Origin of the sequence: Micromonospora sp. NPDC050276, assembly GCF_044459545.1 — a bacterium.
Classification (GTDB): Bacteria; Actinomycetota; Actinomycetes; order Mycobacteriales; family Micromonosporaceae; genus Micromonospora.
This window is the reverse complement of sequence record NZ_JBITJA010000005.1, coordinates 285,743-341,302: the sequence shown is the minus strand read 5'-3', so window position 1 is coordinate 341,302 and position 55,560 is coordinate 285,743. Positions and strand designations below refer to the sequence as shown.

The following is a 55,560-nucleotide window of genomic DNA, read 5'->3' as shown; positions in this document are numbered from 1 at the left end:
CCGGGAACTCAAGCTGCTGGTCGACCGTCGAAACAAGATCGCTCACGGTCTTAACGAGGGTATGACTCAGACGAAGGCTCTATCGCTTAAGCGGGACGTCGAGGCAATCGCGGATTGGGTGCTGGCTAACCTGAAGCCGAACTGACTGAGCCAATTCTGATCCCATTGCTTGTGGCTCACCATGTCGGTCCTGGAGTGGCCTAGATTGTGGCTGTTGACCCCAGCCCAGCCAAGGTGCGACGTTGCCTCCGGCCGGCTCGTGAGACGCCACGCAGCATCCGGCTAGGCTTCCAGGTGCCCGCGTGTCGAGGTATGGCGAATGCGGCAAATTCAGGGTTGGTTGCAGGGGGTGCCGAAGGGGCGCGCCCTACTGTCCCGGGCGGTGCAGCCAATAGCTTCTGACGACCGATTCGACGACTCCATCGCGGCGGTTGACGCGCTGATGTCCGATCAGGGTTGCGCCGGCTTCAACCCCGAAGAGTGCTGCGAGTTCTGGGTCAGCGGCGATCTCGTGCTCCTGGGCCTCTGTGTCGGGGCTCTGTTCTGAGCTGCTCCATGGGGGTTGCGGCCTAGCGGAGGTGCCACGGCCGTGCTCGGTGGTGACCAAGCCGTCCTCTCGTAGGACGGCTATGGCCTGACGAATAGTGCCCCGACTCGCCCGGAATTCGGTGGTGAGGGCGCTCTCGGTCGGCAGAAGCGCACCCGGCGGGATGGTGCCGCTCTCGATGCGGTCTCTGAGTTGATCCGCGATGACGCGGTAACGGGGCTGTCCGTAGTGCGGGGTGGGCACCCGGTCACCGTACCTGGCACTTGTCTTATCAAGTGTCAACCTGGGAGCACGTTTCCATGTCTAGACAACTCATCCACTTGTAGGTACGTTTCCGGTGTGCGGTCAGGATGACGGCTCGTATCAGGGGTGGTGTCGCGCTGCTCCTGGTCGCACGTGACGCGCGGCGTCCTGTCGGACCGGTTGCGGTAGCTGCGCGTACGAGTTGGCTCGGCGATACCCGACCCGTCTGCGTCGGACGGTGCGCCGTGCCCTCATCCGGACCGGTGGCCGGCTGCGTTCTCGCGTGGCTGATCAACCGGTCGCGGCCTACCCGTGGAGGTGCGATGTCTGGCTCTGATCGTCGGCGGCGTTGGTTCTCGATCTGGAGGTCACGCAGGCGACTGCCGTCCAGTCCTGGTGGAAACTCCGTCTCGGCGGACCGCTGTACGCGGCCCTGCACGACGCCCGCGCGTTCGTGGGCCGGCGGACCGACCCGGAAACTGCCGGTGCTGAGGGCTGCGCCGCTGATGACACCGGCCCGGATCTATCGGGGCAACGGGCGGTGGATGCGGTGAGCAGCGCGGGCAAGCTGACCAGCAGCAGCCACCCGGCATGGTGTGCACCCGACCGGTGCGGCCATCTGGTGCCGCCGCTGATGGCCCACATGCCGCGCCGTCATCGTGGCCCGATGCATCGCCTGGGCGACAGTCGGCAGAGCGGCCAGGTCGTCACGTACCTCGTCGGCTCTGACGCTCGCGTGCCTCTCGTCGCGGTGCACGTGACGAGCCGGGGCGGGATCGCCTGGGTGGAGCTGCCCCTCTCGCAGGCTGCCCAACTGGTCGAGCGGCTTCGCTCCCTGTTGGTGCAGGCGAGCACTCGCACGGAGGCTACCGATGACTGAGCATGAGGCCACGACCGATCGCGGGTCGACTCCGTCCATGAATCCTGCCGACTGCCCGAGCTGGTGCCGGGGCTGCGGCCCGAACGATCCGATGCATCGGGGACTGTTGCGGACCATCGGCCGCGAGCGGACCGGCTGGATCAGCGTGCAACTGGTGGCAGGCCGGTTCCTTCGCCGCGACCTGGCCGTGAAGCTCGACGCCAGCCGCAGCGGTGCCACCGAATCAGTCCTGCTCTCCCGAATTCAGCTCGACCGGCTCATCTACGAGCTGACCTATGCCCGGCTGGTGATGATGACCAAGGGGCAACCTCTGGAGGGGTGCCATGAACACCGCTGACCGGCGGTTCACCGATCGGATGCCCTCGACGAGTGCGCGGCCCACGAAGCGACCAGCGGCGGTCGTACCTCCGGTGCCTGAGCGGCCCGCAGGCGGGACCGCCTGGCAGACGTTGGAACGTCTAGGGGGTACGGTGACCGGTGTGCAAGGCCGGGACTGGCGCCCTCGTTACCTGCAACTCGCAGAAGAGTTGCGGGCCAAGATCGTGGGCGGTGAGCTGGCCCCCGGGACGCTGATGCCGAGTGAGACAGAGCTGGCCGACTCATCCGGTCTGTCCCGCACCAGCGTCCGCAACGCCATCCGGCAGCTCCGCGAATGGGGCCTGGTCCGCGCGGAACAAGGACGCGGCACCTACGTCCGGGCACCACGTCAGCGGGTAAGGCGGCGCAACGCCGAGCGCTACCAGTGGGAGAAGGACCGGGCGCTGCTCGACGAGTCGGAGCGGCTGAAGACCGGGGCCACCGAGCACGACACCGGCCTGACCGTCGATGACCTGAAGTTCCACGCCGAGTACGCCCGCGTGGAAGCGGATTCGGACATGGCGGCGGCCTTGCAGGTCGAGCCGGGTACGCCGTTGCTGCGGCGGGTCTACTGGACCACCTCGCGGCACGAGAACGCGCCGCTGACCATGTCGTACTCCTATCTGCCGTATGACCTGGTAGCCACGAACCCGGACCTGCTCGACGCGGGCAAGGAGCCCTGGCCGGGCGGCACGCAGCACCAGCTTTACACCCTCGGCGTCGAGGTGGACCGGATCGACGACGAGATCCGCGCCCGCCCGCCGTCGCCCGACGAGGCCGAGCTCCTGGACATCGACCCGGGCGTCTCGGTGCTCACCGTCCGCAAGACGTCGATCGATACCAAGGGTCGCGTCGTCGAGGTGGCCGACGTGGTGATGCCGGGGGACCGGACAGAGTTGGTTTACTCCCACAAACTGCAACGGTGGAAAACTTGACGCAGCTCGTCTCGGTCATCACGCCAGTTCACACGCCCAGCATCGAACATCTGACTGGCGCATATGACTCGCTGGTCAAGCAGGAGATGCCGGATGGGTGGGACTGGCAGTGGCTCGTCCAAGAGGACGGGCAGACCGGCGCGCTGAACGGTGTCCTGCCGGACGACCCTCGCATCAGCATCGGCGGTGGTCGTCCCGGCGGGCCGGGTGTTGCCCGTACCTCCGCTCTTTCCCGTGTCGCCGGGCAACACATCAAGGTCCTGGACGCGGACGACCAGCTGACTCCCGGTGCCCTCGCCCGGGACATCGCCGCTTTCGAGGCGCATCCGCACATCGGCTGGACAACTTCCCGCGTCCTGGACCTGATGCCCGACGGATCTACTCTCGGCTGGGACAAGGACCCGGAAGGCGGAACCATCGCCCGCGGTGCTGTCCTGAGCTTCTGGCAGGCCAACGGTTACCGATCCCAGGTGCACCCCGCCACCCTGTGCATCCGCCGGGATCTGCTTCTGGCTCTCGGTGGCTGGATGGCGCTCCCCGCCTCCGAGGACACCGGCCTGCTCCTGGCCGCGAGCGCGATCAGCGACGGCTACTTCACCCGCGAACACGGCCTGCTCTACCGCAAGTGGCCCGGTCAGGTCACCAGCCAGGCAGCGCACCGCGAACCGGTCGAGTACGAGGGCCGCATGAAGATCATCGAGGCTAGGGCCGTTGCGCTCGCCGCCATGCTGCCGGACGGACTGCCGCTCACTCCTGCGGCGTAGCCTCGTGCCCCGGCATCCCATGGGTGCGCCGCCGCTGCTTCATCTCCGCCTCGTAGATGTGCCGCCGCCCGCCGGCTAACCTCTCCCGGGCCTCCCGTTCGATCTCCTGGAACGCGGCGTAGTAACCGTCGTCGAACTCCTCCACGATCTGGAACGTCCATCGCCCCGGCAGCACGTTGCGGCCCAACAGCTCGTGCTCGACTCGGTCGGCCACCTCGTCGTGTCCAGCCTCGCGGAGCAGCTCCACCACCCGATCAAGCGTGAGATCCGCACCGCCGACGAGTTGGTGAGCGGAGTACAAGTGGCCGCGCACGCGGTGGATCGTCTCTAGAGCCTTGCTCAGCTCGCCGAGAGCTTCGACTGTCGCATCGTCCGTACCTGCTGGCCGAGCATGCTCTCGATCTACCGGTCTCTGCTGCTCGGTACCCATTTCGTCAATTTACCCGGGGTTGAGTTCGCAACCCGGATTGGAGGGCGGTGCCCACACCACCAGATGGCGTGGGCACCGCTGGCCGAGCTACTTGCCGCCGCTCTTGTTCTTCGTGGCATCAACCAGTTCGACAGGACCGCCGTTCGGGGTCGGAGGTACCCGGTGCCCCTTTGGGACGGTCACCTCGGGGCCGCCGTTGATCGGCTTGTACTGCCCGCTGTATGGCGCGGGAGTGCCTGGATTGACGATGACGGACTTGCTAGGGCGGGTGGCTTTTCGTGCCACTTCCCCTCCTTCGGTGCAGCACTAGGACTCTCACCGGATACGCAGACGTGAGGCGTCGCCCCTGACGAAATAGGTGCTAACCTCCGGTCCTACTTCCCGGTAGCGCGTAGCCCGGTAGAGCGTCCGAACCCGACACTCTGCCGGGCTTTCGTGTTGAGGAAGTTAAGCACAGACTGTAACGGTCCACAATGGGCAACTGCAGTTGACGATTCGGTAACTGTAGTTGACGCAGGGATTTCGGGCACTAGATGTTGTGCCTGACGTGAATGCAGGTCAAGCCCTAACCTCTGCTTGCTCACTCTGAGTGCATATCGTCCATGGCCGTTCGCCGACCCACACTGGACCCCTTCGCGAAGGTGCGGGAGTTACTTGTTGACTTGTCTGCCAGGTGCCGTCTACCTTCAATCGCAACTTGGCAGACAAGTTAACAAGTTGGAGGTTGAGCGATGGCTCTGCGAGGCGGAACGCGGTTCGCTGTGCGGTTCGAGGACGTGTTCCCGGCTGGGTGCGCGCTGGTGCCCGAGTCCCTGGGTGAGGTCGAGGACTACGACGAGAAGACGGGCCGACGGTCGCCGGCGAAGGACAAGGTGACCGGCCAGCGGGTGTGGCAGGTCCGAGTCATGGATCTCGACCCTGAGCTTGGCAAGCGGTCCCGGGAGACGACGGTGAAAATCTCGGCCGATTACCAGCCGGTGCCGCCGACGGGCGGGCTGTTCGAGGCGGTCGAGTTCGACGGGATGACCGTCACGCCCTACGTGGCGAATAACGGTCGGATGGCGTACTCGCTGCGGGCTACCGGGCTGCGTGCCCCGGCGGGCGTCAACCAGAAGGCGTCGGCGTAGCCGGTTCTGGTCAGGGCGGGGCTGTCAGGTCTTGGCGGACGGCAGCCCCGCCCCGGTGTCTCTTCCCCCTGCTCTGTCGAGAGAGGTGCAGACGTGTCCAAGGGTAGGCGTCGGGCTGGCCGCGGCTGGCCCCGGTGCGGTGTGTGTCAGGCCCGGTTCAACCCGGCTGGTGGTGCCAAGTGAACGGGCGGCCTCGGGGTGAGGTGTTGTCGACCTCGGCCGGGGATCTGCTGGTGATCCGGCCGAAGAAGCTCAAACTGCCGTTCTGGATGGTGCTGCTCGGCCTGCTGCTGAGGTGGTCCGGGCGGGTCCTCTGGTGGTGCCTGCGGCACCCGGTGGCCACGGCCTCGGCGGTGCTGGCGCTCTGGCTCTACCGGGAGTTTGGCTGGTCCGGCCTGGTGGTGCCGCTCGTGCTGGCGGCTTCAGCTTCGGCGGTCTGGCGTTGGCGCGACGAGTCGTCCTGGTGGACCTGGCTGGCGGGTCCGCTGCTCGGCTCATGGCGGCGAGTGTTCGTCTACCGGCGGGCGTGGCGGGAAGCCATGACCCTCTGTGGGCTCACCGAGATGTATGACCACCAGCCGATCCTGCCCGAGCTGCTGCGGGTGCGTTCGGATCAGGCGCTCGACGTGCTGACCGTCCGCATGGTCCGGGGGCAGACGCCGGAGCAGTTCCAGGCGGTCAGCGCCAACCTGGCGTACGCGTTCGGCCGGCGACACGCGCGGATCTACTCCGAGCGTCCGGGCGACCCTCCGACCCGGACCGGCCGGACTGCCTGGCTGCTGCGGCTCGTGGACCGGGTCCGGTATCGGGATCGTCCGACGCTGGTATACCTGGCGCTCGTCCGTACCGATGCGCTGCGGACTGTGGTCCCGCCGTTCGCTGTGCCGGCGGTGCCGGACTTCACCGCCCTACCGCTGGCGCGGCGGGAAGACCTGCGTACCTGGTCGCTGCACCTGCTCTCCACGCATGTCCTGGTGGGCGGCGCGACCCGGTCCGGCAAGGGTTCGGTGCTGTGGTCACTGGTCCGGGTGCTCGGTGGTGGCATCGCCTCCGGTCTCGTCCGGCTGTGGGTGATCGACCCCAAGGGCGGGATGGAGTTCGCGCTCGGCCGACCGATGTTCGCCCGGTTCGCCGGCAGGTCGTTCGAGGCCATGGCCGATTTGCTCGACGAAGCGGTGGAGGTGCTGCGGGAGCGGCAGACTCGGCTTGCCGGCCGGGTTCGCGTCCACACCTCGACCGAGGCTGACCCCCTGGTCGTGGTCGTCATCGACGAGATGGCCGCGCTGACCGCGTACCTGCAAGACGTCGAGCTGCGCAAGCGCATCGCGTCATCGTTGGGGCTGCTGCTGTCCCAGGGTGCCGGCGTTGGCGTCCTGGTGGTGGCCGCGTTGCAGGACCCGCGTAAGGACGTACTGCCGTTCCGGGATCTCTTCCCGACCCGGATCGCGCTGGGCCTGACCGAGGCGTCACAGGTCGACATGGTTCTTGGCGACGGTGCCCGCAAGCGGGGCGCGCTCGCGGACCAGATGCCCCGGTGGGCGAAGGGCGTCGGGTACGTGATCCTCGACGGCACCCCCGACCCGATGCGGGTCCGGTTCTCGTACGTCAGCGACGACGACATCCGCGACATGGCCCGGCAGTATCCGGCTCCGGCCGACGCGTCGGACATCCTCGCCCAGGTCGGCCGGGAGACCGCCGCCGAACCGGTCCGGTTGCCGCTGCCTCGTAAGCCGTCCGGGCCGTTGCTCCCCGAATCCCTGCGCAACCTGCTCGACCGGGACGCCGGGGGTGATGCCCGATGACCGGTCGCCGCTTCTACCGGCTGCGTACCCCCGAACCGGTCACCGCCGTCTCCGTCCGCGTCGACCCGGAGCGGCCCGACCCGTACCCCGTCTATTTGGCGGTCGGTGCCGGCCAGCGACGGATGGCCCTGACCCCCGACGAGGCGTGGGCGCTGTGGCGCTGCCTCTCCGAAGCGGTCGCCGCGCTCGGCACCCCACCTGACTACATCCGCACCGACATTCGACCGGCCCGGAGGTAACCGCCGTGAACCCCTTCACCCGCCTCATCGACCGGCTCCGGCGACCGCTGCGCATCCGGCTTGTCGGCCCCTCCGACCAGACCGCCGCCGCTCTGCACGGCGTGGCGCACATGGTCAACCGCCGCCCCGACATGAACGGCCGGCGCATCCGCATCGACCTGACCATCCGCGAGAAGCCGCTGGAGGAATGGCGATGAGCAACGGCACCGAATCGGCGGTACGCCTGCTGATCCTGCTCGCCATCGGCACCATGGCCGGTGCCGCCGCCTTCACCCACGTTCATGACCTGTCTGTCGCCCACGGCCAGCCCGATTGGATCGGCTGGGCCAACGCGGTGGCGGTCGAGCTGATGGCGATCTACCTCGGGTTGGAGATCCGTGCCCGGCGGCGTACCGGTCGCCCCGTCGGCCTGGTCGGGTCGCTCCTGGTGGCGTTCGCGCTGCTGTCCCTCGCGGCCCAGGTCGCAGAGGCCCAAGCGTCGGTGTGGGGCTGGATCGTGGCGGCGGTGCCGTCGCTGGCGTTCCTCGCGTTGGTGAAGGTCGTCCTGTCCAACGCCCCGGTTGCCCAGCCGGCCGACGAGCCGGACCAGCCGACCGCGTACCAGTACGAGGAACCCGCCACCGTCGAGCCGGTCCGCCCAGTGGAGCCGATCCCGTCCATTGCCCCGGCCGTGGTGCCTCCGCGCACTGTCGTTCCGTCCAACCGGCCGCACGTCGTCGGGATCATTCAGTGACCGCTCCGACCCTGCCCGGCCTCGAACCCGCCCCGACCCCGGTTGCACCTCGGCCGGGGTCGCGGGCGGCCCGCATGGCGCTGCCTCGCTCGGTCGACGTGCTCAAGGAGATCGCGGCCGAGTACGGCGTCTGCGTCCGTCCACTCGCCATGCGCCGCACGGACCTGAACACCGGGCTGACCGAAGTCATCGACCTGCCCTGTGGGGCGACCCGCGAGGACAAGTGCGCCCCGTGCGCCAAGAAGAACCGTCGGCTGCGGCAGGCGCAGATCCGGGAAGGCTGGCACCGCGACGACGAGCCGCTACCGCCGCCGGACCCGGCGACCGAGGAACAGAAGGCGCTTGTCCTGCTGCGCGGGCACCTGGAGTTCTCCCGCGACGAGGCGTCCCGAGCGAGCGAGTGGGACCAGGTCACCGACCTCGACGAGGCAATCCGGGAAGTCGAAGAGGCGATCACGGCCGAAGGGCTCCGGGGCCGGATCGCACCGCCGCACTCGACCGGCGACGAGGACCAGGACGACGAGGACAACGGCCGGCGCCGCAAGCGCTCCACCAGGCGGCGGCAGGATGCGCCGGACCTGCCTCGGCGCAAGGTCGAGCGCCGCACGGTCGGCAAGACCTACACCGCGCCGGACGGCTCGACCTACCGGCCGTCGATGTGGCTGACCCTCACCCTCGATTCGTACGGCCCGGTCCGCCCCGACGGCACCCCGGTCAACCCGGCCAGGTACGACTACCGCCGCGCGGCCTGGGATGCCGTGCACTTCCCCCGGCTGCTGGACCGGTTCTGGCAGAACCTGCGCCGCTGCGAGGGCTGGAACGTTCAGTACGCGGGCTGTGTCGAGCCGCAACGCCGTCTCGCCCCACACGCTCACTTCGCGATCCGGGGCACCATCCCGCGTGACGTGCTGCGGACGGTGGCGGCGGCGACCTATCACCAGGTGTGGTGGCCCTCGGTCGACGTGCAGCGGTACACCCTTGACCGGCTGCCGGTCTGGGACGAGCAGGCAGCGGCGTGGGTCGACCCGGAAACCTGTGCGCCGCTGACCACTTGGTCGGAAGCACTCGACGCGATCGACGACGACCCGGACGCCGAACCGGTGCACGTGGTGCGCTTCGGCTCCCAGGTCGACGCACGCGGCGTCATGCCCGGCACCGAGGACGCCGAGCGGACTATCCGGTACGTCACGAAGTACATCACCAAGCACACCGGCGACGTTCACCAGATCACGAGCGGTCGGCAGCGGGCGCACCTGGATCGGCTGTGGCAGGAACTCCAGGTCACCCCGTGCACCGAACGTTGCGCGAACTGGCTGCTCTACGGCATCCAGCCGCGCAAGGCACACGCGAAGCTCAAGCCGGGCCGCTGCAAGGGCAAGGTCCACCAGCGCGACACCCTCGGCATCGGCGGCCGGCGCATCCTCATCTCCCGCGACTGGTCCGGCAAGACGCTCAGCGACCACAAGCACGACGTACGGGCCTGGGTGCGGACGCTGCTCGGCGTGAGCGTCGGCCTGGACGCCGTCGACGACCAGGGCATGACCGCCGAACCGGTCCGGCACGCCTGGGAACTCGCCCGACCCGACGACCCCGACGTGGGTCCGCTCGCCCACCGACTGCTGCGCTCGATCAGCGAACGCGCCCGGTGGCGCTCCGAACTCCTGGCCGCGAAGGACCGCGCCGCGCAGCTCCCCGACGCCGAACCGAGAACGGGAACGGACGGCACAACGGGGGAGAGGCTTTGATGACGGCGAACGATGGACTCTGGACGGTCCGGGACGTGGCGGCGTACCTGCGGGTACCAACCGAGACGCTGTACCGCTGGCGAAAGGTCAAGTACGGACCGCCGGCAGCCCGGGTCGGCCGACACCTGCGGTACGAACCGGAGACGGTCCGGTCATGGGTACGTGAGCAGGCGGCGGCCTGATGGGGCACGTAGAGGACCGCTGGTACAGGGTGATCCGGCACGAGGGCGGCCGGAAGGAGCGGATCAAGTCGGATCTGTTCGGCAAGGGGATGCGCTACCGGGTTCGGTACATCGGTCCGGACGGCCGCGAACGTAGCCAGTCCTTTCCCGACCGGGCCAAGCGCGAGGCTGACGCGTTCCTCGTCTCCACCGAAACGGACAAACTCCGAGGCTCCTACGTCGACCCTTCCGCCGGCCGGATGACCTTCGCCGAGTACGCCGAGAACTGGTTGCGTACCCGCTCCTTTGACGAGTCGACCCGGGAGAGCACCGAGTTCCGAGTACGAAAGCACCTGCTCCCGTTCTTCGGATCTCGGCAACTGGCCTCGATCAAGCCGGGTCATATCCGGGAGTGGGACGCCGGGATGGTCGGCAAGCTGGCCCCGGCAACCCGGGCCGTCGTCTTCGCCCACCTGCGGACCATCCTGGGCGCGGCGGTCGACGACGAGCGGATCGCCAAGAACCCGTGCTCGGCGGCCTCGGTCAAGCCGCCCCGGCCGGCGCAACGTCGCGTCGTTCCCTGGCGGGCCGACGAGGTTTCGGCAATCCGCGGTGGCCTCGCCGAGCGCTACCGCCCGATGGTTGACATGGGGGCCGGTTGCGGGATGCGGCAGGGCGAGATCTTCGGTCTGGGCGTCGATGACGTCGACCTCGACTCGGGCTGGGTGCACATCGTCCGGCAGGTCAAGGTGGTCCGTTCCCGGCTGGTCTTCGGCTTGCCCAAGAACGACCGGGACCGACGCGTACCGCTGCCTGACTCGGTGGCTCAGTCACTCAAGGAACACGCCGAGAAGTACACCCCGCTCTCGATCACCTTGCCATGGGAAGACCCGTTCAGCGACGAGCGGGTGACGGTGCCGCTGATCTTTACCACCACTCGGCGGGGTGCGATCAAGCGGGCGACTTTCGACGGCAAGAGCTGGCGTCCGGCGGTCGAAGCGGCTGGCATCGTCCCGACCAGGGCGACCGGGATGCACGCCCTACGCCACTTCTACGCCTCGGCTTTGCTCGACGCGGGGGAGAGCATCAAGGCCCTCGCCTCGTACCTCGGGCACTCCGACCCCGGCTTCACGCTCCGGGTCTACACCCACCTGATGCCGGCCAGCGAGGAACGCACCCGTCGAGCGATTGACGATTTGCTTGGATCCAGTAGCAGTCTGTGACGGCGACGCATGTTGTGGTGGCAGCCCGACAGGTTGCCTGCGCGGTCAGGATGAATACTGGCGTCGAGGTCCTATTCTTTCATCGTGACAGAGATCGAAGCCTCTAGCGGATGGGGGCAGCTCGCACGCGTCCGCTACGTGGAAAACGAGCGCTGCGTGTACATCGAGATGCCAAACGGGTCGATCGGCTGGGTGGAGTCCCCGAGGCCGGTGAATTATGAGCCGGGCCAAGTGATCCTGATTTTAGGGGATAAGATTGAAGTCGCCCCTGAAGGTCTCTGGAAGTCCGATACGTGGGTGGCAGTCGTTCGTATTAAGAAGGACGACTGCACGGTTGTCGAGTTTGGTGGAAGTACGCGTATTGTCCCACCGGGCGGTGTTCCCCATGCTGTTGGGAACACCGTCGAGGTGTCTGCGGACGGCGTGCTTCGTGTATTGGACGAAAAGCCGATCCGATTTCTTGATCTGCCAGAGCTTGATGATGGGATGATCAGCAACTTCATCGATCGCCGCGACCGCGAATTGCAGTCGTTCGCTGATTTTGGAGGCTTGGAGAGTGTCATCACTCGCGCTCGCGAGCTCATAGAGCTGCCATTAAAGCATCATGATCTCCTTGAGAGAATCGGTGCGCGTCGGGTAAAGGGAGTGCTCTTTACTGGCGAGCCTGGGACAGGAAAGACGATGCTTGCGCGTATCATAGCTCAAGAATCCCAAGCAACGTTCTACCAGATAAACGGGCCCGAAGTCGTAAGCAAATGGTTCGGGCAGAGTGAAGAGCTGCTTCGCAAAATTTTCGCTCATGCAAAGCAACAAGAAAGTGCCATCATATTCTTTGATGAGATTGATAGCATTGCCGGGCAGCGTGACGATGAAGCTCATGAAGCGTCAAACCGCTTAGTTGCTCAGTTGCTGACCTTAATGGATGGGTTTAATGCTGACAGCAATGTCGTCGTCATTGCAACAACCAATAGGCCGCATGATATTGACGTTGCCCTGAGGCGGCCTGGCAGGTTTGATTGGGAGATTCACTTCCCTCTGCCAGGTCGCGGAGATCGAGAGCAAATTTTAGCGGTCTCTGCGCGCCGGTTGAGAACCGTGGATCCTTTGCCTCACGCCTTTGTGGCCGCGCGTACCGACGGCTGGAGTGCAGCGGCCTTGGCGGGAATCTGGACCGAGGCAGCACTTCTTGCCGCAGCTGATCGCCGAGATTCAATCATGGCTGAAGATTACATTGGTGGCTTTGAGCGGGTTGAGGAATGGCAGCGCCAAAAGGCAATCAAATCGGTGGGGATTAAATGAACTTTTTCAAGCGTCGGATCGCTAGCCTGCGACGTCGTAGGAGGATTAAGGCGGCTAGATCTCTTACGACGCCCCTTCGCGAATTCGTTTATCTTGATGAGGTTAGCGTTTACAGTTTGCTCGCTTCCCGGCAGGGTGCACTAGCCTCGGAATATACAGACACAAGCACCAGCGCTGCCCGGGGAGAGCTGTCGGGAAAAATTGGCTTGGGCGCGGGAGCCACGAAGGGTGAGCTGTCGTCGAAGAGGGAGCAAACCTATACGCAGTCCTCGCAAGTCCTTCGCAAGTCGACGGTTCAGGCCGCCTTCAAAGAGTTGTATGAGGGTGAGGAGGGTCGACTGGGTGTTACGCCCTTGAGGGTGAACGAAAGCCCGCCTCGGGTGCGCTCGTGGCAAGACCTCGCGACGAACTTCACTGATCCAATTTATGATGGTTGGGTTATCCGGCCGTCAAATTTGGAAAGAGGGTTGTTGGTCGAGCTTGAGATCGAGCTTTCAACCCATTCGATCTTCAAGATGACATCAATCATGTCGGCTTTGTCGGCTCTGATAGTCGAGAATCCAGAGCTTTTTCCGCAAGCCGAATTTCCGCAACTTCAAGAGGTTGCTGCCGTCAATCGGGTGCTAGACAAGTTGCTCGTTGGGCTCATCCCACTTAGATGCCGCGCGCTCGACTACTACGTAGTGGACTTTGGTGGTGAAAGAGTTGCAGTTCATACTCGCTTGACGGAGCACATTGCTCCAGATTTGCAATATGCCCCGAGACCTCTCCATGTAGTTGGAGTTACTGAGGAACGCCTCTATTGGAAGGATGTGCGGCGGGTGCTCTTCACTGGGCAGCGCTTCCGAATCCTTTCCAGATTGAATGCTGGCGGCGTGCGAAGCAGCTGGGTTCCCGTAAAGCTTGTAGATGTTCTGCGGGACGTTGTTCCCGATTTGGCGGCTCAGGTCGAGCAGGCAGGCAGAGCATTCGGTCAAAATTCAGCCTCGCAAGGCCTGAATGATGACCGTAGCGCGACCGTTGCCCTTGCATTAATTGCCTATTCTAGGCTTCTTGCGGAACACTATGACGTTGTAATCGATGCCGATCAGGAATCGGCGTTCACGGCCCTCGCTGCACGTCATTGTCGAGAGTTCGAGGGCTATGACGCTAGGCGCCGTGCGTTCGAAGCCATCGCAAACCACTTCGCGACGACTTACACGGTCAAGGTCGATTCCGTTGTGGCTGCTCAACTTCGCTCGGCTGCGCTGGCGGACACGCTCCTTCTGCCCGATGGTCAGCCGGTCGCGGTGTCTGCCTCGACGAGTCCTGCGCAACCCAAGCCGACCGACGAGATGCTCTTGGACGGCGAGGTCGTTGCGATCTACTGGTAGCAGCGACGGCCTGGCGACGGCCTGAGGCGGCTGTGGCTGTGCTCCATCCCTGTTCAAGGGGTCTACCACGGTCATAATCCGGCGTACAGGTCGACTCGTCCGTCGCCCACCAGGTCGCAGCCTCGATCGGGGCTGCGAGCTTTTCATGTGGGGTCGCCCGCTAGCGGTTGGTCGGCAAGCGCTTCTGATCAGCAGCACCGGCCTCGGCGTAGCGATCGGGTTGGCTTTCGATCTCCTATTCTGGGTGTTCACGAACACATTAGTGAGCTTGCGGGGAAGAGAGAGCTTGCTGGACGAGCGCGAGGACGAGCGGAAGAACCTGATCGTTTCCACCGACCGTCGCAGTGGAGTCTGCACTGTGTGGCGCCCCGTCGACGTCGACCAACTGGACGCCGGACTCCTTTGCGATCACGACGCCCGCAGCCGTGTCCCACGGCTTGTTGTTCAGCATGATGAAAGCATCGATCTTGCCATGGGCCAGCCATGCCAGGTCGATTGCGGCCGATCCGTGCATGCGGATCCGTTGAACATTCCGAACTAGTTCATCCGTGATAGCGAGCCGCTGAGCGTTTTTGGTTGCCGCATTAGTTCCTACAGCGTAGTCTCCGATAGCGACGACGGAATCTTTCAAATCTGCTGTCCGGCTGCAAAGGATACGCTCCTCGTTGGCGAAGGCGCCGTATCCTTCAGCGGCGTGGTAACGAGTGTTCAGGAATGGTAGATCAATAATGCCTAGGACTGACCTTTTCTCGTGGATAAGGCCGAGAGAAATGGCGCACAGGGGTGAGCCGTGCACGAAATTGACGGTGCCGTCTACTGGATCCAGTGCCCACATGAGTTCCGTGGCATCACCGCTCAGGCCGTGCTCCTCGCCGAGGAAGCCGATGTCGGGTGCCCTGGCAGCCAGGAGTTCGCGGACCTGTTGCTCGATGGCATAGTCCACCTCGGATGCCATGTCGCGGTCACCCTTGCGGGTAAGGGTGCCAGGCTGAAGGGTCCGCATGATGTGATGCGCCAGATCGACAGCCTCGTTTGCCAGGGGCAGGAGGTGCGCAAAGTTGCTCATAGGTCGCGGCCTCGTTCCCACAGCGAAGTGAACATCGCGTCGAACACCGTGTAGAGGCCGGAAGTGATAGCGGTGCGCTCCACGACCATCGTCGGGGAGTCAACTCCACGCATTTGCGGTAGGTAATGCTGGACAACGCAGAGCCGGTCGTCAATCAGGAGCATGTTGACGCGGATGGTTTCGTCGTACACACGGATGGCCAAGCGTTCGCGGGCGTCTGTCGGAAGCCGATTGCGAATGCGCCCGGCGAGATTCTGGATGTTGAGTTCGGTGAGCGCGCTGAGGCGACCGTCTGGATAGTCGTCCTCACGCTCTTGCCTCCTGATTGCGTCGCCAGCAGGGTCGAGAAACAGGCAGCGGAGATGGGTGCCGGCGGCCAGGAGTTTGAGGAGTTGGTTGTCGGCATACTGCTGGCAGAGGATGTTGAGCGACAGGCCAGCGGCGCGGATGTCCGTAGCGTCGTCGAAGAGGACGTGTGGTGGCATCTTCGCGGTGAACTCCGACCGGCTCAAGTAGATCGCGGTGACGTCGGAGTACCGCTCTCGGGTATCTTCGCCAACCGGTCGGCTGCGGTCGGCGCATTCTTCCTGGGCGGAAATTGCCCGTGTGGGGTTGCCACCGTCGCCGCCAGGACGGTGGGTGGCCTGGGATGGGTGTTCACCGAGAAGCAGTGTCATCCGCGCGTGACCGGGCATGGCAAGGCCGGTGCAGATGCGGGTTAGTACGTCGATGCTGCTGACTCGACGGGTGCCGCTGGTGATCTCGCTGACCTGAGCCTGACTGAGGCCCGTAGCAACGCCGAGGTGGGTTTGGCTGGCGCGGGTTGCGCGCTGGACCAAGCGGAAGACCCGTGCAATGTCGCGGGCGGCCAAAGCGTCGATCATGTCGGTGGCGTCCCAGAGTGAAGGAGGCACGGTGAACGCTGTGGCTGCCCTGACACTCATTCGTGTGGCTCCTTCCCAAACCTGGGGTGGTGGTCAGCTTATCCGGTGGTCATATAGCCGGAACTGATCGTCATCCAACGTGGATGAAAGTTATCTGCTCGGTTACTACCCGCTGTGATGGATTGGCGATTGCTGCGCCTGACAGGTTCGGGGCATGTCAGGAGAGGGATCAGCTAAGCGGACCATCTGGCGGGGGTCGCGGTGATCGGGACGATGAAGGCCGGCGACGTGATCCACCTGACCACCGCGGCGAGCGTGCAGTTTCTGCGCCCCATCTTCGTATGCGTCATCCGCGAGCTGCCAGAGCGGCACACGTACGACGGATGGGTCTGGATCGAGGGTTACCAGCTGAACGCGGCGGGCGACGCGGTCGCGCGGCGCGAGTTGTACGTGATGCGCGCGGGCGTGCGGATGCAAGCCCTGCCCGTCACACCGACCAGGCCGGCGAAACGTCGGCGGCGTCCGGTGCGGGTCGGATGACCGCGCGCCCACGCCCACACCTGCCGATGCGCCCGGCCTGGCTGTGCCGTAACTGCGCCGCGCCCTGGCCGTGTGGCCCAGCTCAGCTCGCCCTCATAGCCGAGTTCTACGGTCATTCGATCGCGCTGGCGTTCTACCTGGCCGCGTCGATGCAGGAGGCGATCGACGACGCGTACGGCCTGGGGTTGCGCCCGGACCTGTCCGCGCTGCACGCCCGGTTCCTCGGCTGGTTGTCGCTGGCGCGACGGTCGCACCGGTAGCAGCGAACGCACCGGCCGGGTGGGCAACCCACCCGGCCGGTGTCGAGTCAGAACTTCAGTGCTTCTTGAACACCGGCATGGTGTCCAGCGTGGTGGTGATGTTCTGCGTGGTGCCGCCCCGGTACGTCTTCCCGGTGAAGATGTCGGTCCAGCTGTTGCCCGGCGGGAACCACACCGACGTGGTGGCGGTGTTCCCGGGCGTGGTCACGGGTGCGACCAGGTAGTCCGGGCCGTAGAGGTACTGGGATCCGGCGGTGGCGTACGCGGCCTGCTCGTTCGGGTACGCCAGGTACATCGAGCGGACGATGGGCGTACCTGTGCGGGTGGCCTCCTTGGCGGCGGCGTAGGTGTAGGGCTGCAGTTCCTTCCGCAGGTTCAGGAACTTCTTGGCCGACGCGTTCGCCTCGGGGCCGTACTGCCAGGGCAGCCGGTCACTGTGGTTGGAGTGCAGCCGGTCGATCGGCTGGAACGTGCCGAACTGCACCCAGCGGGCGTAGAGGTCGTCGGGCAGCTTGGTGCTGCCCGGCTCGGTGCCCGGCTCCTGGAGGCCGCCCGTGTGCCCGCCGATGTCGTGGCTGACCGCGGCCAGCCCGGTCGCGGCCGACTCGCCCGGCGTGTAGCCGACCTCCATCTGCAGCGTCGACCAGTCGGAGGTGGTGTCGCCGGTGAAGTGCAGCGTGGTGCGCTTGTCGGCCCACGGTCCGGTCGACACCGGGGTCGGGCTGCTGTAGCCGCCGGCCTGCAACGAACCGTACGCCCGGGAGAACGCGAAGCCGGTCTTGTCGGCGTACTGCTGGTTGATCCACGCGTCAGCGGTCACCCCGGCGAGCGAGGATTTCGTGTTGTCGCAGCACCAGTCCAGCCACCAGAAGTCCGGGCCCTTGCTGCCCTTCGGCAGCATCTCGTCGTGCAGCTGCAGGTACGCCTTGAGCTGGTCCGGGTCGCCGAAGTCGAACGTGTAGCAGTCGGCACCGCTGTTGCAGCCGACGCGCTGGAGCTTGCCCTTCGCGGTGGCCTGCGCCTGCGCGAACGTCGGGTCCGAGCCGAGGATGCTCGGGTGGATGTTGATGCCGGTGTGCAGGCCCTGCTTCTTCGCCCAGTCGAAGAACGCCTTCGGGTCGGGGATCCGGGTGGGGTCGATGCTCCAGCCGTTCCACTTGTCCGGCGCCTTGATGTCCGTGTCGAGAACAAGAACATCCATGGGTACGCCTTCGGCCTTGGCCCGGGTCACCAGGTTCTGGAATTCGGTCGCGGTGCGGTCGTAGTACTCGGAGTACCACACCCCGTACGCCCACTTGGGCAGCAGCTTCGTGGGCCCGGTCAGGGTCGACAGGTCCAGCAGAGCGCGGGTGAAGTCCTGCCCGTACGCGAAGACGTAGCCGTCCTGCTCGGCGGCGGGCCGGGGCTTGGTGGTGCTCAGGGCCGAGGCCGAGTCGTCGAGCAGGTACCAGCCGTCCTGGTAGAGCAGGCCCGGGGCGGTGAGCGCGGAACCGGTCACGCCGTCCAGGCCCCGGCGGTAGCCGCCGAGCGGCGCGTGCGGGGCGAGCAGCGGGGAGTCCTTGCTCGTGACGGCGACCGTGTCGACGTTGACGTTGCAACTGGCGTCCGTGGGGCAGCCCAGCGTCACGGTGTTGGTGCCGCGCTCGAGGTGGACCGGGACGGAAACGGTGTTCCAGTAGTCCCACCCGCTGGTCGGCGGGAGGGTCGCCGTGGCCGGCGCCGCCGCTCCGGCCGTGACCGACATGGTGCGCGCCTGGCTCGGCTGGGCGCCGGCCTGGCTGTTGGCGTAACGGATCTGCACCTGGTAGTCACCCGCGGACGGAACGTCCGTCACGGTGAGCGTGACGGCGGACGTGGTGCTTTCCAGGCCAGCCAGGAATCCCGTACCGGAAGCGCCGTTGTGGTCGTTCGCGGGCTTCGCGCCGCCGGTCAGCGCGCCGGTCTCGGCCTCGCCCAGGGTGCCGAACCGCAGGGGCTGCGGCTGGGGCGGGGCCGGTGCCGGGAACGCGTCACCCGGGTTGACCACCGCGAGGCTGTCGACGTTCACGTTGCCGGAGTCGTTGGGACCCCGCACGACGCTGATCTCGTGCCGACCCGCGGTGAGGTCGACCGGCACGCTGGCCAGGCCCCAGGTGTCCCAGTTCGCGGTGGGCGGCAGTGTCAGCATGCGGCCGGCGTCGCCGTCGACCTGAACCGTCAGGGTGCGGGCCACGTTTTGGCCGTCGCCGCCGGTGCTGTTGGCGTAGCGGACGGTGAGCTGCTTCGTGCCGCCTGCTGGCGCATCGAGCGCGAAGGTGGCCGAGTCGCCGGACGAGGCGAAACCGGCCGCGAAGCCGCGCCCCGTGTACCCCCGGTGGTCGGTGGCCACGCCGGGGCCGCTCAGCTGCAGCGATTCGGCCTCGCAGAGCGCGCCGAAGGTGCACGCCGGGGCGGTGTGGCCGGCCCAGGGGCGGCCCTGCACGAGCTGCTTGCCGGTCTTGAGCTGCACGGTGAGGTTGTCGGCGGTGAACGCGCCCGAGCCGACCTGGTACCGCAACGTCATCGCACCGGTGTCGATGGTGAGCCAGCCGTGCTCGATGCGCTTCGTGAAACGGGTACGCGGGAAGTCGTCGCGCCCGATGGCGTTGAACGTGGCGGCGTCGGTGAAGCTGCCGTTTTGCTGGTACTCGGTGCGGATCAGGGTCGGGGACAGCACCTCGAAGCGGGCGTCGCCCGACCGGACCGCCCCGTCTTGCGCCCGGTGGTGGCTGGCCTGGGCCGGCGCGGACGGAGCGAGCGCCAGCCCCGTGATGAGAACGCCGACTGCGGCGGCTGCCGTCGCGCGGCGGCCCGGTGAGTTCCGATAGAGCAAGATGCGCTCCTCGTCTCATATGGAGGAAATGAGTCGATGACAACGCTGTCACTCGCCCGAAACGCATGTCAACGGATCTTGGAGGGTGTCCCTTCTCTCTTTCGCGCACGACCGCCAGCTCAGCCGTACCGGCGAGATGCTCACTCGACCTGCTGCCGGGCGTCGTACCGCCACAGTTGCGGCACGGCCCGGGTCACGCCCGCGACGGCGACGATGGTCAGCACCCCGCCCATGGAGATCGCCCAGCGCGGTCCCCATGCCGCGCCCGCCACTCCGTGCAGGAGGTTGCCGATCTGCGGGCCGCCCATGGTGATCGCGATCATCGACCCCTCGATCCTGCCGCGCAGCGCGTCATCGGTGCTCGCCTGGCTGATGGCCCGACGAAACGTGCTGAGCACGAAGTTCACGCCCCCACCGACCAGGAGCACCGCGGCGGCGAGCCACAGCTGGGGTGCCAGCCCGACCAGCACGACCGTCGTGCCCCACGCGACAGCGGCGGACACCATCAGCACACCGTGCCGGTGGGCGCGGGTGAACAGCCCCGACACCATCCCGACCGCGAACACGCCGGCCGGGTAGCTGGCGTAGAGCACGCCGAGCTCGAAACCACCCCCGGTCGCGCCGCCGAACTCCCGCTCCGCCAGCTCCGGGTAGAGCGCCCACGGCCCCCCGAACACCATCGCGGCCAGGTCCACCGCGATCAGTGCCACCAACAGCCGCCGGGAGAGCAGGTAGCGGAAACCGTCCAGCACCTGGCTGAGGATCGGACGACCTGCCGCCGCCCTCGGGCCACCCGGGCCGGGCCTCCCGGGTGCGGGTGCTTGCGGTGGGAGCGGGGGCAGCCGGAACACCGACCACGCGACGACCAGCAGCGCCAGCGTGTCCAACAGATACAGCGTGCCCAACCCCACCACCGGGATCAGCGCTCCGGCCAGCAGCGGACCCACGATCGACCCGGCGTATCGGACCAGCGCACTCAAACCGTTCGCGGCGGCCAGCAGGTCGGCCGGCACCAATCGGGGCACCGCGGCGCCCATCGCCGCCATGATTGCTCCATAGCTGAGGCCCTGGCCGGCGACCAGTGCCATCAGCACCGGCACCGACCGCAGATCCAGCGCCGCCTGCACCCACAGCCCGGCGTACGTCAGCGCGAGGCAGCCGTCGGCGACCAGGAGCAGCCGACGCCGGTCCATGGCGTCGGCGAGAGCACCACCCCACAACGCCGAAACCACAAGCGTGGCCAGCGACACCGCCGCCGAGGCCCCAACCGCCGCGGACGAGCCGGTCACCGTGAACAGCTGCGTGGGAATGGCGAGCGCGCTGAACGAACCACCCACCGCGGCGATCACCGAGGCGACCCAGAGCCGGCGGTACGCGGGGATCGTCAGCGGGCGCCGATCCACCAGATACCCAGACAGCTTCCGACGCCCGACAGGGTCGGTTCCGCTACCGGCGCTCCGGCCAGCTCTGGCCGCCGTCGACGTTCCCATGCCCGCACCCTCCGGTCGGTCTCTGCCGGCGTTGGCCGGCACCGACCGATGCTGGGCGTTGCCCCAAGGGAAAGGTCCAGTCCGATCCGGGGACGCGCAGAGCAGGCACCGCCCCCACGAAGGCGGCGCGCGGTCAGCAGCGCGGTGCGTCGAGGGGGGCGGCGCCGGCGAGCGCTTCGACCGTCGCCGTCGGGGTCGGCGAGGGCGGCGCGGCGCTCATCGTGGGGCTCGGCGGGGCCGAGGGTGAGCTGCTGGGCGGGGCGGCGCTGGCAAGGGTGGCCGTGGTGCGTTGCACCTGCCTGGTGACCATCCGGATGGCCGTGGCGGTCGCCTGGCGTCCGTACACGTCGGTGACCCGGATGCGGTAGGGCCCGGGGCCGAGCCCGCCCTCGACGGTCCAGTAGTTGTCGACCTGGCGGGCCGCCTTGCGGAAGCCGCCGCTGGGCCCGGTCGCCTCGACCGAGCGGAGCGGGTTGCCGTGGTTGCCGACCTGCACCGCGAACCAGTATTGCGAGGAGCCGCCCTTCATCCGGAAGGTGAGCCCGCCGTCGAGCGGGGGGTTCACCACCGCCCGGTACGTCACGGACACGATGCCCTGCGACCGGTCGGCGATCTTGGCGAACGCCTCGTCGGAGAGGTCGATCTTGTTGGATCCGCACCCGGCGCACCGGTCCATCACCATGACCCGGACCTTGCCCTTCGGGCCGCTCACGTCCAGGTAACTGCCGCAGGCCGCCGCGCCCGCGTACTGCGACGAGCCGAGGGCCACGTAGAGCCGGTCCGCCGGCGGGCCCGGGAAGGAGCAGGTGCCACCCGAACGGCCCGCGTCGTAGAAGCTGGCCTTTCCCTTGTGGACCGCGCTGCCCGTCGGGGGCGCGGCGCAGGCCGGCGTGGCGCCGCCGCGGACGACGAGGGTGATGCCGAGTACGGCGGCCAGGGCGGTGACCCCGGCGCCGGCCAACCAGTGTCTGACCCGCCGATTCGACCGGAGCGTGCCGTTGGTTCCGGCCGGGGCGTCGTTCTCGGGGGCCGTGCCTGGTGCTGCCGTCACGGCGCCTGATGTTGCCGCACCATCTCGCGGCAACGCAACAACGGTGCCGGCCGCCGGGTCTCGTGCAGCGAGCCCGACCTCCGTACCGTGGAAAGCGGAGCAGCGTGCCGTCGTCCCGTAGCACTGCTCGATCAGGGCTGGTCACTCGCCGGATCGGCGGGGCCGCAGTCCGTTGAGGGCGGTGGAGACGACGAGGTCGGCGTACTCGGCGGTGAGCGGCCCGCGGCGGTGCAGCCACCGGTTGAGGAGGGGCCCCCAGATCATGTCCACCGCGACGTCGAGGTCGATGTCCTCGGCGATCTGGCCCGCCTGCTGGGCGCTGCGCAGGCGCTGCCGCTTGGCCTCCTTCAACGGCCCGTCCAACCGTTCGGCGTACGCCGCCGCCAACTCGGGGTCGAGCGCGATCTCGGTGGCCAACGCGCGCATCGGTTGCTCGTACCGGGGATCGTTCATTTCCTCGACCGTGGCGCGCAGCACCAGGGTCAGGTCCGCGGCCAGGTCGCCGCTGTCCGGCAGGGTCGGCGGCCCGCCCTCGGTGGCCTCGCTGAGCATGAGGAAGGCGTCGAAGATGACCGCGCCCTTCGACGGCCACCACCGGTAGATGGTCTGCTTGCCGACGCCGGCGCGCGCGGCGATGCCCTCGATGCTGAGCTTCCCGTAGCCGACCTCTTGGAGCAGCTCGAAGGCCGCGGTGAGGATGGCGCGTCGCGAGGTCTCTCGGCGGCGGGCCGTGTTGGGCGTCATGGGGCCCGACGATACCAGCGGCGAGACGGACCGTCTCGTCTTGACGTCATCGCTGACGGAGCCTAACCTTTTCGCCAAGCGAGACGAACCGTCTCGTCTCGTGTCAACCGAGCGGAGATTCACCGTGCGCACCTCATCCGACGCCGCCCCGCGTACCTGGTTCATTACCGGCGCCAGCCGTGGCCTGGGCCGCGCCTTCACCGAAGCTGCCCTCGACCGGGGTGACCGGGTGGTCGCCGCCGCCCGGACGATCACCCAGGACGACTTCCACGAGCGGCACGCCGACCGGCTGCTGGCCCTCACCCTCGACGTGACCGACCGGGCGGCGGTCATCGCCGCCGTGGACACCGCCGTCGAGCACTTCGGCCGGCTCGACATCGTCGTCAACAACGCCGGCACCCTGTCCATGGGCATGATCGAAGAGTTCACCGAGGCCGAGGCGCGCGCCCAGTTCGAGGTCAACCTCTTCGGCGCGCTCTGGGTCAGCCAGGCCGTGCTGCCGCACCTGCGCGCCCAACGGTCCGGCCACATCGTGCAGGTCTCCAGCATCGCCGCACTCGGTGGCTTCCCCAGCACCGGCCTCTACAGCGCGAGCAAGTTCGCCCTGGAAGGCATGAGTGAGGCTCTGGCGATGGAGGCGGCGGCCTTCGACATCACGGTCAGCATCGTGCAGCCGGGCGGGTATTGGACCGACCTCTACACCAACGTGCACGCCACCACGCCGATGGACGCCTACGCACCGCTGCGCGCCGAATTGGAGCGCCAGTGGGCGGAGGGCTCGATCGACAGTGAACCCCGGCTGGCCGCCGAGGCGCTGCTGCGTCTGGTCGACAGCGACGACCCGCCGCTGCGGCTCCTGCTCGGGAGCATGGTGTACGACCTGGCCTTCGACATCTCCCGCCGCCGGATGGACACCTGGGCGGGTTGGGAGCAGGTCAGCCGGGCCGCCGAGCAGGCCGTCGCGGCCCCCGAGCAGACGCACTGACGAGCCGTATCGCCACGAGCCCGGGGTGCGGCGTTCTAGGCTCCGAAATATGGCGGCGGCGTGCCCACTCCAAATGCCACATAAGTCCGGGCAGTGCCTTCACCCCATGATTTCTCCTCGCGAGGCGCAAACCGAGACGGAGAGGAAACACGCATGGCTGTCAAGACCAAGACTCGTCCCGGCACCACGGAGATTCGGCCGTTCACGGTCGACATTCCCCAGGCGGACCTCGATGACCTGAAACGGCGCATCGCGGCCACCCGCTGGCCGGAAAAGGAAACGGTCAACGACCAGTCGCAGGGTGTGCAACTCGCGACCATCCAGACGCTCGCCAGGTATTGGGAGAAGGATTACGACTGGCGCAAGGTCGAGGCGAGGCTCAACGCCCTGCCGCAGTTCATGACCGAGATCGACGGCCTCGACATCCACTTCCTCCACATTCGCTCGCAGCACGAGGATGCGTTGCCGCTCATCGTCACCCACGGGTGGCCCGGCTCCGTGATCGAGCAGCTGAAGATCGTTGACCCGCTCACCAACCCCACGGCACACGGCGGCAGCGCATCGGACGCCTTCCACCTGGTGATCCCCTCGATGCCCGGCTACGGCTTTTCCGGCAAGCCGAGCAAGCCCGGCTGGGATCCGGAACACATCGCCACTGCCTGGACGGAGTTGATGAAGCGCCTCGGCTACACACGGTTCGTGGCGCAGGGCGGCGACTGGGGCGCGCTCATCTCGGAGATGATGGCGGTGCAGGCGCCTCCGGAACTGCTCGGCATCCACGTCAACATGCCGGGCGTGTATCCGCCGGACATTGATGCGCTGCTCCAGTCCGGTATCACCGGAGCCAACAACCCCCTGGATTCGCTCCCGGCTAATCTCTCGAACGACGAGAGGCGCGCCTGTGAGCAGGCGGACTTCTTCTGGAAGCACTCCAGCTACGCGCTCGAGATGGGTCGCGCGCAGACGTTGACCGGCTTGGCCGATTCGCCCGTCGCCTTGGCGACCTACCTGCTCGACCACGACGCGGCCAGCCTGAAACTGCTCTCTGAGTCCATTGCCGGGCAGCCCAGAGGCATCACACCCGAGGATGTCCTCGACAACATCACGCTCTTCTGGTTGACGAACACGGGGGTTTCCTCGGCCCGCCTCTACGCCGAGAACGCGCTCTCCTTCTTCTCCGCCAAGGGCATCTCCATCCCGGTCGCGGTGAGCGTCTTCCCCGACGAGCTGTACGAGGCGCCGCAGAGTTGGGCCGAGCAGGCGTACCCGAACCTCATCTACTACAACAAGCTCGACGTGGGCGGGCACTTCGCGGCCTGGGAACAGCCGAAGATCTTCTCCGAGGAGCTTCGGACCGCCTTCCGGTCGCTGCGGTAGATGGCCGTGCACCTGCCCCCGCTGAACGGGGCGGCCGAGTGGCTCAACTCCGAGCCACTCGGCCCCGCCGACCTGGGCGGGTGCGTCGTCCTGGTCAACTTCTGGACGCTGACCTGCATCAACTGGCTGCGCCAGGAGCCGTACGTCCGGGCCTGGTCGCAGGCGTACCGCGACGACGGGCTGGTCGTCGTCGGGGTGCACACCCCGGAGTTCGGATTCGAGCACGACGTCGACTGGGTGCGGCGGGCCGTCACGGCACGGTCGATCGACTACCCGGTCGCCGTCGACAACGACTACGCGATCTGGCAGGCCTTCGACAACCACTACTGGCCGGCGCTCTACTTCGTCGACCGCGACGGCGTCATCCGCGACGAGCACTTCGGCGAGGGACGCTACGAGCAGTCCGAGCGGGTGCTCCAGCAGCTGCTCGGCATCGAGCGGGACCCCGTACCCGTCAAGGGGGTCGGCCCGGAGGCGGAGGCCGACTGGAACAACCTGCGCACGCCCGAGACGTACCTCGGTTTCAGTCGCGGCGACCACTTCGCGTCGCCGAACGGCCCGGCCCTCGACGAACGCCGCGCCTACGACCTCCCGGGAAGCCTGGGCCTCAACCAGTGGGCCCTGGCGGGGGAGTGGACGATCGGGGCGGAGAACGTCACGCTCGACCGGGCCGGCGGCGGCATCGCCTTCCGGTTCCACGCCCGCGACGCGCATCTCGTGCTGGCCCCCGGGCCGGGACGGTCGATCCCGTTCCAGGTGCTGCTCGACGGGAAGGCTCCCGGCCCGTCCCACGGCGTCGACGTGGACGCCGACGGCAACGGGGTGCTCCAGGACGGTCGCCTCTACCAGCTCGTACGCCAGGACGACGCGGTCCGCGAGCGGACCCTGGAGATCACGTTCGGCGAGCCCGGCGCGGCCGCGTACGCCTTCACCTTCGGGTAGTCGAACTCGCCACACGCCCCGGGCCGCTCAGCGGCGCAGGTCGACCACGCTGACCGTGCCGGAGATCGGCGAGATGTTGTGCACCTGCGTGCCGGGGCGGAGTCGGGCGTCGCCGGCGTAGCGGTCGGCGAGGGCCTTCTCCGCGGCCTCGTCGCCGTCGTCGGCGGCGAGCAGCAACGCGGCGATCTCGTCCACGAGAGTGAGGTCGGCGGTGCTGAGGTCCTCGGTCATCGCGCCGAAGCCGTCCCAGAGCAGCAGCTCGTCCTTCTGCCGGTGGGCCAGTTCGATCAGGACGTAGTCGTGGATGAACCAGTCGCCTCGGATCGGCAGCTCCGGGCTGACGCCGTAGCGCTCGGGGTCGATCGTCCCGTCCCGGTACGCCGACCACACCCGCGCCGCCGAGTCGAAGAGCCCGGCCTTCGGGTCGATGTCGTAGCCATCGAACCCCCAGTTACCGGCCGGGTCGAGCTCCGGGTCGGCCCAGACCCACCGGTGGCCGTTCCAGTACTCCACCAGCACGTGGTCGTGGTGCCAGTCAGGCGCGAAGTACGAGGCGAAACCGACCCGGCTGCGGCTCGGAATGCCGTGCTGCCGCAGCACCGCGACCGAGAGCAGCGTGTGGTCCCGGCAGCAGCCGGCCACCCGGTCGACGGCCGGACGCTCCGCGGCGAGGGGCAGCGCAAATCGGGACTGGTCGGTGTCGAGGATGCGGTCCACCCAGCGACAGTTGACCTCCTCGAGCCGGTCGGGGGGCAACTCGACCCCACCGGCGCGGTAGTGGACGATCACGTTGCGGACGGTCGCCGCCACCGTGGCGATGTCAGCCGGGACGGCGTCGAGCAGCGCGGCGTGCCGACCGGGATCGCTGTACGGGGAGTGCTGCCGGTAGTCATCGACGTTCATGCGACGAGTCTGCCTTCTCGCGCCGGGCGGTGGGGGCAGCCGGCCTGCAATATTGTCGACTGCCATGACGACGCCCGAGATCACCATCGCCACCCCAGCGGACCGCGAGGCGGTGGTCGGTACCCTGGTTGCCGCGTTCGTGAAGGATCCCGTCCTGCGGCACCTGTTCCCCGACGAGGACACCTACCCCCGGTACGCCGCCGCCTTCTTCGGGCACCTCTTCGACAAGCGGGTGCACCGATCGTCGATTTGGACGATCGCCGGCGGCGCGTCCGTGGCGATCTGGGAACCACCAGCCGGGCAGCCGGTTGCCGTGCACGGGTCGCCGGGCGAAGCGCCCTACCCGGCCGACGTGCTGGCCCGGGTCCAGGGCTACGACGACACGATGCACGCCGCCCTGCCGACCTACCCGTTCTGGTACCTCGGCGTGCTGGGCACCCACCCGGACAGCGCCGGACGCGGTTGGGGCCGGGCCGTCATGCGGGCCGGGCTGGATCGCGCCGCCGCCGACGGACTGCCGGCGATCCTGGAGACCAGCAACCCGGGCAACGTCGAGCTGTACCGCCGGGCCGGCTGGGAGGTGCTGGGCTCGCTGTCGGAGCCCGTACCCACCTGGATCATGCAGCAGCCACCCCGCTAGCGGCGCCCGTCTCCCGCCGAGATCTTGGACAGTTTCCGCTCGCGCGCTCGCGAGCCCTGGCACCGCCGTGGACCCCACGTGTTCCACACCGACGACCAGCGGTCCCAACGCCTCGGTGAGCGACGCGTGGACGGCGGTGAACCGCTGCCCCCAGGCCGGGTCGTACTCCTCGATGACGACGGACCCCCAGGTCCGTGGCAGCTCGCCCACCAGGCCGGCGTCCACCTGCTCCGGGGTGCCGTGGAAGCGCTGCACGACGTCCTGCGGGTACTCGGCCACGTCAACCTCCTCGAAGAAGCAAAGTCCGCCAGGCTACGACACGACGATCGGTGCGGGCTGACCCGACCGATGCGGGCACCGGATGTCGGGTCGGCCACCTGCCCTCCGGCCTAGCGTGACTGCTCGAAAGGGAAGGAGATCCTGGTGCTGGAGCGGCTCAACGAAGCCATGACGTACATCGAGCGGCACCTCGACCAGAAGATCGAGGTGGCCGAGCTGGCGCGGATCGCGCTGACGTCGGAGTACCACTTCCGGCGGCTCTTCTCCGCGCTGGCCGGGATGCCGTTGTCCGAGTACATCCGTCGCCGTCGGCTCACCGTCGCCGGGGCGGACGTGCTGGCGGGGGAGCGGACGTTGCTCGACGTCGCGGTGCACTACGGCTACGGGTCGACCGAGGCGTTCGCCCGGGCGTTCCAGGCCGTACACGGCGTGGGTCCCGGAGAGGCTCGGCGTACGGGGGCGACGCTGCGCGCCCAGCCCCGGATGTCCTTCCGACTCACCGTCGAAGGGAGCGGCAGCATGGAGTACCGAATCGTCGACAAGGACGCGTTCGCGCTGGTGGGGCGCAAGGCCCGGGTCCCGCTGGTGCACGAGGGGATGAACCCGGCGATCGTCGCGTTCATCCGGAGCATCGACAAGGAGACGACCGAGCGGATCGAGGCCCTCTCCGACCAGGAGCCGAAGGGGATCGTCAACGTCAGCGACAACCTCGCCGACAGTCGGGCCGAGGGCACGGAGTTGGACTACTGGCACGGGGTGGTCACCAGCGCCGTGCCGCCGGAGGACATGGACGCGTTGCCGGTGCAGGCGGGCACGTGGGCGGTGTTCACCACGTCGGGCGCGTTCCCGCAGGCGGTGCAGTACCTGTGGCGGGACGTGTTCACCCAGTGGTTTCCGTCCAACCCGTACCGCAGCCGATCTGGACCGGAGATCTCCCGGGTCCGGGTCTCCGCGGACGGCACCGAGGCGGACGCTGAGCTGTGGATTCCCGTCGAACGGGTACCCACCCCTATGTAGAGTTCCGATACAGTTGCCGGATGCGGATGACCATTCCGGTAGCCAAGGTGGTCGCGGCGCTGCTCGCCGAGCCCGACGCGCAGCGCTACGGGCTGGACCTGATGCGGATGACCGACCTGCCCAGCGGCACCCTCTACCCGGTGCTGCACCGGCTCACCGAGGCCGGCTGGCTGGCCGCCGACTGGGAGGAGATCGATCCCGTCGCGGCCGGCCGGCCCGCCCGCCGCTACTACCGGCTCACCGCCGTCGGGGTGACGCAGGCCCGCCAGGCGCTCGCCGACCTGCGTGCCGCGATCCCCGACAGTCGTCCATCGTGGGGCGGCACCGAGCCGACCGGAGCGCCGGCATGGTGAGCCGACGCGTCGCCGAGTTGCTGTTGGAGATGGCCGCCCGCCGCTGGCCCGCCGACGTCCGCGACGACCTGCGCCGCGAGTGGGCCGCCGAGTTGCACGTGCTCGCCGAGAGCGGCCGCCGGACGAAGATGCTCGGCTTCGCCGCGAGCCTCGCGGTGAGCCGGGCCGGCACTCCGGTGGTCGACCGCAGCGTGCTGCACCGGCGGGCCCGCCGCACGGCAGCCGCGCTGCTGCTGTCCCCGCTCGCCTGCGTCGGCATCGTGGTCGGCAGCGCCTACGCCCTGTTCCCGATCCAGGTCTGGCTGACGAGAGCGGAGTGGGTGCAGAAGCCGATCTGGACGGCGCTCACCGTCGGGATGGCCGTGCTGCTGGCGGTGATCGCCGCGCGCTGGGCCCGGCGCACCGCACTCGACGGTCCGCTGCGCATCGCGATCGGCGTGGTGCTTCCCATCGGCGCGACGGCTGTCGTGTTCCTGTCTGCCATCTCCCCGGACGACCTGGCCACCTTCGTACCCGGGCTGCTGCTCTGGTTGGCCGGCCTGACGCTGGCCCTCTGGGCCGCGGCGAGCCTCGCCTCCCGCAATCGCCTCCGTGCGGCCTGGTGGGTGGGCGTCCTCGGCGCGCTCGCCGCCGCCGACCTCGCGGTGATTCTCGCCGTTTTCGACGCCGTCTCGGCAGGCAGTCGCGCTGGCCCGGTCAGCGGTCCGACACCATTGGGCGGCGTCGACCACATCTCCGCGCCGCTGTGGCTCCTCGTCGCCTGGACGGACTGGAACGTGGGCCTACCCCGGCCCGCCATCCCATCGGAGATTTTCCACATCATCACCAACGAGGTGCTGGCGGAACCCATGCTCTACCTGGCCTGCATGCCGTACGCGCTCGCGTACACCATTCGGGCGGCCCGGTCGGCGCCCGCCGCGCCCGTCGCCCTCGCGCCGACCCCGGTGTGAACCTCAGTCGGGTACGTCGTCCCAGGTGGTGCCCGGCTCCAGGTAACCGGCCAGCTGGTTCTCGCGCAACGCGTACGCGAGGACCAGCAGGGCGTGCTTGTCCAACTCGGGCAACCGGTCCACCGGGAACCACCCGACGGCCAACGACTCGTCGTCGTTGACCCGGGCGGTGCCGGACACCAGTCGGCACAGGAAGCCCAGGTTCAGGTATTCGCAGCGGTCCCCGTTCGGGTAGGTGTGCGGGTGCGAGACGGCGCTGGACAACCGCACCGGCGCGACCTCCAGACCCGTCTCCTCCCGCACCTCGCGGACCAGCGCGGCGGCCGGCTGCTCGCCCGGCTCGACGAAACCACTGATCACCGACCAGCGCCCGTCGTCGGCACGCTGGCCGAGCAGCAGCTCACCGGCGTCGTTGCGAACGACCGCGCTGACACTCGGCAGCCAGAGCAGATCGTGACCGACGTGCTTGCGCATCCCCACGATGTAGTCCGGTGTCGCCATCCGGCGATCATAGATGTGCCCGCACAGCGAGGCTCACCTGCGCATCTTCTGGTGTTCCAGTCCCCACGCGTTTCGCCATTTCGGCCCGACGAACCCAATGCATATCTACTGTGGAGAAGGTCGGCGACTTGTGCGATCCGGTGGCGGCCGGCCGGTTCGCGGTGCACAGTGATTCCCATGAGCGACAGCGGACGTGGTGGGCGTTTTTACTGGTGCACCCGGCATCACCGGGTCGAGACGGACGCCGACGTGTGTCCGGCGAAGCACGTTCTCGGCCCGTACGACTCGGCGGCTGACGCGGAGAACGCCCTGCAACGGGTGCAGGAGCGGAACGAAGCGTGGGATGCCGAGGACGCTCGTTGGGCCGGGGAGGACAGATAGGCGGCGCGGGACGGCTCGCGCCGGGATATTTCGTGCTCCGCGAGGACGCACGCGAGAGCACGTCCCCCAAGGAGGGAACCAACGATGGCCGAAGCACAGCAGGCCACCAAGCGCCCGGCCGCCCGACGCACCACCGCGAAGAAGACCGCCGCGGCGGAGCGGAGCACGGCGGCGAGCCGGACCACCCCCGTGCGTAAGTCCACCACGGGCGCCGCGAAGGCACCGGCCCGCAAGGCCGCCGGCGGGGCGGGCCGCGCCCCGGCCAAGAAGACCACCACGGCGGCGAAGAAGGCCCCCGCGAAGAAGGCCCCCGCGAAGAAGGCAACGGCCAAGACCACCGCCGCGGCCAAGAAGGCGCCGGCGAAGACCTCGACCGCCACCCGCAAAACGACCGCCACCGCCAAGCGCACCCCGGCGTCGGCGGCGAAGAAGACGAGCGCCGCCGCGAAGAAGACCACCGGTACGGCGAAGAAGACGGTGAGCGCGGCGAAGAGAACCACCGCCTCGGCGGCGAAGAAGACCACCGCCGCGGCGAAGGCCCCGGCCCGTAAGACCGCCACGGCGGCGAAGGCCCCGGCCCGTAAGACCGCCACGGCGGCGAAGGCCCCGGCGCGCAAGGCCGCGACCAAGGCGTCCGCCGTCAAGAAGACGGCGGCGACGAAGACGACCGCCAAGAAGGCCCCGGCGAAGAAGGCCCCGGCGAAGAAGACCGCGCCGACCCGCCCCAGCGGCGGCGCGCGCAAGGCCCCGGCCAAGAAGGCTCCGGCCGCGAAGGTGACGGGCACCTCGTCGACCACCGCCCGCAAGGCGGCGGCGAAGAAGGCCCCGGCGAAGAAGACCGTCGCGGCCAAGGCTCCGGCCCGCAAGGTGACCGCCCGCAAGTCGCCGGCCCGTCCGGCCGCCGCCCGGGCCGCCGCGCCGAGGAGTACGCGCAGCGCCGCTCGGAAGTCGACCGGCTGAGAGCGGGCCACCCCTCGCCGGCCGGAATTCTCGGCCGGTCTCCGGAAGCGGATCACTCGTGGCGCTGTCAGGATTGATCCGTGGTCATCCGACGCGTACTCGCGCCCCGCATCGACTTCGGCGCACTGCGCCGCGAGCTCGGCCTGCCCGAGGAGTTCCCGGCCGACGCCCAGCGTGAGGCGGACGAGGCGGCTGCGGCACCACCGCGGCCGCCCGTCGACCGCACCGACGTACCGTTCGTCACGGTCGACCCGGCCACCTCCCGCGACCTGGACCAGGCGATGCACCTCGCCCGTCGCCCGGGTGGGGGCTACCGGGTGCGGTACGCGATCGCCGACGTCGCCGCGCACGTCACCCCGGGTGGTGCGCTGGAGGCGGAGACCTGGCGGCGGGGGCAGACCATCTACCTGCCCGACGGCAACGTGCCGCTGCACCCGCGCACCCTCAGCGAGGGCGCCGCCAGCCTGCTGCCCGACGACGACCGGGCGGCGGTGATCTGGACCATCGACCTGGACGCCGACGGCGGCACCGTGGCCGTCGAGCTGGAACGCGCCCTGGTCCGCAGCCGGGCCAAACTCGACTACACCGGGGTGCAGGCGGCAGCCGAGGCCGGCCGGCTGCCCGATCCGATCGCGCTGCTGCCCGAGATCGGCGACCGGCTGACCGCCCGCGGGTTGCGGCGCGGCGCCATCAACCTGCCGCTGCCCGAGCAGGATCTGGAGCCCGACGGCGACGGCTGGCAACTGGTGCTGCGCGCGCCGGTGCCGATGGAGGAGCACAACGCGCAGATCTCGCTGCTGACCGGGATGGCCGCCGCCGACATCATGCTGGCCGGCCGGATCGGTCTGCTGCGGACCATGCCGGCGCCCAAGCCGGAGGGCGTGCAGCGGCTCCGGGCCGCCGCCGCGCCGCTGGGCGTGCACTGGCCGGACGACGTGGGCCCGGGTCAGGTCATCGCCGGTCTGGATGCCGCCCAACCGCGCGCCGCCGCGTTCATCGACCAGGCGGCCGAGCTGATGCGCGGTGCCGCGTACACCGCCTTCGACGGGGCGCTGCCGGAGCAGCCGGAACATGGTGGCGTGGCGGCCGCGTACGCCCACGTGACGGCACCGCTGCGGCGGTTGGCCGACCGGTACGCCACCGAGGTCTGCCTGGCCCTGCACGCGGGGCAGCCGGTGCCCGAGTGGGCGCGCGCCGCGCTGCCCCGGCTGCCCGAGGTGATGGCGAGCACCGACCGGGTCGCCTCGGCGGCCACCCGGGGTGCCGTCGAGTTGGCCGAGGCGGCGGTGCTGGAGCACCGGGTGGGCGAGACCTTCGACGCGGCCGTCCTCGACGTCGACGCCCCGCCCAACGGCAAGTCCCGGCCCCGACCACCCGGTGGCACCGTCGCGCTGGACGCCCCACCGGTACGCGCTCGCTGCCTCGGTCAACTGCCGCTCGGCGAACGGGTCCGGGTCCGCCTGGTCACCGCCGACCCGGCGGCCCGTACCGTCCTGTTCGAGCTGGCCTGACCGGGCCGCCGGCCCAGGCCCCGGTGCAAGCCGGCGCGGGTCGCCGCGCAGCAGCGGGGATTGTCACAGCGCGCGGCGCTGCTGACCACCGACCGGTTTGCGAGGATGAGGCCATGGCATACGACGCGAGCACGCTGCCCGACGTGTCCGGGCTGACGGTCGGGATCATCGGCGGCACCGGCGACCAGGGGCGGGGCCTCGCCTACCGGTTCGCGCGGGCCGGCCAGACGGTGCTGATCGGTTCCCGGTCGGCCGAGCGGGCCGCCGAGTCCGCGACCGAGATCGCCGCCCTGCCCGGGGTGCCGGCCGGCGGCAGCGTCACCGGCGCGGCCAACGACGAGGTGGCCCGACGCAGCGACGTGGTGATCATCGCGGTGCCGTGGGACGGGCACGCCGCCACCGTCGCCGCCCTCGCCGAGCCGCTCGCCGGCCGGATCGTCGTGGACTGCGTCAACCCGCTCGGCTTCGACAAGCAGGGCCCGTACGCGCTGACCGTGGCCGAGGGCAGCGCCGTGCAGCAGGCCGCCGCGTTGCTGCCCGACTCCCGGGTCTGCGCCGCGTTCAACCACGTCAGTGCGCCACTGTTGGCCGACCCCGAGGTCGACCGGATCGACCTGGACGTGCTGATCTGCACCGAGGACCGCGAGCTGGTCGACATCGTCGGCGCGCTCGCCGCCCGGATCCCCGGGATGCGGGGCATCTACGCCGGCCGGTTGCGCAACGCCCACCAGATCGAGGCGTTCACCGCCAACCTGATCGCCATCAACAAGCGCTACAAGGCGCACGCCGGCATCCGCGTCACCGACCTCTGACCCGAGCGGCCTGATCCACTCCGGTTCCTTGATATCGGGGTGTCCCTAGCCTTGGGACACCCCGATATTGGCAAAACCGAGTGGATCAGGCCGCTGTCGGGCTAACCCGCCGCTGTCGCGGCTAGAAGGTGTGCTCGGCGGTGGGGAACTCGCCGCCCCGGACCTCGTCGGCGAACCGGCGGGTGGCGTCGGTGAGGGCACCGGCCAGGTCCGCGTACCGCTTGACGAAGCGGGGGGCCTTGCCGGTCCGCAGCCCGGCCATGTCCTGCCAGACCAGCACCTGGGCGTCGGTGTCCGGGCCCGCCCCGATGCCGACCGTGGGGATCGCCAGCTCGTGGGTGATCCGCTTGGCCACCTCGCCGGGCACCATCTCCAGCACCACCGCGAACGCGCCCGCCTCGGCCACCGCCCGCGCGTCGGCCAGCACCTCGTCGGCGGTGTCGCCGCGGCCCTGCACGCGGTAGCCGCCCAGGGTGTGCTCGCTCTGCGGGGTGAAGCCGATGTGCGCCATCACCGGGATGCCGGCGCCGACGATCGCGGCGATCTGCGCGGCGTTGCGGCGGCCACCCTCCAGCTTCACCGCGTGGCAGCCACCCTCCTTCATGAACCGGACGGCGGTGCGCAGCGCCTGGGCCGGACCCTCCTCGTACGAGCCGAACGGCAGGTCACCGACGATCAGGGCCTGCCGGGTGGCCCGCACCACGGCCCGGACCAGCGGCAGCAGCTCGTCCACGGTGATCGGCAGGGTGGTCTCGTAGCCGAATACGTTGTTCGCGGCCGAGTCGCCGACCAGCAGCACCGGGACCCCGGCCTGGTCGAAGATCGACGCGGTGTACTGGTCGTACGAGGTGAGCATCGGCCAGCGCTCGCCGCGCTCCTTGGCGGCCATCAGGTCGCGGGTGCGGACCCGTCGGGTGACCGGGCCGCCGTACAACGCGGTCACCTCGTGCCCAGTGGACTCCACCATCTCTGTCTCCCTTCCTCGAGGCCGCCTGCGCGGTCCCCGGGTTCCGTTGCGATCGTCGCACCGCGAGACGGGCTGACGGCAGGGCCCAGTGCAAGATGTCACTCCACCCCGGCCGGGGCCGCGGCGTCGCAGCCGCGAGGCCCCCGCGCGGCGGCGTCGGGCCGCGTCACCGACCCGGCACCCCCAGGGGTACGGCTCAGCCGTGCTCGCGCCACCGGTTGGTGATCGGCAGCCGGCGGTCCCGGCCGAACGCCTTCATGGAGATCTTCGTGCCCGGTGCCGACTGCCGTCGCTTGTACTCGGCGGTATCCACCAGCCGCAGCACCTTGTCCACGATCGCCGGGTCGTGACCCGACTCGACCAGCCCGTCGCGGCCGAGGTCGCCGTCGACGTAGCCGATCAGGATCGGGTCCAGGACGTCGTAGTCGGGCAGGCTGTCGCTGTCGAGTTGGCCGGGGCTCAGCTCGGCGCTCGGCGGCTTGCCGATCGAGTTCTCCGGGATCGGGGCGGTCTCACCGCGCCGGGCCGCGTCCCTGTTGCGCCACTTCGCGAGCCGCCAGATCAGCGTCTTCCAGACGTCCTTGACCGGGTTGAAACCGCCCACCGAGTCGCCGTACAGGGTGGAGTAGCCGACCGCCAGCTCACTCTTGTTGCCGGTGGTCAACACCAGGTGGCCCTCCTGGTTCGACAGCGCCATCAGGATCACGCCACGGACCCGGGCCTGCAGGTTCTCCACGGCCACGCCGGACAGCGACAGGTTGGCCAGGAAACCGTCCACCATCGGCTGGATCGGCTCGACGCGGTAGTCCAGGCCGGTGCGCTTGGCCAGGTCGGCGGCGTCCTCCCGGGAGTGCTCGGACGAGTGCTGGCTGGGCAGCGACACACCGACCACCCGGTCCGGCCCGAGGGCGTCGACGGCCAACGCGGCCACCACCGCCGAGTCGATACCGCCGGAGAGACCGAGCACCACCGACGGGAACCGGTTCTTGTTGACGTAGTCGCGCAGGCCCAGCACCAGCGCCTGCCACACCTCGGCCTCGTCGGCCACCGGCTCGATCAGCCCACCGGTGGCGGGCGGGCCGGCCGGCGTGGGCGGAATGCCGTCCAGCGTGCTGTGCACGATCCGCATGCCGTCCGCCACGGTCTCGGTGGTCGGCGAGGCGGCGGCGGCCGGCAGCTCGACGTCGTGCACGAGCAGGTGTTCGACGAACTGCGGGGCCCGGGTGAGCAGCTCACCGTCGGCGCTCACGATCATCGAGTCGCCCTCGAAGACCAGCTCGTCCTGGCCGCCGGTCATGTTGACGTACGCGATGGCGGCGCCCGCCTCGGCGGCCCGGCGGCGGACCAGCGGAAGCCGGATGTCGTCCTTGTTCAGCTCGTACGGCGAGCCGTTGATGTTGACGACCAGGCCGACGCCGGCCCGCCGGGCGGCGGCGAACGGACCGCCGGCCTGCCACAGGTCCTCGCAGATGGTCAGCGCGACGTCCACGCCGCCGATCCGCACCACGGTCAGCTCGTCACCGGAGATGAAGTACCGGTCCTCGTCGAAGACCCCGTAGTTGGGCAGGTGGTGCTTGAAGTAGCGGGCGGCCACGACACCCCGGTGCAGCAGCGCGGCGGCGTTGCGGGCACCCCGGCCCGGCTCGGCATCCCCGCTGACCTGCGGCGGCCCGTCGGCGTCCAGGTAGCCAACCACGACCGGCACCTCGCCGAGGCCGTCGGCGGCCAGGTCGGCGGCTAGCCGCTGCACGGCGGCCCGGGACGCGGCGACGAAGGAGCGCCGGAAGACCAGGTCCTCGACCGGGTACCCGGTCACCATCATCTCCGGGAAGAGCACCAGCTGGGCACCGGCATCGGCGGCCTGGCGAGTCCAGCTGCGGACCAGGTCGGCGTTTCCGGCGAGGTCGCCGACGCTCGGGTTGACCTGGGACAAGGCGAGACGCAGGGTGGGCATGTCCTCATCTTGCCCCAGGCCGGTCGGAACAATCCGTACCCTCCGGCGAGATGACGACCACGCTGGGGCGCAGCTGCTCGCCGGGCGGGACACGAGGGGACGACCGGCGGTAGTTCGCGTAACGTCTGCGTAACCAGGCCCGGGAACACTGGGCGATCAGGTCGGGTGCAGCCCGACCAAGGCGGACAAAAGAGTGTCGCGAGGGGTTGGGGAAGTGGACCGTCAGCAGGAGTTCGTCCTCCGGACGCTGGAAGAGCGGGACATCCGGTTCGTCCGGCTGTGGTTCACCGACGTTCTGGGCACGCTCAAGAGCGTTTCGGTGGCCCCCGCCGAGCTGGAGGCGGCCTTCGAGGAGGGCATCGGCTTCGACGGCTCGGCGATCGAGGGCTTCGCCCGGGTCTTCGAATCGGACATGGTGGCCATGCCCGACCCGACCACCTTCCAGGTCTTCCCCTTCGAGGGCGGGGTCAGCGGCGAGAGCGCCCGGATGTTCTGCGACATCCTGCTGCCCGACGGCGGGCCGTCCTGGGCCGACCCCCGGCACGTGCTGCGCCGCGCGCTGTCCAAGGCCGCCGAGAAGGGCTTCACCTTCTACACCCACCCGGAGATCGAGTTCTTCCTGCTGGAGAACGGTCCGCAGGACGGCTCGGTGCCCACCCCGGTCGACACCGGCGGCTACTTCGAGCACACCACGCACGCCGTGGCGCGGGACTTCCGCCGCCAGGGCGTGCTGGCGCTGGAGCGGATCGGCATCTCGGTGGAGTTCAGCCACCACGAGGTGGCACCCGGCCAGCAGGAGATCGACCTGCGCTACGCCGATGCGCTGACCACCGCCGACAACATCATGACCTTCCGGCACGTGGTCAAGGAGGTCGCGCTCTCCACCGGTGTGCAGGCCAGCTTCATGCCGAAGCCGTTCACCGACCAGCCGGGCAGCGGGATGCACACCCACCTGTCGCTGTTCGAGGGGGAGCGCAACGCCTTCCACGACGGCGGCGACCCGATGAAGCTGTCCAAGGTGGCGAAGTCGTTCATCGCCGGCCTGCTGGTGCACGCCCGGGAGTACACGGCGGTCACCAACCAGTGGGTCAACTCGTACAAGCGGCTGTTCCCGCAGGCGCTGCCGGACCGGATCACCGAGAGCCCGGCGTACGTCTGCTGGGGTCACCTCAACCGGTCCGCGCTGGTCCGCGTCCCGGCGTACGGCAAGCCCAACTCGGCCCGGGTCGAGGTCCGCTCACTGGACTCGGCGACCAACCCGTACCTCGCCTTCGCGGTGCTGCTCGGCGCCGGCCTGAAGGGCATCGAGGAGGGGTACGAGCTGCCGCCGGGCGCCGAGGACGACGTCTGGTCGCTGACCAGCGCCGAGCGGCGCGCCATGGGCTACGAAGCGCTGCCGGAGAACCTCGCCGAGGCGATCGACGTGATGGCCGGCTCCGAACTGGTCGCCGAGGTGCTCGGCGAGCACGTCTTCGACTTCTTCCTGCGCAACAAGCGGGCCGAGTGGGAGCAGTACCGCCGCGAGGTCACCCCGTACGAGCGGCAGCGCTACCTGGCGCTGTAGGCGCGGGGGCTGACGCGGTTGCGCGCTGCCGCTATCGTCTCGATCACCGCGCCGGTACCCCTCCGGGCGGAGAGTCGGGAGGCAGTCGGTGCTGGAGGATCTGCTCAGCGGTGCCTGGCAGAGCGTCGTGTTCGGGATCGTCGGTGTCGGGCTCATGGCCGCCGGCTTCGGGCTCGTCGACCTGCTCACTCCGGGCCGGCTACGCGACCTGATCTGGGTCGACCGCAACGCCAACGCGGGGCTGCTGCTCGCCGCCAACCAGCTCGGCGTCGCCGGGATCGTCTTCACCGCGATCCTGACCAGCTACAGCGACTTCGGTAAGGGACTCGCCTCCACCGTGGTCTTCGGTCTGCTGGGGCTGGGCGTCATGGCGTTGGCGTTCCTGGTGCTGGACCTGCTCACCCCGGGCAAGCTCGGCGAGGTCATCTGCTCGCCCGAGCCGCACCCGGCGGCCCGGGTCAGCGCCGCCACCCACTTCGGTGCCGCGCTGATCGTCTGCGCCTGCATCGCCTGAGGGCGGCGGTCCGCGTCGGGGTGCGGCCGGCGCCGGGGCGTCGTACCCCGGTCGTAGCGTGCGGGGTATGAACCGCACGGACCGTCTCTACGCCCTGGTCGAGGAGTTGCGGGCGGTGTCACCACGGCCGCGCAGCGCGCGCTGGTTGGCCGCGCGCTTCGAGGTGAGCAGCCGAACCATCGAACGCGACCTCGGCGCCCTGCAGGAGGCCGGGGTGCCGATCTGGGCCGAGCCGGGGCGCACTGGCGGCTACGTCCTGGACCGCGCCCGCACCCTGCCCCCGGTCAACCTGACCGCCGCCGAGGCGGTGGCGATGGCCGTGGCGCTGCACCGGCTCGCCGGCTCGCCGTTCGCCGGGCCGGCCGTCAGCGCGTTGCGCAAGCTGGCGGCGTCTCGGCCTGGCGGCGGCTCGGGCTGGCGGCGTCTTGGGCTGGCGGCGTCTTGGGCTGGCGGCGGCTCGGGCTGGCGGCGTATTGGGCTGGCGGTGCCGCGGGCTGGCGGCGTTGAGGCTGGCGGGCGTTGCGGCTGGTGATCGACTCGGGTTCAAGGATGTCGCGGTGTCCGAGTGCGCCGGACACCGCGACATCAGGAAAACGGAGTGGATCAAGCCGAGGTCGGCCCAGGCCGGACCCGGCTTCCCCGGCAGGGTCACTTGCCGGGCGTACCCGCCGGTGCGCCGTGACCGCCCGGCCCGCCGTGACCGCCCGGCCCGCGGTGGCCGCCCGGCCCGGGGAAGACGCCGGCCTCGACGGCCGTGGTGATGGCGTCGGCCTGCTCCTGGGTGAGCTTGCCGTCCTTGACTGCCTGCTCCAGGCGCTGCTTGAGCGCGGTCTGCCGGTCCTCGGCGGACGGCCGCTGCGGTCGGTCGGCCGGCCGGTGCTGCTCGCGGATCTTCTGCAGTGCGGCGGTGACCTTGTCGGTGGGAACGCCCAACTCCTTGGCGAGCGCCTCGGCGAACTCGTTCTGCCGGTCGGCCTTCGCGCCGGAAACCGCGCCCGGAGCCGCGTCGGTGCTGGCGCTCGGTGTCGGCGTCGGGGTGTCCGCGGCGAACGCGATCGTCGGGGCGGCGATCCCGACGCCGAGGATGCCGGCGGTGGCCAGGCCGGCCAGCAGGTGCTTCCTACGGATGGTGCGGGACATGCTGTCCTCCAGAGGTTCGATCCTTCTGCACTGTCGTCACCGAGCGTGACCGGGCAGTCTGGGCGGAAGCCGTGGCGACCCTGTCAGCGAGCTGACAATCGCGGCCGGAGGGAGCGAAATCGGTTGTGTCGTCCCTGGCCGAGCGGTCAGGGTTGGCGATCCACCGATGGAAGGACAGCTCGGGATGACCGTCGAGATTCGTGAGATTCCGCTCGTCGAGCCGGGCGTCGGGCCGTACGGCATCACGGCCGGCCCGGACGGCGCGCTGTGGCTGACGTTGGTCCATGCCGGCGGCATCGCCCGCTTGTCGCCCGACGGCGCGGTCCGGACCTATGCGCTGGATCCGGCCGGTGGCCGCCCGTTGATCATCACGGTCGGGCCGGACGGGGCGCTCTGGTTCACCCGCTCGGGAGACGACCGGATCGGTCGGATCACCGTCGACGGCGAGCAGCGCACCATCGACCTGCCGGCCGGCACCGGGCCGGGTGGCATCGCCGCCGGCCCCGACGGCGCGCTCTGGTACGCCGGGATGAGCGCCGACACGATCGGCCGCGTGGAGACCGACGGCACCCACAACGCATTCCCGCTGCCGGTGACCGGCGGGTTCCCCTCAATGATCACCGCCGGCGCGGACGAGGCGCTCTGGTTCACCTTCAACCAGGCGAACGCGATCGGCCGGATCGACCTGGACGGCGGGGTGACGCTGCGCCCGTTGCCCACCGCGAACGCGGGCCCGGTCGGCATCGCCCTCGGCGACGACGGCGCCATCTGGTTCGTGGAGATCGGGGCCGGTCAGCTCGGCCGGATCGACCCGGACGGCGAGATCGTCGAGTTTCCGCTGCCGGACCGGGCGGCCCGCCCGCACGCCGTCGTGGCCGATCCGGAGGGCGGCGCCTGGTTCACCGAGTGGGGTGCCAACCGGATCGGTCACCTCGATCCCACCGGCCGCTTCGAGGGCTACGCCCTACCCACCCCCAACGCCGAACCGCACGGCATCACCCGCACCCCCACCGGCATCTGGGCCGCCCTGGAAACCGGCGCCATAGCCCACCTACCCCTGTAACCCCACCCCCACCCCGGCCCCCACCCCCACCCCGGCCCCCTGCGACCCGACCCGACCCCGCCCGACCCGGTTGATCAAGAGGTTTGCGTCAGTTCCGGACCGGATTTTGACGCAAACCTCTTGATCACCGAGGCAAGGCGGGGTGGGGGGTGGGGTGGGGGGGTGGGGTGGGGTTAGACGACTGCGGGGGTTGTGGTGAGGGTGGCGGTGGTGGTGTCGAGGGTGGCCTCGGTGCCCACCGGGACGGTCAGTTGGTTGGGGCCGTGGCCGATGGGGAGGCCGCCGAGCACCGGTACGCCCAGATCGCCGAGGCGTTCGGTGAGGACGTCGACGATCGTGGTGTCCCAGCCGTCGGCGCAGTCGGTGAACTGCCCGACCGCCACCCCGGCCAGCCCGTCCAGCGCGCCGGCCCGCCGCAGGTGGGTGAGCATCCGGTCGACCTTGTACGGGGGCTCCTGCACATCCTCGATCAACAGCACCGCGCCGGTCAGGTCGGGCAGGTCCGGGGTGCCGATCGACGCGGCGATCATGCACAGGTTGCCCCCGAGCAGGGTGCCGGTGGCGCGACCCGGGACGCGTACACCGAAGGTCTCCTCGGTGGGGTCCGCGATGATCGACACCGGCTCGGTGGTCATCAGCGCCGCGTGCAGGGATTCGGCGGAACGCAGCGGCGTCCGCTCGTCGCGCCAGGCCGCCCCCGGGCCGTGCACCCCGGCCAGCCGGGCACCCCGCCACAGGGCGAACTGCAGCGCGGTGATGTCCGAGAAGCCCGCCACCACCTTCGGATCACGGCGGACGGCGGCCATGTCGATGGCATCCACGATCCGCTGCGCGCCGTAGCCGCCCCGGGTGCAGATCACCCCGCGGATCTCCGGGTCGGCGAAGGCCGCGTTCAGGTCGGCGGCGCGCAGGTCGTCGGTGCCGGCGAGGTAGCCGTGGCGGGCGTACGCGTTCGGCGCCGGTACCGGGCGCAGGCCCCACCCGGTGAGCAACTCCATGCCCCGGGCCACCCGCTCCGGCGAGGTCGGCCCGGAGGGCGACACCAGCAGCACGGTGTCACCCGGGCGCAGCACGGGCGGGCGGACGGCGGCGGTGTCCTGGCTGATCACAAGCGCAGAGCCTAACCACCCCATTTTCGTCGGGACCCGCGCCCGGACGGTGGAGGCTGTGGCGGGGCGTGGCACCGCGCGGCGTACCGGCTAGCCTCGACGGGTGGCAACCGCGCTGGTGATCGAGAACGACCCGACGGACGACGCGCGCCGGCTGGGTGAGTGGCTGACCGAGGCTGGGCTGGAGCTGTGGGTGGTTCGCCCGCACGCCGGTGACGAGCTCCCCGCCGACCTGGAGGGGTACGCGGCGCTGGTGGTGCTCGGCGGCGACCAGCAGGCGTACCCGCTGCCGGACGGCTCGCCCGGCGCACCCTGGTTTCCCGCGGTGGAGGGCCTGCTGCGCAAGGCGGTCCGGCACCGGGTGCCCACCCTGGCCGTCTGCCTGGGCGCGCAGCTGCTCGCCACCGCGCACGCCGGGCTGGTGGAGCGCAGCCCGTCCGGGCCGGAGATCGGCCCCGGCGTGGTCGGCCGGCGCGACGCCGCCGAGGGCGACCCGTTGTTCCGGTACGTGCCGTTGATCCCGGACGTGCTCCAGTGGCACTCCGACGAGATCACCGAGCTGCCCCGGGGCGCGACCCTGCTGGCCGCCTCCACCCGCTACCCACATCAGGCGTTCCGGCTCGGCGACCGGGCGTGGGGGTTGCAGTTCCACATCGAGTGCGACGCCGAGATGATCGCCGACTGGGCCACCGACTCGGCCCAACTCGCCGAGCTGGGCTACGACCCGGAGCTGGTGGTCGCGGCCTGCGCCTCGGTGCTGGCCGACGTGGAGGAGGTCTGGCAGCCGTTCGCCGCCCGGTTCGCCGCGCTGGCCCTCGGTGAGCTGGACGACAGCACGACGCGGCGCGGCCTGCCGCTGCTCGGGCACTGATGAGCCGGCCGACCAGGGCACCGGGCCGGCTCGCCCGGTACGGCTTCGGCACCGCCGACGGCGACGGCGGCGCGCGCGCCGCGGACCTGCTCGGCCCGGAGGGGCTGCGGCTGTGGCAGCCGGTCGAGCAGGAGCCGGTCGACGAGATCGCCGCGGAACTGCTCGCCGCGCTGTCCCGGGCCGCCGACCCGGACCTGGCGCTGCGTCAGCTGCACCGCATCGTGGAAGCCGAACGCCGCACCGCCGTCGGCAGCGCCGACCGCCGCGCCACCGACGGCAGCGCTGACCGCCGCGCCACCGTCGGCAGCGCCGGAGGCCGCGCCACCGTCGGCAGCGCCGAACCGCGCGCCGCCGACCGCCGCGCCGCCGACCGCCGCGCCACCGACAGCGGCGCCGAATCGCCGCTGCTCGCGGAGCTGCACGCCGACCCCGGCCTGCGGCGGCGGCTGATCGCGGTGTTGGGTGCCTCGTCGGCGCTCGGCGACCACCTGGTGGCTCACCCCGAGCACGCCACGACTCTGCGGACCGCCCCGGACGGGCTTGCCCCGACCGCCGAGGGGCGGCTGGAGCCCGTCGACGGTGGCAACCCGGTGGCGGCGCTGCGGACCGCGTACCGGTTGGCGCTGCTGCGGATCGCGGCGGCCGACCTGACCGGCGGGCGCGGCCTGGAGCAGACGATGGCAGCGCTCTCCGCGCTGGCCGACGCGACGCTGGCCGCGGCGTACGAGATCGCGGTCGCGGAGCTGGCGGAGGGCACCGAGCGGCCCCGGCTCGCGGTCGTCGCGATGGGCAAGTGCGGTGGCGGCGAGCTGAACTACGTCTCCGACGTGGACGTCATCTTCGTGGCCGCCGAGGACGCCGACCTGTCCGCCGCGACCCTGGTGGCGACCCGGCTGATCTCCATCTGCGGGCTGGTCGCCTGGCCGGTGGACGCCGCGCTGCGTCCCGAGGGCAACCGGGGCCCGCTGGTGCGGACCCTCGCCAGCCACCTCGCCTACTACCGGCGATGGGCGCGCACCTGGGAGTTCCAGGCGCTGCTCAAGGCCCGCCCGGCCGCCGGTGACCTGCCGCTGGCCCAGGAGTGGATCGACCAGCTCGCGCCACTGGTGTGGCGGGCGGCCGAACGGCCCGAGGCGGTCGAGGACGTGCGCGCCATGCGCCGCCGGATCATCGACCACATCCCGCCGAAGGAGCTGGAGCGCGAGATCAAGCGCGGTCCCGGAGGGCTGCGCGACATCGAGTTCGCCGTCCAGTTGCTGCAACTCGTGCACGGTCGCGGCGACGAGACGCTGCGGGAACCGGGCACCATCCCGGCGCTGCGCGCGCTCGTCGCCGGCGGCTACGTCGGTCGCGCCGACGGCGAGGCGCTGCTGCGCGGCTACCGCTTCCTGCGCAGCGTCGAGCACCGGCTGCAACTTCAGGGCCTACGCCGTACGCACACGGTGCCGACCGAGCCGGGCGCGCTGCGCTGGCTCGCCGCCGCGCTGGGTTTCACGGCCGCGCCGGGGCGCAGCGCCGTGGAGAGCTTCCGGGCCGAGTGGGTCACCCACGCCACCGAGGTACGCCGACTGCACGCCAAATTGCTCTACCGGCCGCTGCTGGAGTCGGTGGCCCGGGTGCCGGCGGACGGGCTGCGGCTCACCCCCGAGGCGGCGCGGCACCGGCTGGAGATCCTCGGTTTCGCCGACCCGGCCGGGGCGCTGCGGCATCTCCAGGCGCTCACCGGCGGGGTGAGCCGGACGGCGGCCATCCAGCGAACCCTGCTGCCGGTGCTGCTCAGCGAGTTCGCCGATGCGCCGGAGCCGGACCGGGGGCTGCTCAACTACCGCAAGGTCTCCGACAAACTCGGCAGCACGCCCTGGTATCTGCGGCTGCTCCGCGACGGAGGCCCGGTCGCCCGGCGGCTGGCCCGGGTCCTCGCCCTGTCCCGGTACGTGGCCGACCTGCTCGCCCGCGACCCGGAGGCGCTGCGGCTACTGGCCGAGGAGAACGAGCTGGCGCCCCGCCTGCCGGAGGTGCTGCGGGAGGGGTTCCTGGCGGCGGCGGCCCGGCACACCGACCCGGTCGAGGCGACCAGCACGGTGCGCGCGCTGCGGCGTCGGGAACTGGTCCGGGTGGCCTGCGCCGACGTACTCTGCCGCGCGGGCTCGCTCGCACCCAGCCCCACCCGGCCGGACGGCGCGAACCGGCCGGCTCCCGGCCTGTCCGACATCACCCAGGTCGGCACGGCACTCGCCGACGTCACCGACGCCACCCTGGCCGCCGCGCTGCGCGCCGCTCGGGCCAGCCAGCCCGCGCCGGAAGGGCTGCGGTTCGCGGTGATCGGCATGGGACGCCTCGGCGGGTACGAGTCGAACTACCTCTCCGACGCCGATGTGCTCTTCGTCTACGACCCGCCCGCCGGGGCCAGCGAGAGCGCCGCCAGCGCTGCCGCACACGCGATCGCCGAGGAGTTGCGCCGGCTGCTCGGCGTACCGGCCCCCGACCCGCCGCTGGGCGTCGACGCCGACCTGCGGCCGGAGGGCCGCCAGGGTCCGCTGGTGCGCAGCCTCGCCGCGTACGCGGCGTACTACGCCCGCTGGTCGCGGGTGTGGGAGGCGCAGGCACTGCTGCGCGCCCGGTTCGTCTGCGGCGACGCCGACCTGGGCGCCGAGTTCGAGGCGATGATCGAGCCGGTGCGCTACCCGGCCGACGGGCTGACCCGCGAGCAGGTCGTCGAGATCCGGCGGATCAAGGCCCGGGTGGAGACCGAGCGGCTGCCCCGGGGCGCCGACCCGGCCACCCACACCAAGCTGGGTCGGGGCGGGCTGGCCGACGTGGAGTGGGCGGTGCAACTCGTGCAGCTCCGGCACGCCGGTGCGAACCCGGCGCTGCGCGGCACGCGTACCCTCGATGCCCTCGCGGCGGCCGAGCGGGCCGGCCTGATCGACCCGGCGGACGCCGCCGAGATGGCCGCCGGTTGGTCCCTGGCCGCGCAGGCCCGCAACGCGTTGATGCTGGTCCGGGGCCGGGCCGGTGACCAGTTGCCCCGGCACGGGGTGGAGCTGGCCGGCGTGGTCCGGCTGCTCGGCCGCGACGACCCGGGGGAGTTCCTCGACGAGTACCTGCGCGTCGGCCGTCGGTCCCGCGCCGCCGCACAGCGCGTGCTGGAGGCGTAGCGGCGTCAGCTGCCGAGGGTGTATTGACCGGCGCGGGGCGCGGTGACGGTGGTCCAGTCGCCGTCGGCGATGACGGTGGCTCCACCGGACGCGGTCAGCCAGCGGCTGTGCCGCACCCGGACCGCCACCGGGCCGGCGGTCGGGGCCCGGAAGGTCACCGTCGCGCCATCGACGCGGACCAGTTCGGCGGGGGCGGCGACCAGCGGTGTCGGGTCGACCACCGTCCAGACCCGCCAGTGTTGGTCGGACCAGACCGGCGTCAGGTACGGCAGGCCGCCTTCGACCAGTGCCGCCTCGGCCCGTCCCACCCAGGACAGCGGGGCGTCCGGAAGTGCCACGTACTGCACGGCGTTCTCGTTCAGCCAGGCTCGGTAGCTGGCCGGGGTCAGCGGTACGCCGGTGCCGGACGCGCCGGGCACGGTGGTGAAGAACAGCGGGTTGCGCTCGATGTCGGCCTGCCGCAGCCAACCCCGGGCCAGCGGCACCTCACCGAGCCGGGCTGCCTCCCAGTAGTTGCGCGTCGGCGGCACCTCGATCCGGCCGGTGAGCCGCTGCTCGTCCAGGAACGCGCGTAGTGGCGCGTAGTAGCCCGGCGCGCTGGTCGGGTCGCCGATGCTGCGCAGGTCGGCGGGGACCACCGGCGGTTGCCAGACGCACACCGCCACCAGCAGCGCGACCAAGCCGACACCGCCCAGCAGTCGAGCTTGACAGGTGCCGCCGGACGGCGCGGCGAGAGCTGCGGACCGGTGGGTCATCCGGGTGGTGAGCCAGGCCGGCGTGCAGGCGGCGGCGGCCAGCACCGGCAGCGCGAACATCGTGACCAGCCGGGTCGCGTTCAATCCCACCGGCGTGTGCACCAGCGCCGCGGCGAGCACCCCCGCGGCGGAGAGGAGCGCCGCGAACCGCACCGGTCGGTACGACACCAGCGCGGCCACCACCAGACTGGTCACCACCGCGCGCAGGGCGTCGGTTCGACCGATGTTCATCCAGCCGCCGTCGCCGAACAACAGGGCCGTCGCAGCCAGCGGCACGGCCGCCGCGATCCCGACTGCCAGGCCGTCGGCGTACCGGCGGCTGAGCAGCAGCGCGGCGCCGGCCAGACCGACGAACAGGCCAGCCACCGGGCTGGTCGCGGAGGCCAGCAGCGCGCCAGCCGCGCCGAGCCCGAGCCGCAGCAGCGTCCGACCGTCCGTCCGCCCTTGCCCGGTGTACGCGCCGGGGCGGCCGAGCGTGAGCGCCAACAGTCCGGCTAGCCCGAACGCCACGCCCAGGGCGTACGTGACCCGGCCGGAGACCAGGTTGCCGGTGAGCGTGACCACCCCGACCAGGCTGCCCAACAGCGGCCGGGGCACTTTGCCGCGAACCAGCAGCGCGGCCAGCGCGGCAGCCGATGCCACCAGGGCCAACGCGCCGGTCACCCGGACGCCGAGCAACGCCATCACCGGCTGGGACAGCAAGCTGTAGCCGAACTGCTGCACCCCGCCGTACCAGCGCAGATCCACCGGGGTGATGCCGTGGGCGGCGAAGAAGTCCGCCCGGGCGACCTGCGCGGAGAGATCCGAGCCCATCAGCGGCAGGGCCAGCCAGAGCGCACCGAGCACGACGGCGGAACCGGTGGCCATCGCCACCACACGACTGCGCCGCATGCCCACCTCCGTACCGCGACCACCGTACTGGCAGCATGTCCGGCGTGCCTCACCACCTCGCGCGTTGGACCGGACTGGCGGGCTCGGCGCTGCTCGCCGTCGCCGCGTTCCTCGGCGGCGCCCTGCCCGGCTCACCCCTGCGCCCCACCCCGGTCAGCATCTGGCAGAGCCCAAATGGTCCGCTGGTCATCGCCGCCTGGCTGGTCGGCACCGCACTGATGGCCTACGCCTGGTGGTCGCTGCGCGACAAGATCCCGTCGACCCGCTGGGCGCTGATCACCGTCGGCCTCTGGCTGCTGCCGGTGCTGATCGCGCCGCCGCTGGGGAGCCGCGACGTGTACGCGTACGCGTGCCAGGGCGCCAGCTACGCCGCCGGGATCAACCCGTACGAGCAGGGCGTCTCCGCGCTGCCCTGCCCGTGGCTGGACACCATCTCGTACATCTGGCGGGACACTCCGGCGCCGTACGGGCCGCTGTTCGTGGTGCTCTCCGGTGCGATCGTCAAGGCCACCGGCTCGCTCACCGGCGCGATCGTGGCGTTCCGGCTGATCGCGGTGGCCGGGGTGGCGCTGACCGCGGTCAGCCTGCCGGTGCTGGCCCGCCGAGCCGGCGTACCCGCCGGTCGGGCGGTCTGGCTGGCGCTGGGCTGCCCACTGGTCGCCGTACACCTCGTCTCCGGCGCGCACAACGACGCTCTGATGGTCGGACTGCTGGTCTCCGGGCTCGCGGTGATCGCCTCTCGGCCCGGCACCCCCGGTCCGCTGCTCGCCGGTGGCGCACTGCTCGGACTGGCCGCCGCGATCAAGGTGACGGCGCTGGTCGTAGTGCCGTTCGCGGCGCTGGCCGCCATCGTCGGCGGGTATTCGATCCGGGCGTTGATCCGGCACGGTCGGTGGGTGGTCGGCGGCGCGGTCGCCGTCGTGGTCGGGGTCACCTACGCGGCCGGGCTGGACTTCGGCTGGGTCGGTGGGCTGGAACGAGGCGGCGACGTGATCGCCTGGACCTCACCGTCCACCGCCGTCGGGCAGACCCTCGGCTACCTGGCGGTGCCTTTCGGTGGGCACATCGACGCGCTGCCGGTGACCCGGGGGATCGGCATAGCGGTGCTGGCCTTGCTGCTGGTCTGGCTCTGGTGGCGGGCCCGCACCCGGGACCCGCTCTGGCACGCCGCCGTCGCGCTGGCCGCCACGGTCGCCCTCGCGCCGCTGTTCCACCCCTGGTACTGGACCTGGCCGCTGGCCGCTCTGGCGGCCACCGCCCAGCGGACCAGATGGTTCACCGTGGTCGCCCTGGTCGCCTCGTTCCTGGTGCTACCCGACGGCACCGGGCTGCCCCGCTACACCAAGACGGTCGGGGCGCCGCTGATGACGCTGTTGGTGATCGTGCTGGTCATCCGGTTGGTACGGTCGGCTCGGGCGACCCGTCAACCGGTCGCCGCCGACTGAGGGAAGGTGCGCCGGTGACCGCTCCCGGCCCGCCTGGCTCGGCTGGTTCGGTTGGCTCGTTGGCGGCATCGGGTGCGCGGTACGTCGGCCTGGCCGGCGCGGTCCTGCTCGCCGTGGCCGGATACCTCGGCGGGGCGCTACCCGACGCCCCGTACGGCGCGACACCCGTGTCGATCTGGCGAGCCCCGGACGGCCCGGCGACGTTGACCTGCTGGCTCGTCGGCACCGCGCTGCTGGTCGGCGCGTGGTGGTCGTTGCGCGACGGTGCCCCGTCGACCCGGTGGGCGTACGTCACCGCCGGGCTGTGGGCGCTGCCGCTGCTGTTCACGCCCCCGCTGGGCAGCCGGGACGTCTACTCGTACGCCTGCCAGGGCTGGACGTACGCGCACGGCGTCGACCCGTACGCGGTGGGGGTGGCGGCGGCGGGCTGCCCGTGGCTGGACACCGTCGCGCCGATCTGGCGGGACACCCCGGCACCGTACGGGCCGGTGTTCGTCCTGCTCGCCGCGTTCGCGGTCGGCCTCGGTGGCGGGTTGACCGGCACGATCGTGGCGCTGCGGGTGATCGCCGTGGCGGGGCTGCTGCTGGCCGCGCTCTGCCTGCCCGGTCTGGCCCGCGCCGCCGGGGTACCGACCCGGCGGGCCGCCTGGCTGGCGTTGGCCGGGCCGCTGGTCGGCGTACACCTGGTGGGCGGCGCGCACAACGACGCCGTGATGCTGGGCCTACTGCTGTGCGGGCTGCTGATCGTGGTCCGTCGACCCGGTCGGCCGACGGCGTTGCTGCTGGCCGGGGCGCTGCTCGGGCTGGCGGTCACGGTGAAGGCCACTGCCGTGGTGGTGGTGCCGTTCGCCGTGCTGGCCGGGGTGCGGCGCCCGTACACCCTGCGGGCGCTGGTGCGCGACGGCGGCTGGCTGACCGGAGGGCTCGTCGGCGCGGTGCTGGTCACCTCGGTGGTATCCGGTCTCGGGTTCGGCTGGGTGGGCGGGTTGACGCACAGCGGCGACTCCGAGCAGTGGACGTCGCCACCCACCGCCGTCGGGTTCGTGGTGGACTACGCCGGTGCGCTGGTCGGCCGGGACCCGCAGGCGGTACCGGTGGTCCGCGCGGTCGCCCTGCTCCTGCTCGTCGGTGTGCTGGTGGTGCTCTGGTTGCGATCCCTCCGCCAGCTGCACGACGCCCGGGTGGTCAGCAGGGTTGCCGTCGGTAGCCAGGCGCCGGCCACGCCGGCGCGGGTCGAGGCGTCGGGCGCGTTACGCGGCGCGGCGCTGGCGCTGGTCGCCACCGTCGTCCTGTCCCCGGTCTTCCACCCCTGGTACGCGACCTGGCCCCTCGCGCTGCTCGCGCTGACCGCCCTACGGACGACGTGGTACGTGCTCCCGGCTGCCGTGGCGGCCTTCCTCGCCCTGCCGGACGGCACGAACCTGGCCCGCTTCACCAAGGCCCCCGGCGCGCTGGCGATGACCGCGCTGCTGCTGACCGTCCTCGTACGCGCCGCCCTCCGCCAGCGTAATTGATCATGAGGTTGACGGGGCAATCCGGACGGAACGCCTAGCCAACCTCATGATCGTCATCGTCGTGCGTCGTGCTCGAACGTGGATGTAGTGGTGTCCGATGCGATCGAGGCACTGGATTTAGGATCGAGCACGATCTTGGGGCGGGATGGGGGCGGGGTGTGGTCAGACTCGCGCGCCGCAGGTGGGGCAGGTTTGGCCTGAGGGCTGGGGGGTGGCGGCCCGGCGGGAGCGGAACAGAACGGTCAGGAGCAGTGCGGCCGGACCGGCGAGCGCGACGGCGACGGCGGTCACGGCCAGTTCGGTGAAGGTGACACTGCCCTGTGCCGCGCCGAAGCTGTCAGCCAGGCCGGGCACCGCCAGGAAGCCGGCGGGGGTGAGCAGGGTGACGAGCGCCCAGCCGCCGCGGGTGTCTCCGCCCAGTGCCAAACCCATGGCCAGCAGAGCCCCGACGGCCAGCAAAAGTCCGCCGACGGTGGGCAGGAAGACTTCCATGGCGGCGCCGTAGTAGATGAAAATTGGGTCCAATCCCACCAGGAATACCGTCGCCACCACCGCCAACAGTGCGGACAGCGCCGGCGCGAGACGGATCGCCCGGGCGGGCCGACCGGGCAGGGCCAGCCCCAGCAGGCCCAGGACCACCTGCGCCAGCAGCACCATCAGCGGCGGTCGGGGCGCGTCGAGCGCCGCAGCCACCGGTGGCAGCGCCAGCGTGAGCAGGAGCGCGAGGGTGATCGCCCACCGGGCGACCCGGCTCGGCGCGACGGCGATCACCACCGCCGCCAGCAGCCACGCCGCCCACGTGACGACACCGAGCGAGACGAACGGGCCGACGTGGGGAACGCCCCACTCCACGGGCGGCGGATGCAGCTCCGCCGTACCCCAGACGCCGGCGAGAGCGCTCGCGGTGACCAGGGCGAGCAGCGCCGCGAGGCGTACCCCCGGGATCAGGTCGGTGACGCCCGCGGCCCGTAGCCGCTGGCGGAGGCCGCCGCGCACCAGGTCCGCGGCGTCCGCCGGGCTTGGCCAGCGTTGGTCAGGGGCGGCCAGGTCGAGGTAGGTACCGACGATTTCGGCGCCGCGGGCGCGTCGGTAGTCGGCGGGGTACGTCCGCAGCAGCCGGAGGTAACGGCGTTCCAGGTCGTTCATGCCAGCCCTCCGGCCGCGCGCGGGATGGTCGGGAGGGCGGCCCGAGTCCGCTTGGACAACCGGCTCGTGGCGGCTTCGACGTTGCGGCGCAGCCGCTCAGTCTCGGTGCTCAACGTGGTCTCGCCGCTGTTGGAGAGGCGGTAGTAGCGGCGCAGCCGGCCGTCCACCACCTCTTCCCGGTCGACCTCGACGAGGCCGGCGTCGACCAGTCGGTCGAGCGCCCCGTAGAGCGTCCCGGGGCGTAGCGACACACGGTTGGCGGAGAGAGTGGCGACCTCACCGATCAGCCCGTAGCCGTGCATCGGCTGGGCGGCCAGCGCGGTGAGGATCAGGAAGGTCGGTTCGCGCAGAGGTGTGTCCACAGGGAGCAATATATCGGACGCGAAGGTATATCGGGGGGCGGCGCACAGCGAGCCGGGCCGGCTCCCCAGTGAGCGGAGCCGGCCCGGCCGGTGGTGCAGTGACTGCTCAGCAGTCGTCGTGTTTCGGACTGCTCAGCAGTCGTAGTACATCGCGAACTCGTGCGGGGTCGGGCGCAGGCGCACCGGGTCGACCTCGTTGGCGCGCTTCCAGTCGACCCAGGTGGAGATCAGGTCGGGGGTGAAGACGCCGCCGTCGAGCAGGTAGTCGTGGTCGGCCTCCAGCGAGTCGAGCACGGCCGGCAGCGAGCCCGGCACCTGCTTGACGTCGCCCCACTCCTCCGGCGGGAGGTCGTAGAGGTCCTTGTCGATCGGCGTCGGCGGCTCGATCTTGCTCTTGATGCCGTCCAGGCCGGCCATCATCATGGCCGAGAAGGCCAGGTAGACGTTGGCCGACGGGTCCGGAACGCGGAACTCGACGCGCTTGGCCTTCGGGTTGCTGCCGGTCACCGGGATGCGGGTGCAGGCGGAGCGGTTGCGCTGCGAGTAGACCAGGTTGACCGGCGCCTCGAAGCCCGGCACCAGACGGCGGTACGAGTTGACCGTCGGGTTGGTGAAGGCCAGCAGCGACGGCGCGTGGTGCAGCAGACCGCCGATGTACCAGCGGGCGGTGTCGGACAGGCCGGCGTAACCGGTCTCGTCGTAGAACAGCGGCTCACCGTTGAGCCAGAGGCTCTGGTGGGTGTGCATGCCGGAGCCGTTGTCACCGAAGAGCGGCTTGGGCATGAAGGTCGCGGTCTTGCCGTTGGCCCAGGCCTCGTTCTTCACGATGTACTTGAAGAGCTGGAGCTGGTCGGCGGCGTGCAGCAGCGTCGAGAACCGGTAGTTGATCTCGGACTGGCCGGCGGTGCCCACCTCGTGGTGCGACCGCTCCACGGTGAAGCCGGTGTCGACCAGCCGGCGCACGATCGAGTCGCGCAGGTCGGCGTAGTGGTCGACCGGGGGCACCGGGAAGTAGCCGCCCTTGTACGCGGTCTTGTAGCCACGGTTGCCGCCGGCCTCCTCGCGGCCGGTGTTCCACGCGCCCTCGACCGAGTCGATGTAGTAGAACGACTGGTGCGCGGAGGTCTCGTGGCGGATCGAGTCGAAGATGTAGAACTCCGCCTCGGCGCCGAAGTACGCGGTGTCGGCGATGCCGCTCGCCGCCAGGTACGCCTCGGCCTTCTTCGCGACGTTGCGCGGGTCGCGGGTGTAGGCCTCGCGGGTGAACGGGTCGTGGATGAAGAAGTTGAGCGCGAGAGTCTTCTGCGCGCGGAACGGGTCGATGAACGCGGTGGCGACATCCGGGAGCAGGAGCATGTCCGACTCGTGGATCGCCTGGAAACCGCGGATCGACGAACCGTCGAACGCGAGGCCGTCGGTGAAGAGATCGTCGTTGACGGACTCGACCGGCAGGTTGAAGTGCTGCATCACGCCGGGCAGGTCACAGAAACGAACGTCGACGAACTTCACGTCCTCGTTCTTGAGGTATCGCAGCAGTTCCTCGGGGTTGGCGAACACACATCCTCCTGGCACGTCCACTGGGTGGCTAGGCTTCTGGCGACGCTAGGGCCGGGCGGTTGCCCGGCCGTGTCTCCGTTGTTTCTGCCGTGTTACGTCCCTCGCGGAGCGTCAGTGGCGTTCCTGTCCACGCCTCCGGCCCGCCGGGAACGCCGTACCGACTGTGCCAGTGTAATGACATCTGATGCCTTTGGCCTGAATCGGCACACAGTGGCAGCGGCAGCCGGCGAACCCTCATCCCGACGCGGATACCCTTGACCGCTGTGACGAATCCGCACCCTCCGGCAGCGCCGGCCACCGACCCCACCTTCACCCCGCCGAGCCTCGGTCGGCGGTTCGGGGCGTTGATCATCGACTGGGTGCTCTGCCTGCTGGTGTCCAACTTCTTCGCCGATCCGGTCCGCGACGGCTGGGCGCCGGTGCTGGTGCTGGTCCTGGAGTACGGCATCTTCCTCGGCCTGTTCGCCCAGACACCGGGCATGTACATCACGAAGGTCCGGTGCGTGAACTGGCACGACTACGGCCGGATCGGCGTGCTCCGCGCGCTGATCCGTGGCCTGCTGCTGGCCCTCGTCGTGCCCGCGCTGATCATGGACGAGCACCGTCGCGGCCTGCATGACCGACTCGCCGACTCGGTCATCGTCGACGCCCCCCGCAGCTGACCCGACCCCGTGCGCGCCGCTGAATTCGGTCGATCATGGAGTTATGGTGCCTGGCTTGGTGGTGTACGAGCACTTTGTCACCCACCACAACTCCATGATCGACGAGGCGGTGTGGGTTGACGATCAGGATCGAGCGGGATCAGGGCGCACGCGAAGGAGCCGGACCCTGTGCGGGTCCGGCTCCTTCACGCGTACGGCTGAGGGGTCAGCGGCCCCGCGACTGGCGGAAGGCGCCTGGCGGCCGCATGTTCTTCGGGATCGCGCCCTTGGGCATCTGCGGCCGGGCGGTGAGCGCCTTCAGTCGCTTGTCCAGCGAGTTGACGTCCTTGCCGGAGAGGGCGCGGGGCAGCCGCAGCAGCGTCGTCCGGAGCTTGCGGATCGGCAGCTCGCCTTCCTCCTGCCCGATGACGTAGTCGTGCAGCGGAGCGGAGCCGATCACCTTGGACAGCCGCCGCTTCTCCTGACCGAGCAGACCACGAACCCGCTGCGGGTTGCCCTCGGCCAGCAGGATCACGCCCGGGCGGCCGATCACG

56 protein-coding genes and 2 pseudogenes (2 of these 58 only partly in view) are annotated in these 55,560 nt (G+C 70.0%); 38 read left to right on the top strand and 20 right to left on the bottom strand.

Annotated elements, in window-relative coordinates; translation table 11 throughout:
• Both ACIBF8_RS12960 and ACIBF8_RS12955 read left to right on the top strand, forming a co-directional pair.
• Positions 1–145 carry the final stretch of a HEPN domain-containing protein gene (locus tag ACIBF8_RS12960; RefSeq protein ID WP_396782869.1) on the top strand. Its footprint begins 356 nt before the window's first position, so only the last 145 of its 501 coding nucleotides appear in the window; its start codon lies off the left edge, out of view; its stop codon occupies positions 143–145.
• 174 nt (positions 146–319) lie between these two features.
• Positions 320–547: a hypothetical protein gene (locus ACIBF8_RS12955; protein WP_396783139.1), complete on the top strand. Its 228-nt coding sequence runs from the start codon at positions 320–322 to the stop codon at positions 545–547.
• A 42-nt stretch (positions 548–589) separates the two neighbouring features.
• On the opposite strand, the pseudogene ACIBF8_RS12950 reads toward ACIBF8_RS12955, so the two are convergent.
• A pseudogene (locus tag ACIBF8_RS12950) lies at positions 590–790 on the bottom strand (GntR family transcriptional regulator); the annotation flags it as partial.
• Positions 791–1,139: 349 nt separating this feature from the next.
• On the opposite strand from ACIBF8_RS12950, the gene ACIBF8_RS12945 reads away from it, so the two are divergent.
• The 4 genes from ACIBF8_RS12945 (at position 1,140) to ACIBF8_RS12930 (ending at position 3,726) form a co-directional block, all read left to right on the top strand.
• Positions 1,140–1,670 (top strand): hypothetical protein, encoded by a 531-nt coding sequence (locus ACIBF8_RS12945; protein ID WP_396782867.1) that lies wholly within the window; start codon positions 1,140–1,142, stop codon positions 1,668–1,670.
• A 106-nt stretch (positions 1,671–1,776) separates the two neighbouring features.
• Positions 1,777–2,007 (top strand): precorrin-4 C11-methyltransferase, encoded by a 231-nt coding sequence (locus ACIBF8_RS12940; protein WP_396782866.1) that lies wholly within the window; start codon positions 1,777–1,779, stop codon positions 2,005–2,007.
• A 133-nt stretch (positions 2,008–2,140) separates the two neighbouring features.
• Positions 2,141–2,962 carry a GntR family transcriptional regulator gene (locus ACIBF8_RS12935; protein WP_396782865.1) on the top strand — a complete coding sequence of 274 codons (822 nt, stop codon included), beginning with the start codon at positions 2,141–2,143 and terminating at the stop codon, positions 2,960–2,962.
• A complete protein-coding gene (locus tag ACIBF8_RS12930; protein WP_396782863.1) occupies positions 2,950–3,726 on the top strand; it encodes a glycosyltransferase family 2 protein in 777 nt (258 codons plus the stop codon). The genes ACIBF8_RS12935 and ACIBF8_RS12930 overlap by 13 nt, the downstream gene beginning before the upstream one ends.
• Here the strand turns inward: ACIBF8_RS12930 and ACIBF8_RS12925 are convergent.
• Positions 3,710–4,156, bottom strand: coding sequence for a hypothetical protein (locus ACIBF8_RS12925; RefSeq protein ID WP_396782861.1), 447 nt, complete (start codon positions 4,154–4,156; stop codon positions 3,710–3,712). The genes ACIBF8_RS12930 and ACIBF8_RS12925 overlap by 17 nt on opposite strands.
• 731 nt (positions 4,157–4,887) lie before the next feature.
• Here ACIBF8_RS12925 and ACIBF8_RS12920 point away from each other — a divergent pair.
• From ACIBF8_RS12920 to ACIBF8_RS12875, 10 genes are all read left to right on the top strand, one after another.
• Positions 4,888–5,283 (top strand): transcriptional regulator, encoded by a 396-nt coding sequence (locus ACIBF8_RS12920; RefSeq protein WP_238661241.1) that lies wholly within the window; start codon positions 4,888–4,890, stop codon positions 5,281–5,283.
• A 269-nt stretch (positions 5,284–5,552) separates the two neighbouring features.
• Positions 5,553–7,085 (top strand): FtsK/SpoIIIE domain-containing protein, encoded by a 1,533-nt coding sequence (locus tag ACIBF8_RS12915; protein WP_396783112.1) that lies wholly within the window; start codon positions 5,553–5,555, stop codon positions 7,083–7,085.
• Positions 7,082–7,324 (top strand): hypothetical protein, encoded by a 243-nt coding sequence (locus ACIBF8_RS12910; RefSeq protein ID WP_357393479.1) that lies wholly within the window; start codon positions 7,082–7,084, stop codon positions 7,322–7,324. The genes ACIBF8_RS12915 and ACIBF8_RS12910 overlap by 4 nt, the downstream gene beginning before the upstream one ends.
• 5 nt (positions 7,325–7,329) lie before the next feature.
• A complete protein-coding gene (locus tag ACIBF8_RS12905) occupies positions 7,330–7,521 on the top strand; it encodes a hypothetical protein (protein WP_357393477.1) in 192 nt (63 codons plus the stop codon).
• Positions 7,518–8,057, top strand: a complete 540-nt coding sequence (locus tag ACIBF8_RS12900) for a DUF2637 domain-containing protein (protein ID WP_396782859.1) — start codon at positions 7,518–7,520, stop codon at positions 8,055–8,057. Before ACIBF8_RS12905 ends, ACIBF8_RS12900 begins: the two co-directional genes overlap by 4 nt.
• On the top strand, positions 8,054–9,802 hold the full coding sequence (locus tag ACIBF8_RS12895) for a replication initiator (RefSeq protein WP_396782857.1): 1,749 nt from the start codon (positions 8,054–8,056) through the stop codon (positions 9,800–9,802). Before ACIBF8_RS12900 ends, ACIBF8_RS12895 begins: the two co-directional genes overlap by 4 nt.
• Positions 9,802–9,984: a helix-turn-helix domain-containing protein gene (locus tag ACIBF8_RS12890; protein ID WP_396782856.1), complete on the top strand. Its 183-nt coding sequence runs from the start codon at positions 9,802–9,804 to the stop codon at positions 9,982–9,984. Before ACIBF8_RS12895 ends, ACIBF8_RS12890 begins: the two co-directional genes overlap by 1 nt.
• The gene (locus ACIBF8_RS12885; protein ID WP_396782854.1) at positions 9,984–11,186 is read left to right on the top strand and encodes a tyrosine-type recombinase/integrase; all 1,203 of its coding nucleotides are present in this window, start codon (positions 9,984–9,986) and stop codon (positions 11,184–11,186) included. The genes ACIBF8_RS12890 and ACIBF8_RS12885 overlap by 1 nt, the downstream gene beginning before the upstream one ends.
• 84 nt (positions 11,187–11,270) lie before the next feature.
• A complete protein-coding gene (locus tag ACIBF8_RS12880; protein ID WP_396782853.1) occupies positions 11,271–12,485 on the top strand; it encodes an ATP-binding protein in 1,215 nt (404 codons plus the stop codon).
• Positions 12,486–12,844: 359 nt separating this feature from the next.
• Positions 12,845–13,858, top strand: coding sequence for a hypothetical protein (locus ACIBF8_RS12875; protein ID WP_396782851.1), 1,014 nt, complete (start codon positions 12,845–12,847; stop codon positions 13,856–13,858).
• Between the two features lie 259 nt (positions 13,859–14,117).
• Here the strand turns inward: ACIBF8_RS12875 and ACIBF8_RS12870 are convergent, their stop codons facing one another.
• Both ACIBF8_RS12870 and ACIBF8_RS12865 read right to left on the bottom strand, forming a co-directional pair.
• Positions 14,118–14,924 (bottom strand): inositol monophosphatase family protein, encoded by an 807-nt coding sequence (locus ACIBF8_RS12870; protein ID WP_396782850.1) that lies wholly within the window; start codon positions 14,922–14,924, stop codon positions 14,118–14,120.
• Positions 14,921–15,868, bottom strand: coding sequence for a DUF5919 domain-containing protein (locus tag ACIBF8_RS12865; RefSeq protein WP_396782848.1), 948 nt, complete (start codon positions 15,866–15,868; stop codon positions 14,921–14,923). The genes ACIBF8_RS12870 and ACIBF8_RS12865 overlap by 4 nt, the downstream gene beginning before the upstream one ends.
• A gap of 213 nt (positions 15,869–16,081) precedes the next feature.
• Here ACIBF8_RS12865 and ACIBF8_RS12860 point away from each other — a divergent pair, with 213 nt between their 5' ends.
• The gene (locus ACIBF8_RS12860) at positions 16,082–16,348 is read left to right on the top strand and encodes a hypothetical protein (protein ID WP_396782847.1); all 267 of its coding nucleotides are present in this window, start codon (positions 16,082–16,084) and stop codon (positions 16,346–16,348) included.
• Positions 16,345–16,608, top strand: a complete 264-nt coding sequence (locus tag ACIBF8_RS12855; RefSeq protein ID WP_396782846.1) for a hypothetical protein — start codon at positions 16,345–16,347, stop codon at positions 16,606–16,608. The genes ACIBF8_RS12860 and ACIBF8_RS12855 overlap by 4 nt, the downstream gene beginning before the upstream one ends.
• Before the next feature lie 55 nt (positions 16,609–16,663).
• On the opposite strand, the gene ACIBF8_RS12850 is transcribed toward ACIBF8_RS12855, so the two are convergent.
• The 4 genes from ACIBF8_RS12850 to ACIBF8_RS12835 all read right to left on the bottom strand — a co-directional run bounded on the left by ACIBF8_RS12850 (position 16,664) and on the right by ACIBF8_RS12835 (position 22,744).
• Positions 16,664–19,459, bottom strand: coding sequence for a TIM-barrel domain-containing protein (locus tag ACIBF8_RS12850; protein ID WP_396782845.1), 2,796 nt, complete (start codon positions 19,457–19,459; stop codon positions 16,664–16,666).
• A 140-nt stretch (positions 19,460–19,599) separates the two neighbouring features.
• Positions 19,600–20,862, bottom strand: coding sequence for an MFS transporter (locus tag ACIBF8_RS12845; protein WP_396782844.1), 1,263 nt, complete (start codon positions 20,860–20,862; stop codon positions 19,600–19,602).
• Positions 20,863–21,082: 220 nt separating this feature from the next.
• Complete coding sequence (locus tag ACIBF8_RS12840; RefSeq protein WP_396782843.1) at positions 21,083–22,000, bottom strand: expansin EXLX1 family cellulose-binding protein; 918 nt, start codon at positions 21,998–22,000, stop codon at positions 21,083–21,085.
• Between the two features lie 141 nt (positions 22,001–22,141).
• A complete protein-coding gene (locus ACIBF8_RS12835) occupies positions 22,142–22,744 on the bottom strand; it encodes a TetR/AcrR family transcriptional regulator (protein WP_396782841.1) in 603 nt (200 codons plus the stop codon).
• A gap of 124 nt (positions 22,745–22,868) precedes the next feature.
• On the opposite strand from ACIBF8_RS12835, the gene ACIBF8_RS12830 reads away from it, so the two are divergent.
• The 3 genes from ACIBF8_RS12830 (at position 22,869) to ACIBF8_RS12820 (ending at position 26,048) form a co-directional block, all read left to right on the top strand.
• A complete protein-coding gene (locus ACIBF8_RS12830; RefSeq protein ID WP_396782839.1) occupies positions 22,869–23,729 on the top strand; it encodes an SDR family oxidoreductase in 861 nt (286 codons plus the stop codon).
• Between the two features lie 153 nt (positions 23,730–23,882).
• A complete protein-coding gene (locus ACIBF8_RS12825; RefSeq protein ID WP_396782838.1) occupies positions 23,883–25,106 on the top strand; it encodes an epoxide hydrolase family protein in 1,224 nt (407 codons plus the stop codon).
• On the top strand, positions 25,107–26,048 hold the full coding sequence (locus ACIBF8_RS12820; RefSeq protein ID WP_396782837.1) for a redoxin domain-containing protein: 942 nt from the start codon (positions 25,107–25,109) through the stop codon (positions 26,046–26,048).
• Between the two features lie 27 nt (positions 26,049–26,075).
• On the opposite strand, the gene ACIBF8_RS12815 is transcribed toward ACIBF8_RS12820, so the two are convergent.
• Positions 26,076–26,951, bottom strand: coding sequence for a transglutaminase domain-containing protein (locus ACIBF8_RS12815; RefSeq protein ID WP_396782836.1), 876 nt, complete (start codon positions 26,949–26,951; stop codon positions 26,076–26,078).
• Between the two features lie 64 nt (positions 26,952–27,015).
• Here ACIBF8_RS12815 and ACIBF8_RS12810 point away from each other — a divergent pair, with 64 nt between their 5' ends.
• Entirely contained in the window at positions 27,016–27,591 is a 576-nt protein-coding gene (locus ACIBF8_RS12810; protein WP_396782835.1) for a GNAT family N-acetyltransferase, read from the top strand.
• 102 nt (positions 27,592–27,693) lie between these two features.
• On the opposite strand, the pseudogene ACIBF8_RS12805 reads toward ACIBF8_RS12810, so the two are convergent.
• A pseudogene (locus ACIBF8_RS12805) lies at positions 27,694–27,801 on the bottom strand (hypothetical protein); the annotation flags it as partial.
• 213 nt (positions 27,802–28,014) lie between these two features.
• Here ACIBF8_RS12805 and ACIBF8_RS12800 point away from each other — a divergent pair.
• From ACIBF8_RS12800 to ACIBF8_RS12790, 3 genes are read left to right on the top strand one after another with little or no spacing between them, the layout of a single operon-like run.
• Positions 28,015–28,887 (top strand): GyrI-like domain-containing protein, encoded by an 873-nt coding sequence (locus ACIBF8_RS12800; protein WP_396782834.1) that lies wholly within the window; start codon positions 28,015–28,017, stop codon positions 28,885–28,887.
• 20 nt (positions 28,888–28,907) lie between these two features.
• A complete protein-coding gene (locus ACIBF8_RS12795; protein WP_396782833.1) occupies positions 28,908–29,240 on the top strand; it encodes a PadR family transcriptional regulator in 333 nt (110 codons plus the stop codon).
• Positions 29,234–30,190 (top strand): hypothetical protein, encoded by a 957-nt coding sequence (locus tag ACIBF8_RS12790; protein ID WP_396782832.1) that lies wholly within the window; start codon positions 29,234–29,236, stop codon positions 30,188–30,190. Before ACIBF8_RS12795 ends, ACIBF8_RS12790 begins: the two co-directional genes overlap by 7 nt.
• A 3-nt stretch (positions 30,191–30,193) precedes the next feature.
• Here the strand turns inward: ACIBF8_RS12790 and ACIBF8_RS12785 are convergent, their stop codons facing one another.
• Entirely contained in the window at positions 30,194–30,691 is a 498-nt protein-coding gene (locus ACIBF8_RS12785; RefSeq protein WP_396782830.1) for an NUDIX hydrolase, read from the bottom strand.
• Between the two features lie 177 nt (positions 30,692–30,868).
• On the opposite strand from ACIBF8_RS12785, the gene ACIBF8_RS12780 reads away from it, so the two are divergent.
• The 4 genes from ACIBF8_RS12780 (at position 30,869) to npdG (ending at position 34,355) form a co-directional block, all read left to right on the top strand.
• Entirely contained in the window at positions 30,869–31,072 is a 204-nt protein-coding gene (locus ACIBF8_RS12780) for a hypothetical protein (protein ID WP_396782829.1), read from the top strand.
• Between the two features lie 84 nt (positions 31,073–31,156).
• Complete coding sequence (locus ACIBF8_RS12775) at positions 31,157–32,032, top strand: histone (RefSeq protein WP_396782828.1); 876 nt, start codon at positions 31,157–31,159, stop codon at positions 32,030–32,032.
• 80 nt (positions 32,033–32,112) lie between these two features.
• A complete protein-coding gene (locus ACIBF8_RS12770; RefSeq protein WP_396782827.1) occupies positions 32,113–33,543 on the top strand; it encodes an RNB domain-containing ribonuclease in 1,431 nt (476 codons plus the stop codon).
• Between the two features lie 113 nt (positions 33,544–33,656).
• The gene (npdG, locus tag ACIBF8_RS12765; RefSeq protein WP_396782826.1) at positions 33,657–34,355 is read left to right on the top strand and encodes an NADPH-dependent F420 reductase; all 699 of its coding nucleotides are present in this window, start codon (positions 33,657–33,659) and stop codon (positions 34,353–34,355) included.
• Positions 34,356–34,476: 121 nt separating this feature from the next.
• Here npdG and panB read toward each other — a convergent pair whose 3' ends face one another.
• Positions 34,477–35,322: a 3-methyl-2-oxobutanoate hydroxymethyltransferase gene (panB, locus tag ACIBF8_RS12760; protein WP_396782825.1), complete on the bottom strand. Its 846-nt coding sequence runs from the start codon at positions 35,320–35,322 to the stop codon at positions 34,477–34,479.
• A gap of 196 nt (positions 35,323–35,518) precedes the next feature.
• Positions 35,519–37,276: an NAD+ synthase gene (locus ACIBF8_RS12755; RefSeq protein WP_396782824.1), complete on the bottom strand. Its 1,758-nt coding sequence runs from the start codon at positions 37,274–37,276 to the stop codon at positions 35,519–35,521.
• Between the two features lie 214 nt (positions 37,277–37,490).
• Here ACIBF8_RS12755 and glnA (ACIBF8_RS12750) point away from each other — a divergent pair, with 214 nt between their 5' ends.
• From glnA (ACIBF8_RS12750) to ACIBF8_RS12740, 3 genes are all read left to right on the top strand, one after another.
• Positions 37,491–38,840, top strand: a complete 1,350-nt coding sequence (gene glnA / locus ACIBF8_RS12750; protein WP_396782822.1) for a type I glutamate--ammonia ligase — start codon at positions 37,491–37,493, stop codon at positions 38,838–38,840.
• Between the two features lie 88 nt (positions 38,841–38,928).
• Complete coding sequence (locus ACIBF8_RS12745) at positions 38,929–39,354, top strand: DUF350 domain-containing protein (RefSeq protein WP_396782820.1); 426 nt, start codon at positions 38,929–38,931, stop codon at positions 39,352–39,354.
• A gap of 67 nt (positions 39,355–39,421) precedes the next feature.
• Complete coding sequence (locus ACIBF8_RS12740; RefSeq protein WP_396782819.1) at positions 39,422–39,886, top strand: helix-turn-helix transcriptional regulator; 465 nt, start codon at positions 39,422–39,424, stop codon at positions 39,884–39,886.
• A gap of 116 nt (positions 39,887–40,002) precedes the next feature.
• Here the strand turns inward: ACIBF8_RS12740 and ACIBF8_RS12735 are convergent, their stop codons facing one another.
• Positions 40,003–40,494, bottom strand: a complete 492-nt coding sequence (locus tag ACIBF8_RS12735; protein ID WP_396782817.1) for a hypothetical protein — start codon at positions 40,492–40,494, stop codon at positions 40,003–40,005.
• A 184-nt stretch (positions 40,495–40,678) separates the two neighbouring features.
• Between ACIBF8_RS12735 and ACIBF8_RS12730 the strand changes: the two genes are divergently transcribed.
• Positions 40,679–41,557, top strand: coding sequence for a virginiamycin B lyase (locus ACIBF8_RS12730; protein WP_396782815.1), 879 nt, complete (start codon positions 40,679–40,681; stop codon positions 41,555–41,557).
• A gap of 173 nt (positions 41,558–41,730) precedes the next feature.
• Here ACIBF8_RS12730 and ACIBF8_RS12725 read toward each other — a convergent pair whose 3' ends face one another.
• Positions 41,731–42,666 carry an LD-carboxypeptidase gene (locus tag ACIBF8_RS12725; RefSeq protein WP_396782814.1) on the bottom strand — a complete coding sequence of 312 codons (936 nt, stop codon included), beginning with the start codon at positions 42,664–42,666 and terminating at the stop codon, positions 41,731–41,733.
• 103 nt (positions 42,667–42,769) lie between these two features.
• Here ACIBF8_RS12725 and ACIBF8_RS12720 point away from each other — a divergent pair, with 103 nt between their 5' ends.
• Positions 42,770–43,537: a type 1 glutamine amidotransferase gene (locus ACIBF8_RS12720; protein WP_396782812.1), complete on the top strand. Its 768-nt coding sequence runs from the start codon at positions 42,770–42,772 to the stop codon at positions 43,535–43,537.
• Positions 43,537–46,695 (top strand): bifunctional [glutamine synthetase] adenylyltransferase/[glutamine synthetase]-adenylyl-L-tyrosine phosphorylase, encoded by a 3,159-nt coding sequence (locus ACIBF8_RS12715; RefSeq protein WP_396782810.1) that lies wholly within the window; start codon positions 43,537–43,539, stop codon positions 46,693–46,695. Before ACIBF8_RS12720 ends, ACIBF8_RS12715 begins: the two co-directional genes overlap by 1 nt.
• Positions 46,696–46,700: 5 nt before the next feature.
• On the opposite strand, the gene ACIBF8_RS12710 is transcribed toward ACIBF8_RS12715, so the two are convergent.
• The gene (locus ACIBF8_RS12710) at positions 46,701–48,341 is read right to left on the bottom strand and encodes a hypothetical protein (RefSeq protein ID WP_396782808.1); all 1,641 of its coding nucleotides are present in this window, start codon (positions 48,339–48,341) and stop codon (positions 46,701–46,703) included.
• Between the two features lie 35 nt (positions 48,342–48,376).
• Here ACIBF8_RS12710 and mptB (ACIBF8_RS12705) point away from each other — a divergent pair, with 35 nt between their 5' ends.
• Together mptB (ACIBF8_RS12705) and mptB (ACIBF8_RS12700) are read left to right on the top strand one after the other, a co-directional pair.
• Positions 48,377–49,786, top strand: coding sequence for a polyprenol phosphomannose-dependent alpha 1,6 mannosyltransferase MptB (mptB, locus tag ACIBF8_RS12705; protein ID WP_396782807.1), 1,410 nt, complete (start codon positions 48,377–48,379; stop codon positions 49,784–49,786).
• 14 nt (positions 49,787–49,800) lie between these two features.
• The gene (mptB, locus tag ACIBF8_RS12700) at positions 49,801–51,300 is read left to right on the top strand and encodes a polyprenol phosphomannose-dependent alpha 1,6 mannosyltransferase MptB (protein ID WP_396782805.1); all 1,500 of its coding nucleotides are present in this window, start codon (positions 49,801–49,803) and stop codon (positions 51,298–51,300) included.
• 162 nt (positions 51,301–51,462) lie between these two features.
• On the opposite strand, the gene ACIBF8_RS12695 is transcribed toward mptB (ACIBF8_RS12700), so the two are convergent.
• The 3 genes from ACIBF8_RS12695 to glnA (ACIBF8_RS12685) all read right to left on the bottom strand — a co-directional run bounded on the left by ACIBF8_RS12695 (position 51,463) and on the right by glnA (ACIBF8_RS12685) (position 54,365).
• A complete protein-coding gene (locus ACIBF8_RS12695) occupies positions 51,463–52,446 on the bottom strand; it encodes a hypothetical protein (RefSeq protein WP_396782803.1) in 984 nt (327 codons plus the stop codon).
• Complete coding sequence (locus tag ACIBF8_RS12690) at positions 52,443–52,808, bottom strand: PadR family transcriptional regulator (RefSeq protein ID WP_396782802.1); 366 nt, start codon at positions 52,806–52,808, stop codon at positions 52,443–52,445. The genes ACIBF8_RS12695 and ACIBF8_RS12690 overlap by 4 nt, the downstream gene beginning before the upstream one ends.
• 132 nt (positions 52,809–52,940) lie before the next feature.
• A complete protein-coding gene (gene glnA / locus ACIBF8_RS12685) occupies positions 52,941–54,365 on the bottom strand; it encodes a type I glutamate--ammonia ligase (RefSeq protein WP_396782801.1) in 1,425 nt (474 codons plus the stop codon).
• Between the two features lie 263 nt (positions 54,366–54,628).
• Between glnA (ACIBF8_RS12685) and ACIBF8_RS12680 the strand changes: the two genes are divergently transcribed.
• The gene (locus tag ACIBF8_RS12680; protein WP_396782800.1) at positions 54,629–55,027 is read left to right on the top strand and encodes an RDD family protein; all 399 of its coding nucleotides are present in this window, start codon (positions 54,629–54,631) and stop codon (positions 55,025–55,027) included.
• A 205-nt stretch (positions 55,028–55,232) separates the two neighbouring features.
• Here the strand turns inward: ACIBF8_RS12680 and ACIBF8_RS12675 are convergent, their stop codons facing one another.
• A protein-coding gene (locus tag ACIBF8_RS12675; protein WP_396782799.1) for a DUF4191 domain-containing protein crosses the window boundary here: on the bottom strand, positions 55,233–55,560 show its final stretch. Its footprint extends 359 nt past the window's final position; the window shows 328 of its 687 coding nt (coding positions 360–687); the start codon falls outside the window, past its right edge; it ends in the stop codon at positions 55,233–55,235.

Bases quoted from the DNA above. Each gene is read 5' to 3' on its own strand.
- mptB (WP_396782807.1), top strand. From the start codon at position 48,377: ATGTCCGGCGTGCCTCACCACCTCGCGCGTTGGACCGGACTGGCGGGC.
- ACIBF8_RS12735 (WP_396782817.1), bottom strand. From the start codon at position 40,494: ATGTCCCGCACCATCCGTAGGAAGCACCTGCTGGCCGGCCTGGCCACC.
- npdG (WP_396782826.1), top strand. From the start codon at position 33,657: ATGGCATACGACGCGAGCACGCTGCCCGACGTGTCCGGGCTGACGGTC.
- ACIBF8_RS12955 (WP_396783139.1), top strand. From the start codon at position 320: ATGCGGCAAATTCAGGGTTGGTTGCAGGGGGTGCCGAAGGGGCGCGCC.
- panB (WP_396782825.1), bottom strand. From the start codon at position 35,322: ATGGTGGAGTCCACTGGGCACGAGGTGACCGCGTTGTACGGCGGCCCG.
- ACIBF8_RS12825 (WP_396782838.1), top strand. From the start codon at position 23,883: ATGGCTGTCAAGACCAAGACTCGTCCCGGCACCACGGAGATTCGGCCG.
- ACIBF8_RS12780 (WP_396782829.1), top strand. From the start codon at position 30,869: ATGAGCGACAGCGGACGTGGTGGGCGTTTTTACTGGTGCACCCGGCAT.
- ACIBF8_RS12900 (WP_396782859.1), top strand. From the start codon at position 7,518: ATGAGCAACGGCACCGAATCGGCGGTACGCCTGCTGATCCTGCTCGCC.
- ACIBF8_RS12795 (WP_396782833.1), top strand. From the start codon at position 28,908: ATGCGGATGACCATTCCGGTAGCCAAGGTGGTCGCGGCGCTGCTCGCC.
- ACIBF8_RS12835 (WP_396782841.1), bottom strand. From the start codon at position 22,744: ATGACGCCCAACACGGCCCGCCGCCGAGAGACCTCGCGACGCGCCATC.
- ACIBF8_RS12715 (WP_396782810.1), top strand. From the start codon at position 43,537: ATGAGCCGGCCGACCAGGGCACCGGGCCGGCTCGCCCGGTACGGCTTC.
- ACIBF8_RS12865 (WP_396782848.1), bottom strand. From the start codon at position 15,868: ATGAGTGTCAGGGCAGCCACAGCGTTCACCGTGCCTCCTTCACTCTGG.
- ACIBF8_RS12755 (WP_396782824.1), bottom strand. From the start codon at position 37,276: ATGCCCACCCTGCGTCTCGCCTTGTCCCAGGTCAACCCGAGCGTCGGC.
- ACIBF8_RS12855 (WP_396782846.1), top strand. From the start codon at position 16,345: ATGACCGCGCGCCCACGCCCACACCTGCCGATGCGCCCGGCCTGGCTG.
- ACIBF8_RS12695 (WP_396782803.1), bottom strand. From the start codon at position 52,446: ATGAACGACCTGGAACGCCGTTACCTCCGGCTGCTGCGGACGTACCCC.
- ACIBF8_RS12815 (WP_396782836.1), bottom strand. From the start codon at position 26,951: ATGAACGTCGATGACTACCGGCAGCACTCCCCGTACAGCGATCCCGGT.
- ACIBF8_RS12920 (WP_238661241.1), top strand. From the start codon at position 4,888: ATGGCTCTGCGAGGCGGAACGCGGTTCGCTGTGCGGTTCGAGGACGTG.
- ACIBF8_RS12910 (WP_357393479.1), top strand. From the start codon at position 7,082: ATGACCGGTCGCCGCTTCTACCGGCTGCGTACCCCCGAACCGGTCACC.
- ACIBF8_RS12740 (WP_396782819.1), top strand. From the start codon at position 39,422: ATGAACCGCACGGACCGTCTCTACGCCCTGGTCGAGGAGTTGCGGGCG.
- ACIBF8_RS12915 (WP_396783112.1), top strand. From the start codon at position 5,553: ATGGTGCTGCTCGGCCTGCTGCTGAGGTGGTCCGGGCGGGTCCTCTGG.
- ACIBF8_RS12860 (WP_396782847.1), top strand. From the start codon at position 16,082: ATGAAGGCCGGCGACGTGATCCACCTGACCACCGCGGCGAGCGTGCAG.
- ACIBF8_RS12785 (WP_396782830.1), bottom strand. From the start codon at position 30,691: ATGGCGACACCGGACTACATCGTGGGGATGCGCAAGCACGTCGGTCAC.
- ACIBF8_RS12810 (WP_396782835.1), top strand. From the start codon at position 27,016: ATGACGACGCCCGAGATCACCATCGCCACCCCAGCGGACCGCGAGGCG.
- ACIBF8_RS12885 (WP_396782854.1), top strand. From the start codon at position 9,984: ATGGGGCACGTAGAGGACCGCTGGTACAGGGTGATCCGGCACGAGGGC.
- ACIBF8_RS12870 (WP_396782850.1), bottom strand. From the start codon at position 14,924: ATGAGCAACTTTGCGCACCTCCTGCCCCTGGCAAACGAGGCTGTCGAT.
- ACIBF8_RS12710 (WP_396782808.1), bottom strand. From the start codon at position 48,341: ATGCGGCGCAGTCGTGTGGTGGCGATGGCCACCGGTTCCGCCGTCGTG.
- ACIBF8_RS12820 (WP_396782837.1), top strand. From the start codon at position 25,107: ATGGCCGTGCACCTGCCCCCGCTGAACGGGGCGGCCGAGTGGCTCAAC.
- ACIBF8_RS12730 (WP_396782815.1), top strand. From the start codon at position 40,679: ATGACCGTCGAGATTCGTGAGATTCCGCTCGTCGAGCCGGGCGTCGGG.
- ACIBF8_RS12890 (WP_396782856.1), top strand. From the start codon at position 9,802: ATGACGGCGAACGATGGACTCTGGACGGTCCGGGACGTGGCGGCGTAC.
- ACIBF8_RS12775 (WP_396782828.1), top strand. From the start codon at position 31,157: ATGGCCGAAGCACAGCAGGCCACCAAGCGCCCGGCCGCCCGACGCACC.
- ACIBF8_RS12790 (WP_396782832.1), top strand. From the start codon at position 29,234: ATGGTGAGCCGACGCGTCGCCGAGTTGCTGTTGGAGATGGCCGCCCGC.
- ACIBF8_RS12925 (WP_396782861.1), bottom strand. From the start codon at position 4,156: ATGGGTACCGAGCAGCAGAGACCGGTAGATCGAGAGCATGCTCGGCCA.